Source organism: Sphingobium limneticum, from assembly GCF_008710155.1.
In the GTDB taxonomy this organism is placed as follows: domain Bacteria; phylum Pseudomonadota; class Alphaproteobacteria; order Sphingomonadales; family Sphingomonadaceae; genus Sphingobium; species Sphingobium limneticum.
In genome coordinates this window covers 286,013-331,053 of sequence record NZ_VYPZ01000003.1, presented here as the reverse complement: position 1 = coordinate 331,053, position 45,041 = coordinate 286,013, and the positions used below count along the sequence as shown (strand labels likewise).

Genomic DNA, 45,041 nt, shown 5'->3' with positions numbered 1-45,041 from the left:
GGCCGCCCAGACATGGTACCCTGATGGGCGGCCGGGCGGGGGAGCGGGCCGGTACCGCATCGAAAATGCGCTCTTTCGCGCATTTCCCAAAACGGACTCTCAGCCTTCTTCGGGCAGTGGGATCAGCTTGCCCGGATTGAACAGGCCCTTGGGGTCGAACGCCGACTTGATCGCGCGCAGCGCGCCGATCCGCGCCGGGGTTGAAAGGCGGCCCAACTCCGCGCGCTTCATCTGGCCGATGCCATGTTCGGCGGAGATGGAGCCGCCCGCCGCGACCACCGCATCATGCACGAACGCATTGATCGCCTGCCCCTGCGCCGCGATCCAGGCTGGCCCGTCGCTGGTCCCCTTGGGCGCGCGTACATGGAAATGGACGTTGCCATCGCCCAGATGGCCGAAGGAAGACGCGGTGGTGCCGGGGAAAGCCTGCTCGGCCGCCTGCGCCGCCTCGATCATGAAGGCGGGCATCTTCGCCACCGGCACGCTGATATCATATTGCAGCGCCGGCCCCTGCGCCTTTTCCGATTCCGACAGGGATTCGCGGATGCGCCAAAAGGCTTCTGCCTGGGCTTCATTCGCCGCAATGGCGGCGTCGATCGCAATGCCACGCTCGAACGCATCCGCCAGTGCCGCCTCCAGCCGATCGGACGGGCTGGGGTCGGACAGGTCGGCATGATCCACCTCGATCAGCACATGCCAGGGCGTACGCGTCTCGATCGGCGATCGCGTGCCGGGGATATGACCCAGCACGAAGCCCAGCGTCTCGTCCGCGATCACCTCGAAGCCTTCGACACTGTCGCCCAACATGGTTTCGGCAATCCGCAGCAGCGCCAGCGCGTCGGCCGGCGTCTGCACACCGACCCATCCCACGGCGCGCGCGGCAATGGCGGGCGCCAACCGTAGCGACGCGGCGGTGACGACGCCCAGTGTCCCTTCCGCGCCGATCAACAGCTGTTTGATGTCGTAACCGCGATTATCTTTCTTCAGCGCGTCCAGCCCGTCGAAGATGCTGCCATCGGACAGCACCGCCTCGATCCCCTCGACCAGCGCCCGCATCGTGCCGTGGCGCAACACCTGCGTCCCGCCGGCATTGGTGGACACCAGCCCGCCGATCGTGGCGGAGCCTTTCGCGCCCAGGCTGAGCGGAAAGCGCCGTCCGGCCTCTTCCGCCGCGTCATGCAGCACGCTCAATATCACCCCGGCCTCGCACACCGCCAGATTGTCGTCCGGCGACAGGCTGCGAATCCGGTTCATCCGTCGCAACGAAAGGATGAGTGCTGACCCGTCCGCCGGTGGGGTCGCGCCACCGACCATCGACGTATTGCCACCCTGCGGCACCAGCGGGACGCCCAGTTCCGCCGCCAGCGCTACGGTCGCGGCCACTTCCTGCGTAGAGGCCGGCGCCACTATGGCGACGGCCGCGCCATGATATCGGCCGCGCCAGTCGCTGACCCAGGGGGCGATATCGTCGGGGTCGGTCACGACCCCCTTGGGGCCGAGCAGGGCGACGAAGCGGTCGATCATGTCTTGTCCTATCATGGGACGGGCTTATGCCTCGGAATTCATCGACGGTTCAACCATCGGCCAATAGCGTATTCGTCCCATAAAGGGGTCCGTCTTGGTTCATTCCATATTGCTGCTGATTTCCGCATCGACCGGCGACCCGGTCCAATGGGCGCAATTGTCCATCCAGCAGCGCGTGATCATCCGCGTGCCGATGGTGAAGAAAGGGCGCGCGCCCGCGCGAATCGCGCCCGATGCGCGCAATGGCTGGGAAGAAAAGAAGGGGCCACGCTGCGTCGCGTTGCGCTCGATCCGTGGCGCCAGCATCGTCGTGGACAATGGCGTGGACCTCATACTGGCCGATGATCACCGCTATCGGGCCCGGCTCGAACGGGGCTGCGACTCGACCGGCTTCTATTCGGGCTTCTATGTGGAACCGGACGCTGACGGCTCGCTCTGTTCGGGCAGGGACGAATTGCAGGCGCGCAGTGGCCTCAGCTGCGCAATCGACAGTTTTCGTCGCCTCATCCCGGTCGATGAAGATGACTGATCGTGCGCCATAGCCTTTCATTTGCGCGATTTTCTTGACAAGTGGCCAATATTTTCGCAATGCGCGGCGGATTTCCGTCTCGCATCCGCGCAGGACGGATAAGCCTCCTGTCCCGGACTATTGAATGACTTTTGCCGATCTCGGCCTTTCCGACGAATTGCTCAAGGCCGTAACCGAATCCGGTTACGACACACCGACGCCGATCCAGGCGCAGGCAATTCCGTCCGTCCTCATGATGCGGGACATTATCGGCATCGCCCAGACGGGCACGGGCAAGACGGCCAGCTTCGTGCTGCCGATGATCGACATTCTCGCCCATGGCCGCGCCCGCGCGCTGATGCCGCGCTCGCTGATCCTGGAGCCGACCCGCGAACTGGCGGCGCAGGTGGCCGAAAATTTCGAGAAATACGGCAAATATCACAAGCTCAACATGGCGCTGCTGATCGGCGGCGTGCAGATGGGCGATCAGCTCAAGGCGCTGGAAAAGGGCGTCGACGTGTTGATCGCGACGCCGGGCCGCCTGATGGACCTGTTCGGTCGCGGCAAGATTTTGCTCAACGGCTGTTCGATGCTGGTCATCGACGAAGCCGACCGCATGCTCGACATGGGCTTCATCCCGGATATCGAGGAAATCTGCACCAAGCTGCCCACGCAGCGGCAGACCCTGCTCTTCTCCGCGACCATGCCGCCGGTCATCAAGAAGCTGGCCGACAAATTCCTGTCCAACCCCAAGTCGATCGAAGTGGCGCGCCCGGCAACGGCCTCCACCAACATCACCCAGCGGTTGGTGAAGGTCGATTCGCGCAAGAAGCGCGATGCGCTGCGCGACATGCTGGAGGCGGAAAACGTCACCAGCGCAGTGATCTTCTGCAACCGCAAGACCACGGTGCGGGATCTCAACAAGAGCCTGCAACGCCACGGCTTCAAGTCGGGCGAAATCCATGGCGATATCGACCAGTCCTCGCGCATCGCCGAGCTGGAGCGTTTCCGTGAGGGCAAGGTGAACATCCTCGTCGCGTCGGACGTCGCGGCCCGCGGGCTGGATATCAAGGGCGTGTCCCACGTCTTCAACTTCGACGCGCCCTGGCATCCGGACGATTATGTCCACCGCATCGGCCGCACCGGTCGTGCGGGCGCGACCGGCACCGCCTACACGTTCGTGACGGCCGAAGATGCCGAGGCGATCGACAATATCCAGAAGCTGATCGGCACGAAGATCGAATATATCAGCGCGCCCGCGCGCGAAGAGCGTGCCGAACCGGCGCGTGAAGAAAAGCGCGAAGAGGGCAGGGCTGCGCGTCCGGAGCGCAAGCCGCGCGAAGCCAGGGCCAAGGAAGAGCGCGCCCGTGAAGAGCGTCCGCGCGAGGAACGTCCGCGCGAAGAGCGCGCACGGGAAGAACGGCCGCGTGAGGAACGTCCCCGTGAAGAACGTCCCCGCGACAACCGCGCGCGAGACGATCGCCCCCGCGACACGCAGCCGCGCGATTCGCGTCCCGACCGCAGCGCATCCGCGCCGCCGCCGCGCCGTCGCCACGATCCTGTCGATGATGGTCCGGACGATGGCTGGAACGGCCCGATGCCGGAATTTTTGAACTTCGGCTTCAACGGCTGAAGCAAAATTGCGTCATGCCGGCTAAAGCCGGCATGACGCTCCTGCTAAACGGAAAGAGTAAAGTCTCATCTTGGCGTGCGCTGGGATGATGGGGTTCGTTTAAAGCAACCCCTGCGCCCGCAGGCTGGTATGCCCGCTTGCCGCCATGATGATATGGTCATGCACGGCGATGCCCAGCCGCTTGCCGGCCTCCACGATCTGGCGCGTAATGTCGATATCCTGCCGGCTGGGCGATGGATCGCCCGACGGGTGGTTATGCACCAATATCAGCGCCGCCGATCCCAGATCCATCGCGCGCTTGATCACCTCCCGCACATAGATCGCCGCCTGATCGATCGATCCGTCGCCCATATGATCGTCGCGGATCAACATGTTGCGGCTGTTGAGGTGCAACACACGCACCCGTTCGACGCTCAGATACGCCATGTCCGCGCGCAGATAGTCCAGCAACGCCTGCCAACTGGCCAGCACCGGTCGCACCGCCACATCGTTGCGCAACATCCGCAATGCCGTCGCCTGCACGATCTTGATCGCCGCCACGCTGGTGTCGCCCATGCCGGGCACCCGCGCGATCGCGGTCCAATCGGCGGTCATCAGCCCGCCGATCCCGCCAAACTCGCGCAGCAACGCCTTGGCCAGCGGCTTGGTGTCGCGACGGGGGATGGCCAGCGCCAGCAGATATTCGATCAGTTCATGGTCGTGCAACGCTTCGCCGCCGCTATCCGCCAGCTTCTGCCGCAACCGGGCACGATGGCCTGCGCCGTCATGGGCGATCCTGTCATCCTGATCGGCCAAATATCGCCCCCTTCATCAGCCCCGATGACGCTATGCGTTGCGGAATCGTGGGGCAAGGATATTTAAGGGCGCAAGGACGTTATGCGTCCGTTACGGACGTCTGCGTCGAATTAAGCCGGGGTTGGCCATAAGCATGGAAGAACAGGACGGCGAAGAAACGGTTCGCCGGGCATGGCTGCGTTGGCTGGGCGTCGGCTCCGGGTCGCTCGCGCTGGTGCTGGTCGGGCTCTGGACGCAGCGCGCGCCCATTGCGGAAAATTTCGTCAGCCGCGAACTCAACCGGCGCGGGGTTCAGGCGAATTACGATCTGGTCGATGTCGGGTTCCGCACCCAGCGGATCGAAAATATCGTGCTCGGCAATCCCGCCCGGCCTGATCTGACGGCGCGCTGGGTGGAGGTCGATATCGCCTTTGCCGGCCTGACGCCGCAGGTCGCGGCGGTCCGCGCCGGTGGCGTGCGGATGCACGGTTCCATGGAGGACGGCGTGCTGCGTCTGGGCGAACTGGACAAATTCCGCGATCCCGATTCCACCGCACCCTTCAGCCTGCCCGACATTCTCGTGTCGATCGCCGACGCCCGGCTGACGCTGGACACCGATGCCGGCCGGGTCGGCATGCAGCTGGACGGCACCGGCAATCTGCAATCGGGCTTCCGTGGCCGCCTGGCCGCTGCCATGCCGCGCGCTTCACTGGCGGGCTGTGGCCTGACCCGCGCCACCGCCATGGTCGATATCGCCATGCGGCAGGGTCAGCCCACTCTCTCAGGCCCGGTCCGCGCCGACGCGCTCGCCTGCCGCGATGCCGGCGCGGCCATCGCCCGGCCAGCCGCCGTTATCGACATCAATCTCAGCCAGGCGCTCGACCATTGGAAGGGGCATGTCGACCTGTCGGGTGATGCGCTCAAGGGCAAGGGGTTCGTCATGGCCGCGCCTTCGGGCCGCATCGCATTCGATGGCCGCGCTGCCCGCACCAGCGGCAATCTGCGCATGGCCGCGAAGGCGCTGACGGCACAAGGCGCGTTGCTGCGCGACGCCGGCCTGTCGGGCGACTTCGTGCTGGACGCGCAGGGCAACAGCCTGAAGGGCACATTGTCGGGCGATGACCTCCACATGAGCAACCGCGATCCGCTCGCCAGCCTGCGCACGGCAGCGGCCGGCACGCCGGTCGGCCCGCTCGCCACCCAATTGGCCGACGCCGTCAATCGCGCGGGCAGGGCCAATCGCCTGCGCACCCGTTTCGCCCTGGTCCAGAAACCATCCGGCGGCAGCGTGGTCGTCACCGACGCCGCGCTCGACGCACGCAGCGGCGCCCGCATCGGCCTGGCGCAGGACAGCCTCGTCACCTTGTCATGGCCGGGCAGGAAGGGCGGCCTCGACTGGTCGCTCGACGGCGCGCTCAAGACCGGTGGGGGCGGCCTGCCCAACGCCGCGTTGCGACTGGCGCGGCGGCCGAGCGGCGGCTTCGGCGGCGAATTGTTCGTCGATCCCTATGCCGCCGGCGACGCGCGGCTGGCGCTCGACCGGGTCCGCTTCACCGCCGACTCGAACGGCGCTACGCGCTTCTCCACCGCGCTGCGGCTCGACGGCCCGCTGCCCGACGGCCGCCTGCGCGGCCTCAGCCTGCCGGTCGAAGGGCGCATGGCCGCCAATGGCGCGCTATCGATCAACCCGTCCTGCGTCCCCGTCTCGCTGGTGGAGGCCCGCTATGGCGCCTTCGCGCTCGGCCAGACCCGCCAGACTTTATGCCCGGTCGGCGGCGCGATGTTTGCCACCGGTCCCGCCGGCACCAGCGGCGGCGCGGAAATCCGCGACCTCGCCCTCGCTGGCCGCAACGGCGACAACCCCATGCGCCTGACCGCCGATCATGCGCGCATGGTCCTTGGCCGCACCGGCTTCGCGCTCGCCAATCCCGCGCTCACCATCGGCCCGCAGGACGCGCCCGCCGTCCGCCTCGCCGCCGCCACCCTGGACGGCGCGGCGACGAAGGACGGCTTTGCCGGCAAGGTCGGCGGGGCAGGCGGCCAGATCGGCGCCGTACCGCTCATCATGGAGCAGGGCGCGGGCGACTGGAGCTTTGCCAAAGGCGCGCTCGCCTTCCGCGCCGCCGTGACCGTGCGCGATTCGCAATCGCCGGCCCGCTTCGTGCCCTTGCTCTCGCCCGACTTCGCGCTGGCGATGAAGGATGGCCGCATCACCGCCAGCGGATCGCTCACCGCCCCGCGCGGCGGCGCACTGGTCGCCCGCACCGCCATCCTCCACGATCTGTCCAGCGCGAAGGGCCATGCCGACCTGACCGTCCCGGACCTCAATTTCGGCCCCGGCCTCCAGCCCGAGGATATTACCCCGATCGCGCTGGGCGTCGTCGCCAATGTGAATGCGAAGGTGACGGGGCAGGGGCGGATCGACTGGACCGGCTCCAATGTCACCAGCACCGGCACCTTCCGCACCGACAACGCCAATCTCGCTGCCGCCTTCGGCCCGGTCCAGGGGCTGTCCGGCGAAATCCACTTCACCGACCTCATCGGCCTCATCACCGCGCCGGGGCAGGAAGTCCGCATCGCCAAGGTCAATCCGGGTGTCGAGGTAAATGACGGCGTGGTCCGCTATCATCTGGAGGCCGGGCAGAAAGTCCGTATCGAAGGCGGCGGCTGGCCTTTCTCCGGGGGCAAGCTGGACCTGCTCCCCACGACGATGAATTTCGGCGAGGATGTCGATCGCTATCTGACCTTCCGCGTCATCGGCCTGGACGCCGGCGCCTTCATCCAGGCGATGGAACTGGACAATGTCTCCGCCACCGGCACGTTCGACGGCATCATGCCGCTGATCTTCAATGCCAAGGGCGGCCGCGTCGCAGGCGGCGTACTGGTCGCGCGGCAGCAGGGCATGCCCCCGCTCATCATGCCCGAAGGCGTGCTGCCGACCATCCCCTGCGATCCCACGCGCCAGTCGGGCGTCCTTTCCTATGTCGGCCCCGTCTCCAACGAGCAGGTCGGCGTGATGGGCAAGATGGCCTTCGACGCGCTCAAGGATCTGCAATATAAATGCCTCACCATCCTGATGGACGGCGCGCTGGACGGGGAAATGGTGACCAACGTCGTCTTCAACGGCGTGAACCGGGGTAAGTTGGGCGACGCGCCATCGGGCATCAGCCGCAGTTTCATCGGCCTGCCCTTCATCTTCAACGTGCGCGTGCAGGCGCCATTCCGTGGTCTGCTGGGCACGGGCCAGTCCTTCATCGACCCCACCCAGACGATCCGCGACAAGATTGGTGAAGAAGCGCAGGAAAAGATGCGATCGAAAACGGTGCAGGGGCTTGCGGTTCAGCCTTTGGAAAGCGACAAGGTGCCAAACGGGGAGCCGAAATGAACAAGCGAACGATCATGATGGCGGGTTTCGCCGGGCTGGCCCTCACCGGCTGCATCCAGGTGAAGGCGCCCGACAAGCCCATCGAAATCAACCTGAACGTCAAGGTCCAGCAGGAAGTGGTTGTGAAGCTGCAACGCGACGCGCAGGATCTTATCCAGAATAATCCGGAGTTGTTCCCGCAATGACACGCAAGCTACTGATCCTGGCCGCCGGCGCCGCAGTCGCGCTGGCCAGCGGTTTCATCATGACCGCCCCGGCCCGTGCCCAGTCCGGCGCCGTGGCCGCCGCCATGTCGGCCGGCACGGTCGGCGAACAGGCGGACGGCTATCTCGGCATCGCCGGGACGGTCGGCGCCGATGTGCGGTCGGAAGTCGAATCCATCAACATCAAGCGCCGCGCCGCCTACACGCAACTGGCCGGCCAGCGCGGCGTGACGGTGCAGGATGTCGCCGCCGCCACCGGCTGCCAGACGCTCAGCAGCCGGGTGAAGCAGGGCCAGGTCTACCGCATCGGCGCCGGCGCCTGGGAAACCAAGGGCGCGGGTGCGATCGCTTTGCCGGGATATTGCGCAACGGCCGGCTGATCGCAGCGGGTTGCAGGGAATAAAGAAAAGGCGCGGTGGCTCGGCTATCGCGCCTTTTTTGCCTTACTAAATTCCTCCCCTTCCAAGGGAGGAATGATGGTATCAGTTGCGAACGCTCCTGTTACCCTCTCCCGCCTTCGCGGGAGAGGCAACGAAGACTTGGCAGCTTGCTGCCTTAGTCGAAGTCGGTGAGGGTCTTTCTTCTTTCTGGAAGGATGCGATTGCCCAGAAAAAAAGACCCTCACCCAACCCTCTCCCGTGAAGAACGGGAGAGGGCTACGATAAGCAGCCTTCTCTTCAAACCACCCAACGCCACCATCCACCTCGACGTCATCCCGGCCTTGCGCCGGGATCCCGCTTATTTTTCCAAACAGCAGGATGCCTATTCAATCCTGTCCCGACCCTGTTGAAGGGGCAGGCATGACGAAGAAATCACATTCCTACCCCCCTCAATCCCGCCCCCTTCGCTTCGGCCGTGCGTCCAAAATCCGTTGCGCGTCCTCGCAATAAGGCGCCAGAAACCCGTATAACTGCCCCGTCAGCGCCTCCACCACCAGCGAGTAGAGCACATATTGCCCGCGCTTCTGTTCGCGCACCACGCCGGCCGCTTTCAACACCGCCAGATGCTTGGAAATGGACGGCATCGCCATCTCGAAATTGTCGGCGATCTCGCCCACCGTCATCGGCTCGACCGCCAGATATTCCAGGATGCGGCGGCGCGGTTCGGATGCCAGCGCCTTGAAGATCTTGTCCATTCATATTTAGCTAAATAGGAAAATAGCTTAACGCAACCCCCCGAACCCATCGCGCGCGCCTATTGTCCGAAAGGCCGATTTCAGCCGCTTTTGTCGGGGTTGACACTTCATCCATGCCTTCCTAGAGGGGCCTCGCCTTGACGGGTGCAGCCGCAAGCGCCATGCCGAACGCCACGGGCTGTAAAGCCTGATGGAGACGATGTATGGCAGCGGACACACCCGGACAGGACCAGGCGGGCGAGGACTCGCGGATCGCTTCTTTGGAGGAGCGGATCGCGCAGGCCGAGCATGTCGAGAAGGTCAGGCAAGGCGCCACGGAACAGGCAGCGGACGATGGTTCGCGGCTGGGCAACCGGGTGCTGGCGGAACTGATCGGGGGTCTTGTCGGTGGTGCGTTGATTGGTTGGGTTCTTGACCGGCTGTTCGACACGACACCCTGGCTTCTGCTGGTTTTCCTCGGTCTTGGGATCGTGGCGGCCTTCAGGAACATCATCAGATTGACGACGACGAAGCCGCCCGAACGATAAGGCGCTTTGCTCCTAGTCCTAAGATATTAAGCGTTACAGGGGTCAACGTGGCAGAATCCGGCAAGATCGATCCGATGCACCAGTTCGCTATCGAACCCCTGTTCGGTACGGATCACTGGTCGCTGGGTAGCTTCAACATCGCCTTCACCAACAGCGCGCTCTATATGGTGCTCGCCGCTGTTGTGCTGTGGATCTTCGTGATCGGCGGCATGAAGCGTGAACTGGTTCCCGGTCGCTGGCAGATGGCGGTCGAATATATGACCGGCTTTATCAAGAACCTGCTGATCGCCAATATCGGTGACAAGGGCCGGAAGTACATCCCGTATGTCTTCTCGCTTTTCATGTTCATCCTGCTGGCGAACCTGCTGGGTCTGCTGCCGCTGGGTCTGGTCGGGCTTCACCCCTTCACCTTCACCAGCCACTTCACGGCGACCGGCGTGCTCGCCATCATGAGCTTCTCGATCGTCCTGATCGTCGGCTTCTGGAAGCATGGTTTCCACTTCTTCTCGCTGTTCGTGCCGCATGGCACGCCGATCGCGATGGTGGTGCCGCTCTTCTTCATCGAACTCGTCTCCTTCATGGTGCGTCCGTTCAGCCTTGGCCTGCGACTGTTCGTCGCGATGACCGCTGGCCACGTATTGCTGAAGGTGCTGGCGGGTTTCGTCATCAACAGCGCCAACGCCTCGCCGGCGCTGGGTCTGACCGTCGGCACCGCCAGCTTCATCCTGATGATCGGCATCAGCGCGCTGGAAATGCTGGTCGCGGTCATCCAGGCCTATGTGTTCGCGCTGCTGACCTCGGTCTATCTGAACGATGCCGAGAACCTGCACTAAGTTTCACCTGAGATTTTCCTCAACTTTTATCTGATCTGACAAGGGAGTTTACGACATGGACGCAGAAGCCGCAAAGCTGCTCGGTGCTGGCCTGGCCGCAATCGGTGCGGGCATCGCCGCCCTCGGTGTGGGCAACGTGTTCAGCGCATTCCTCGAAGGCGCGCTGCGCAATCCGGGCGCTGCTGATGGCCAGCAGGGTCGTCTGTTCATCGGTTTCGCCGCGGCGGAACTTCTGGGTCTGCTGGCGTTCGTTATCGCCATGATCCTGGTGTTCGTGGCCTAACACACGAAATTAGGAGCGGGCAGGGCGGCTTCGTGCCATATCCTGTCCGCTTCCCTTATTGACCGCCCTCTGATCGGACGGACCGTATAATGCCTCAAATCGCGCAAATTGCCGAAACCTATTCCAGTCAGATTTTCTGGTTGCTGTTGACGTTCGGCTTCGTCTTCTTCGTCATCGGCCTCGGCATGGTGCCGAAGGTTCAGGGTACGGCGGACGCGCGCGACGCGAAGATCAGCGGTGATCTGGACGCGGCGAAGGCCGCCTTCGCCCGCGCCGACGAAGCGGAAGCGGATTACCGCACCCGCGACGCCGCAAACCGCGCCGCCGCTCAGGCGACGCTGGCCAAGTCCAAGAGCGAAGCCGCCAAGGCTTCCGAAGTCCGTCTCGCCGCTGCCGATGCAGAGGTCGCGACGAAAATCGCCGCCGCCGAAGCCCGTATCAAGGGTGCCAGCGACGCGGCCATGGCAGAAATCGAAACCGTCGCCGCCGATGCGGCGCGCGACATGGTGGCTCGTATTTCCGGCGTGGATGCGTCGGACGATGCAGCCCGCAATGCAGTAAAGGCGGCACTGGCCCATGGCTGAGGCAGCATCCCACAGCGCAGCGGAGGTTCCGCACTTGAACCAGGCAATTCACAGCGAAGGCATGGAACCTGTCGGTACCGTTGCCCATGAAGGGGTCGTGCCCCATACCGATCCCAAGGCGGTCGGCATGGACGCCACCGCCTGGGTCAGCCTGGCGATGGCCGCGTTCATCGTCATCCTGCTGGTCAAGAAGGTGCCCGCCCTGATCGGCGGCGCGCTGGACGGCCGGATCGCACAGATCAAGGAACAACTGGCCGAAGCGTCGAAATTGCGCGCCGAAGCCGAAGCGCTCAAGGGCGAATATGAAGCCAAGCTGGCCGCTGCGGCCGGTGAAGCCGACGCCATGCGCAAGGCGGCCGAGCATGAAGCCGAAGGGCTGATCGCCGACGCCAAGGTGAATGCCGAAGCGCTGGTCGTCCGTCGTCAGAAGATGGCGGAAGACAAGATCGGCGCGGCCGAACGCACCGCCATCGCCGGCATCCGCGCCAAGGCCGTGAACGCAGCCACCGCCGCTGCCGCGACGCTGATCGCGCAGGGCCATGACGCCAATGCCGACAAGGCTCTGGTGAACAGCGCGATCTCGGGTCTCGGCACGATCAACTGATCGGTTCGGACTGAAACGAAAAAGGGCCGGTGCGCACGTCGCACCGGCCCTTTTTGTTTGCTCGGCATACCGCTCCGACATCGTTCCCCGGCGAAGGCCGGGGTCCAGTTGGAAGCGTGGGACCGAACCCCGTCTGTGTCCTGAGGCACTGAAAAAATCGGGCGGCCTATTCACAAACCGCCCGCTCTTTACCTCAACCCGCCAGCGTGGCGTTGTCGATCACGAAGCGATATTTCACATCGCTCTTCTGCATCCGCGCATAGGCGTCTTCGATATCCTGCGCCGCGATCATCTCGATCTCCGCGACGATGCCCTTCTCGGCACAGAAATCGAGCATCTCCTGCGTTTCCGCGATGCCGCCGATCAGCGACCCGGCGATCGACCGGCGCTTGAAGATCAGCGCTGCGACATTGGGCGAGGGATGCGCATGTTCCGGCACGCCCACCAGCGTCAGCGTCCCGTCCCGCTTCAACAGCGCGGTAAAGGCGTCCAGGTCGTGGCTCGCCGCCACCGTGTTCAGGATGAAGTCGAAGCTGCCGGCATGCGCCGCCATCTCGTCCGCATTGCGCGACACGATCACCTCGTCCGCGCCCAGCGCCAGCGCATCCTGCCGCTTGCTCTCCGACGTGGTGAACGCCACCACATGCGCACCCAGCGCATGGGCCAGCTTCACGCCCATATGGCCCAGGCCGCCGATGCCGACGATGCCGACCTTCTTGCCGGGACCGGCCTGCCAGTGGCGCAGCGGCGACCAGGTGGTGATGCCCGCGCACAGCAGGGGTGCGACTGCCGCCAGCTGTTCCGGCGCATGGCTGACCTTCAGGACGAAGTCGTCCTTCACCACGATGCTCTGCGAATAGCCGCCCAGCGTATGGCCGGGCGCATCGTCGGTCTTGCCATTATAGGTGCCGACGAAACCGGTTTCGCAATATTGCTCCAGCCCTTCGTCGCAGGAGGCGCAGCTCTGGCAGCTATCGACCATACAGCCGACGCCGACCGTGTCGCCGACCTTGAACTTGCTCACATGGTCGCCGACGGCCGTCACATGGCCGACGATTTCATGGCCCGGAACGCAGGGATATTGCGTGCCGTCCCATTCGGAACGGACCTGATGCAGGTCCGAATGGCAGACGCCGCAATAGGCGATGGCGATCTGCACGTCATGCGCGCCAACGGCGCGGCGTTCGATGTCGATGGCTTCCAGCGGCTTGTCGGCCGCATAAGCGCCATAGGCTTTTACGCTCATTGGGTTGTCCCTCTGATGCTGATTGTTTGTGGATCGTGGAAAGGCCGCCATCTTTTGTGCGGTGCGGCATAGATAGGGCGCATCTTCTTTCCATCAACCCCGGCCATTGCGAAAGATGGCGCGCACGCTATCTCTGCCCTCATGTCCGGCCCCCAATCCCCCGATCGTTTCAACGAAGACAAGGCAAGCTTCACCATCACCGGCAGCCAGCCGGATATCGATACGGGCGTGGAGGCGATCCGCACCACGCTCAAGACGCTGCCGATCCGGCCCGGCGTGTATCGCATGCATGATGCGCGCGGCGACGTGCTTTATGTGGGCAAGGCTCGCGCGCTCAAAAACCGCGTCGCCAACTATACCCAGGTCGATCGTCTGCCGCGCCGGCTGCAACGCATGGTCGCCCAGACGCGCAGCATGACCATCGTCACCACCAACAGCGAAGCCGAAGCGCTGCTGCTGGAAGCGCAACTGATCAAGCGCTATCGCCCGCCCTACAATGTCCTGCTGCGCGACGACAAAAGCTTCCCCTTCATCCTGCTGCGCGACGATCACGCCTTTCCCCGCGTGCAGAAGCATCGCGGCGCGCGCAAATATAAGGGCCGCTATTACGGCCCCTTCGCCAGCGCCGGATCGGTCACGCGCACCATCAACGCGCTGCAAAAGCTGTTCCTGCTGCGCTCCTGCACCGACAGCTTCTTTTCCAACCGCTCGCGCCCCTGCCTGCTCTATCAAATCAAGCGTTGCTCGGCCCCCTGCGTCGATCGCATCGACACGGACGGCTATGCCGAACTGGTGAAGGACGCGCAGGATTTCCTCGGCGGCAAATCCACCGCCGTGCAAAAGAAGCTGGGCGCGTCCATGCAGGCGGCGTCGGACGCGATGGATTTCGAGCAGGCCGCAGTGATCCGCGACCGGCTGAAGGCGCTGACCTTCATTCAGGGCAGCCAGGCGATCAATGCCGAAGGGCTGGGCGACGCCGATATTTTCGCGCTGGCGGAAAAGGGCGGATCGATGTGCATCCAGGCCTTCTTCATTCGCGGCGGTCAGAATTGGGGCCATCGCAGCTTCTTCCCGGTCCACACCGCCGACGTCGCGACGGAGGAGGTGCTGGAAAGCTTCATGGCGCAATTTTACGAGGAAGTGCCGCCGCCGCGCCTGATCCTGACCGATCGCGAGCCGGCCGAATGCGAATTGATGGCGCTGGCGCTGGCCGAGCGGGCCGGGGGCAAGGTCCGCATCGAAGTCCCCCAGCGCGGCGACCGCACCCGCCTCATCAAACAGGCGCAGCGCAACGCGGTGGAGGCGCTCGACCGCCGCCTTGCCGAAACCACCAGCCAGGGCCGGATCATGGACGACATGGTCGAGGCTTTCGGGCTGGAGGGCGTGCCCGACCGCATCGAAATCTACGACAACAGCCATATTCAGGGCGCGCATGCGCTGGGCGCGATGGTCGTCGCCGGGCCGGAGGGCTTCCGCAAGAACGCCTATCGCAAGTTCAATATGAAAGACCCGGCGATCAGCAACGACGATTTCGCGATGATGCGCGAAATGTTCGAGCGTCGCTTTGGGCGCGCGCAAAAGGAAGATCCGGATCGCGACAGCGGAGAATGGCCCGACCTAGTCCTGATCGACGGTGGCAAGGGCCAGCTATCGGCTGCGCGCACGATGCTGGAGGAAATGGGCATAGAGGATGTGACCATGATCGGCGTGGCCAAGGGGCCGCATCATGGCCGTGACGGTCGCGAAGTCTTCCACATGCTCGACGGCCGCGAAATCAGCTTCCCGATCAACCATCCGGTACTCTTCTATTTGCAAAGGCTCCGCGACGAAGCCCACCGCTTCGCCATCGGCGCCCACCGCGCCAAGCGCAGCAAGGCGATCACCGTATCATCGCTGGACGAAGTCCCCGGCATCGGTCCCGCGCGCAAGAAGGCGCTGCTGATGCACTTCGGCACGGCCCGCGCGGTGCGAGACGCCGCACTGGACGATCTCGCCAAAGCGCCCGGCGTGTCGAAGGCCGTGGCGCAGCAGGTCTATGACTATTTCCACGGCTGAAGAACGCTCGCCTTATACCAGTAAGCGATGACGTGAACCCACGCCCTCTGTTCCCCGGCGCAGGCCGGGGTCCAGTTCGGAGCATGCGAATAACCCGTTGATGATGGGAGCCACGCGCCTCCTACCAGACGCTTCATATCGGCAAGCCCTATTACGCACCCGCGTTAATCAGAATTTCAAGCCTGTCTGCCAGCGTCCCGGCGGGGTCTTGAAGGGGAATCATCATGCGTCGTCCGCTTGCTTTTCTGGTGCCGCTTTTGCTGCTCGCGCCCACGGCGCAGGCCCGGCAGGTCAAGGAAACCCAGCCGCTTATGCTCGCCGCCGGTCAGCCGGTGAAGATTACCGGCATGGATCTGGATTTCGCGCCGGGCATATTGGAGGAACTGGCCGAAAGCGATGCCAAGGCTGCGCGCAAGCGGGTCGAGGCCGGCCTGCCTCCGCTCGACCCGAACAGCTATCCCACCGGGCCGCAGGACGGGGCGACCTATGCCACAATGCCCTTCAAGCAGATGTTTCCGCTGGTGATCCGCGATGTCGCGCGGGAATGGAAACTGAATGACGGCACGCCGGTCAAGCTGCGCATCACCCTGGATATGCTCAAGACCGCCGACGCCGCCATGGCGATCCTCGTCGCCTGGAGTTCCGACATGCTGGAAGGCACGGTGGACGTGATCGACGCCACATCGGGCGCCAGTCTCGGCAGCTTCCGCGTGGAAGTGAAGAACATGCATGGCGGTTGGGGCGGCATGTTGATTCGTGGCGGCGGCGTCCGCGAAAAGCTGGCCGAGGAATTTGGGCTGGAATTGTCGCGCCATATCGCGGGCAAGAAAAGGCCGGGCTGATCCGCGCGGCGACGGGAGGGCTGAGGCCCTGGCGCCTTTTCCTGTCAAAGTAGGATAATCTCTGATCTATCCTGCACGATGACCCGCTCCGCACCGCTGCCACCCCAATCCTCCCCCGGAAAACCGGAACCTGACAGTGACCCACCCGGCGCGTCCCCGTGCCCCAATTGTCGCTTCGGTGGCGCGTTGCAGACGCGCCTTCATGGCCTGTCTGTCGCCTATCCGTCGCATCGGCGTCGATTTCTCCCATTTTTCGTTCCGATCGACGGTGTGAACTTCGCTCCCGTGACTTCGTTGTGACCCGGGAAGGGCATCCCCATATGCCTTCCCATCCCGAATCATTCCATCCGGAGCCGACCATGAAAAGCATCAACCCCGCCACCGGAGAAGAAATCGCCACCCACGCCGAACTGACCGAAGCGCAGATCGACGCCGCGCTGGAGCGGGCCACATCGACCTTCGCGACATGGCGGGAAACGGACATATCGGAACGCACGGCGCTCCTGTCCGACCTCGCCGACGCCTATCATGACCATCGCGACCGGCTTGCCCGCATGGCCACGCTGGAAATGGGCAAGACGCTGAAGTCGGCGCTGGCCGAAGTCGACAAATGCGTCGCCGCCTTCCGCCATTATGCGAAGGAAGGTCCGGCGATGCTGGAGGGTGGCAGCATCCCGCTGGCCTCGGGCGGGAATGCCGATCTGGTCTGGCTCCCCATCGGCCCGGTGCTGGCGGTGATGCCGTGGAACTTCCCTTATTGGCAGGTCGCCCGCTTCCTTGCCCCCTGCATCCTCGCCGGCAATGTCGGCCTGCTCAAACATGCCAGCAACGTGCAGGGCGTCGGCGCGCTGATGCAGGAGATGATGGCGCTGGTCGGCGCACCCGATGGCCTGTTCCAGAATCTCCCCATCCGCTCCGGCGCAGTGGCCGCGATCATCGCCGACGATCGCGTCGCGGCGGTCACGCTGACCGGCAGCGAAGATGCCGGCCGCGCCGTGGCCGAACAGGCGGGCCGGGCACTCAAGAAGGTCGTGCTGGAACTGGGCGGGGCCGATCCCTTCATCGTCATGCCCTCGGCCGATCTCGACGCGGCGGTGAAGCAGGCCGTGACCGCGCGTATCCAGAATACGGGCCAGTCCTGCATCTGCGGCAAACGCATGATCGTCCACGCCGATATCTACGACACTTTCCTGGCACGCTATGCCACGGCGATGGCAGCGGTGAAGAGCGGCGATCCTTTCGACCCTGCCACAGACATGGGACCGCTCTCGAGCGAAGAGCAGCGCCGCACCGTGCAGGAACAGATTTGGAAGATGAAGGCCGCCGGCGCGACCCTGATCGGCGGCGAAACGCTGCCGGGGCCGGGCGCCTATATCGATGCCGGCATATTGACCGACGTGCCGACCGACCCGGCGCTGATGGGGGAGGAGATTTTCGGCCCCATCGCCATGCTCTTCAAGGCGGCGGACATCGACGACGCCATCGCTATCGCCAACGCCATTCCCTTCGGCCTCGGCTCCTCGGTCTGGACCACCGACCCGGCGGAAGAAGCCCGCTTCGTCCGCGACGTTCAGGCCGGCATGACCGCCGTGAACCAGATGCTCTCCTCCGCCCCCGAGGCTCCCTTCGGCGGCGTGAAGCGCTCCGGCCACGGCCGCGAACTCGGCCCCTATGGCCTCCACGAGTTCATGAATTTGAAGAGCGTCTATCGAAAATGAGCATAGCTCCTCTTCGTCACCCCGGACTTGATCCGGGGTCCCGCTGCCTTTCGGGACAAGAATTGGTTGTAATGGGCAAGGATGCAGAAGAAGCGTGATCCCGGCTCAGGGCCGGGATGACATAGTAAGCGTTATTTCCAGCCTTTCGCTTTCGCAGAGGGGTACCCCACGGTACAGACCTGACCCATGCCCAGCCTCACCACCACCGCGATCGTCTGCGCCGTGCGCCATCATGGCGAACATGGCGCGATTGCGCGGTTGCTGACGCCGGATCATGGCCTGTTGCCGGGCTATGTCCGCGGCGGGCGGTCCCGGACGATGCGGCCGATATTGCTCCCCGGCAATATCGTGAAGGCCGATTTCCGCGCCCGCACGGAAGATCAACTGGCGGGCCTGACCGTCGAACTGGCCCAGAGCCGCGCGCCTTTGCTGGCCGAACCGCTCCCCGCCGTGGCGATCGACTGGAGTTGCGCCCTCACCGCCGCTGCCTTGCCGGAAGGCACGCCCTATCCGGCGCTGCATCAGGCGCTGGAGGCGGTTCTGGACGCGGTGGAAGCAGCTCCGGCGGCGCGCGGCTGGGCCGTGGCGCTCGTCCGCTACGAACTGCTGCTTCTCGCAGAACTGGGCTTCGGCCTAGACCTCACCCGGTGCGCGGCGATGGGCGATGCAACCGACCTCGCCTATGTCAGCCCCCGCAGCGCCGCCGCCGTCAGCCGGGCCGGGGCATTCGGCTATGAAAATCGCCTGCTCCCTCTACCGCCCTTCTTGCTGGAAGGCGGCATGGGCGACTGGACCCAGATATTGGACGGCCTGCGCCTCACCGGCTTCTTCCTGGAGCGCTCCGTGCTGACGGACCGGCGTGCCGACATGCTCGCCGCCCGCGAAAGACTGGTCGATCGTCTCAAAAGGGCGGTTGCGTGAAACCTCCTGTCTCCATAAGGGGCAGCCACGCAATATAAGGAGTCTCGCCATGTTGATCGCCCTGTTCCCCGGAGACGGCATCGGCCCGGAAATCGTCGCTCAGGCAAAGCGCGTGCTGGATGCGTTGGCGATTCCGGGCCTCACCTATGAAGACGGCCTCGTCGGCGGCGCAGCTTATAAGGCGGTCGGCCATCCGCTGCCGCCCGAAACGCTCGAAACCGCCAAGCGCGCCGACGCCATCCTGTTCGGCGCGGTCGGCGATCCCGACTGCGACTCGCTGGAACGCCATCTGCGCCCCGAACAGGCGATCCTGGGCCTGCGCAAGGAATTGGGCCTCTTCTCCAACCTCCGCCCGGCCAAGGTCTTCCCGGAACTGGCGCATGAAAGCGCCTTGAAGCCCGAAGTCGCCGGCTCGATCGACCTGCTGATCGTCCGCGAAACCAATGGCGACGTCTATTTCGGTGAAAAGGGTTTCCGCACCACCGCCGACGGCCTGCGCGAAGGCTATGACATCATGTCGTACAACGAAGCCGAAGTGCGCCGCATCGCCCATGCCGGTTTCCAGGCCGCCCGCGCCCGTCGCGGCAAGCTCTGCTCGGTGGACAAGGCCAATGTGCTGGAAACCAGCCAATTGTGGCGCGACGTGGTGATCGAGGTATCGGCTGATTATCCCGATGTCGCCCTGACCCATATGTATGTGGACAATGCCGCGATGCAGCTGGTCCGCAACCCCGGCCAGTTCGACGTCATCGTCACAGGCAACCTGTTCGGCGACATCCTCTCGGACCAGGCGAGCATGTGCGTCGGCTCCATTGGCATGCTGGCGTCGGCGACGCTGAACGGCAGCGGGCAGGGCCTGTATGAGCCGATCCATGGCTCCGCGCCCGACATTGCCGGGCAGGGCAAGGCCAACCCGCTGGCGACCATCCTGTCCGCCGCGATGATGCTGCGCTATTCGCTGAACCTGCCCGAACAGGCCGACCGGATCGAAACGGCGGTGGCCAAGGCGCTGGCAAACGGCGCGCGTTCGCCCGATCTGGGCGGTACGATGAACACGGTGGAGATGGGCGACGCCGTGCTGGCGGTGCTCTAAATTCTTCACTTCGTCGCATAAGCGACGGAAAGATTTAAGTTTTGCGTCCCCGATCCGATTTAATCGGAAAATGGGGACGCAAAAATGCAGATGATATTGACGCAGGGCCATGACGACCTGCGTGCCGCCATGCGCGATTTCGCACATGTCATGCAGGCGGCCAATGCCGATGACATGCCGGAAGTCGCTCGCCGCCGGACCCGCTTCTCGCAACTGTTCCGCGAACATATGGGGCAGGAGGATGCGATGGTCAGCGCGCTGCGCCAAAAGCCGCTGCCGCCGCATGCCGATACCATATTGCGGGACCATAGCCGCGCCATGGTCGCTTTATTCCTGTCCTACAGCGACCATATCAAGTTATGGACCCCGGCGCAGATCGCCCAGGACTGGTCGGGCTATCGCCACGCCGTACTGAGCCTTCAGAACGGCCTTTACGACCGAATGGAGTGGGAGGAGCGGCATCTCCACCCGCTCTTCACCGGCCCCAGCCTGCGCGCCGCCTGAACGGTCCAATTTGCGGCTATCGGTCCTGTCCTACTGCCTGCCCGGCGGATAAGGGCACATCATGACCGATTTCTCCCTCGCCTCCCTTCGCGCCGCCGCCGCCATGGTCCATGCTCAGGTGCCATCGACCCCGCAATATGCCTGGCCGCTGCTTGGTCGGCGCAGCGGTTGCGACCTGTGGGTCAAGCATGAGAACCACACGCCCACCGGCGCGTTCAAGGTGCGCGGCGCGATCACCTATATCGACTGGCTACGCCGCACCCATCCGGACGTCACCGGCATCATCACCGCCACGCGCGGCAATCATGGACAGGCGCAGGTCCGTGCCGCCACGGCGGCCGGCCTGTCCGCCACCATCATCGTCCCCCATGGCAATGCGCTGGAAAAGAACGCGGCGATGCGCGCTTTCGGCGCGACCCTCATCGAACATGGCCATGATTTCGACAGCGCTAAGGCGGAAGCGATCCGCATGGCGCAGGAGCAGGGCCTGTTCATGGTTCCGGCCTATCATGACGAACTGGTGCGCGGCGTCGCCAGCTATGGCCTGGAACTGTTCGACGCGGTGCCGGACCTCGACACCGTCTATGTGCCGGTCGGCTGCGGATCGGGCCTTTGTGGCACGATCGCCGCGCGCGACGCGCTGGGCCTGAAGACGAAAATAGTCGGCGTCGTCTCCGCTCATGTCGATGCGGCCAAGCGCAGCTTCGAGGCGGGCCGGCTGATCGCATCGCCCACCGCCCATACTTTTGCCGACGGCGTGGCGGTCTGCACCCCGGTTCAGGCGGCGCTCGATTATTTCGGGCCGCGCGCCGACCGCTTCGTCGCCGTGACGGACGATGAAGTGGCGGAGGCGATTCGCATCTATTGGCAGGACACGCATAATCTGGCCGAAGGCGCCGGCGCGGTCGCATTGGCCGCCTGCTTGCAGGAAAAGGCGCAAATGCAGGGCAAGAAGGTTGCGGTTATCCTCTCGGGCGGTAATGGCGATATGAGCCAGATGGCCGAGATATTGAGCGGCGCCACGCCGCAGGTAGAATTGCGGAAGGCGATATGAAGCGTAAGAGCGGTCAGAACCCGGAAATCACGAAGAATTGGAAGCCGGCGACGCTGGCCATTCGCGGCGGCACGGCCCGCAGCGAATATGGCGAAACGTCCGAAGCGCTCTTCCTGACCAGCGGCTACAGCTATGATCGGGCGGAGGATGCCGCCGCGCGCTTTTCCGGCGATCAGGTCGGCATGACCTATTCGCGGCTCCAGAACCCGACCGTGGAAATGCTGGAACAGCGCATCGCCTTGCTGGAAGGGGCGGAGGCCTGCCGCGCCACCGCTACCGGCATGGCCGCGATGACCGCTGCCCTGCTGTGCCAGCTGTCGGCCGGCGATCATGTCGTCGGTGCCAAGGCTGCTTTCGGCTCATGCCGTTGGCTGACCGACACGCTGCTGCCGCGCTTCGGGATCGAAACGACGACCATCGACGGCAGCGACACCGCCGCCTGGGAAGCGGCCGTTCGCCCCAATACGAAGGTCTTCTTCTTCGAAACGCCGGCCAATCCGACCATGGACATCGTCGATCTGGCGGCGGTCTGCGCCATTGCCAAGGCGCGCGGTATCACCACCGTCGTCGACAACGCCTTCGCATCGCCCGCGCTTCAGCGCCCGATGGAATTCGGGGCGGATGTCGTCGCCTACAGCGCGACCAAGATGATGGACGGGCAGGGCCGCGTGCTCGCCGGCGCCATCTGCGGCACGCGCGACTGGATCGACAATGTCCTGCTGCCCTTCCACCGCAACACCGGCCCGACGCTCAGCGCCTTCAACGCCTGGGTCGTGCTCAAGGGGCTGGAAACGCTGGACCTGCGCATCCGCCGTCAGAGCGAAAATGCGCTCAAGGTCGCCCAATTCCTGGAAGGGCGCGTGGCCAAGGTCAATTATCCCGGCCTGGAAAGCCATCCGCAGCACGCCCTGGCAATGCAGCAGATGGATGCAGCCGGCCCGATCTTCTCGCTCTATGTCGGCGGTGGCCGGGCGGAGGCGCATGGCCTGCTCAACGGATTGGAGCTGGTCGACATCAGCAACAATATCGGCGATTCGCGCTCGCTCATGACCCATCCCGCCTCGACCACGCATTTTGGCATGTCGGAAGAAGCACGGCTGGAAGTCGGCATTACCGAGGATATGCTGCGCCTCAACGTCGGGCTGGAGGATCCGGATGATGTCATCGCCGACCTCGATCAGGCCCTGCGCACGATAGGGCGTTGACGCAAGAGGGGGTTAGGGCGCATTTCTGAGACATGACTGTACTTGCGCTCTTCCCTTTTCACGCGACCACGCGGGACGTCACTGTCCATGTCGCGGTGACCTTCCTGCCCGAACAGTCGGAGCCAGACCGGGGCCGCTGGTTCTGGGCCTATCATATCCGCATCGAAAATCAGGGTGATCAGCCGGTGCAGCTCCTGACCCGCCACTGGATCATCACCGACGGGCGCGGCGCTCAGCATGTGGTGGATGGTGATGGCGTGGTCGGTGAACAGCCGGTGGTGCAGCCGGGGAAAAGCTATGACTATGTATCGGGTTGCCCTCTCAATACGCCGACCGGATCGATGAAGGGTAGCTATCGCATGATCGGTGCAGGCGGCGAGACGTTCGATGTCGCCATCCCCCATTTCGCCCTGATCGCGCCGCCGGCGGTGGCCGAATGAAGCGGACTCATTTGCCCTTGAATGGCCTGCGCGTGCTGGATGCGGCGGCGCGGCACCTCTCTTTCACCCGCGCGGCGGACGAACTGGCGGTGACGCCGGCAGCTGTAGGTCAGCAGATTCGCGCGCTGGAAGATATGCTGGGCGTCGTCCTGTTTCGCCGCACGCCCAAGGGGCTGGAACTGACGCCGGAAACCGAAGCCGGCCTGGATGCCCTGCGCGCCGGTTTCCTGGAATTTGAGGAGGCGGTTCGCGCGATGCAGGCGGGCCAGTCCAGCAATGCGCTGACCATCGCGGCCCCGCGCGACATCACCGCCAAATGGCTCCAGCCGCGTCTTGCCACTTATGCCGCCAGCCAGTCGGATCTGACCTTCCAGCTGATATCGGCCGACGAGGCACTGGATTTCACTGAGGCCAATTTGGATATCGCCCTGCGCCTGAGCGATGGCGCGGGCGAGCATGAGGGCATCAAGATCGGCGAAGCAGCCTATGTCACGGTCGAGGCGGCGGCGGGCGGTCCCGACCATCGCATCGATTGGCCCGGATGCCCGTCGGGTGACAAGCCGGCGATCATCCGCGTCGCCGATGGCGGTCTGGCGATCGAAGCGGCAGCAAACGGCTTTGGCCGCGCGCGCGTGCCGCTGTTGCTGGCGCAGGCCGATCTGACGGCCGGCCGCGTGCGGCAGGTGGGCGATACCGTCCCGACCCTGCTCGCCTATTGGTTGATCGCTCCGCTGCCCCAATGGCGGCAAAAGAAGGTCAAGGCGCTGGTGGAAGCCCTGACTGCATAAGGCAGCTGTAACTGGACCAGCACGTTGGCGAGCAAGACAGGCCGGCGGCATAACTACAAATTTGCATCTCGGGAATCTGATGTTTCAAGTCGATTATGATCGCACGACCAACCGGCTGACCATCAAAGTTGCGGGCTTCTGGACAGCGGATAATGTGGTCGCGCTTGCGGCGGAAGTAGGGTCGAAAGCGCGTGAAGCCAGCACCATCCGCGACGATTTCAACGTCATAGTCGAATCGTTCGATTTCCCGGTGCAGGCAAATGACGTGGCCGACTTGCTCGCCAACATCATGCGCGGGGGCATGACCTTCACCAGCGGGCGGACTGCGGTCGTAGTGGGCAGTCAGTTGAACCGGGCGCAGGCGGAAAGAACGTTGGTCCATCCCAGAGTGCGCATATTCATGGGAATGGACGAAGCATTGGAATGGCTGAACCAGCCGCAAGCGCCTGCTATTCCGCCAGCAGGTTGAGCGCCCGCGTCATCAACGTCAGGAATTTGCCTTCCTCGACCCGCGCGGCACTGTTGTTCCAACTGCCGCTGACCGCATACCAGGCCCCGTTTCTGCCCTGCGCCAGCATGTTCATCGCCATGACGCCAGGCTCGCTGCCGCCTTTATAGCCCAGATAGCGCCAGCGTTTGGCATCGGCCGGCGCGATGCCGGGATTGACGGCCATGATGGGCAGGGCATCGCCACCATGGCGCCGCAACCAGTCGAGCAGGCCGATCATGTCCTGTGACGAGGCAAACCATTCGATACTGTCGATCGCGGTCGGCATTTCGGCGACGCTGCCCACATCGACCTTGTCTGCGGTCAGCCGCGCCGCCGCCGTGCGCAGCAGCGTCCGGCGCATGGCTGGCGCGGCTTCTTCATAACGGCGGCGCAGGTCCGCATTGGCCGGCATCTTCAACGCAAACGCTTCGGCGGTGGTCAGGATCGGCAGCGCCTTGTCCACATCGGCATGGCCGGTCGCCGCCATCATAGCATCGACCTTCGCCCGGCCGAGCGCGAAGAGCAGCGTGTCGCTGGCACTATTATCGCTTTCGGCGATCATCGCCGTGGCCAGACTGTGCAGCGTCATCGGCGCATGGTCGGGCCAGCCCATCAAACGCCCGGAAAAACTTTTCGGGCCAAGCGGCACGACATCGCCCCAGCGCCGTTCCCGCGCCGCCGCCGCGCGGGCGATTTCGGCGAGCAGATAAAGTTTGAAGCTGGAGCCGGTCGCCATCTGCACATCGGCCCGATGGGCGTGCAACAATGCAGGCGCTCCGTTGCCCAGCCGGGCAATGGCAAAGGCAGTGGTGCCAGGCAGGGCCGCGATCTCCGCCATGACTTTGTCAAAACTGTCATCGGCGGTGCGTGCGCCGACGATATGCAGGCCAACGACCAGATTGGGCGCTTGCGGCGCAACCACCAAAGTAAAGCCCACCGTGGCGCGCTCATAGCGTATCTCGACTTGTCCTGCGGTCGGACTGTCGGTCCGCACAGCGCCCAGGCTCAGCGGCGCGCCATGTTGGGTGCGCAAATCCGCGGCAATGGCGCGCCAGCGATTCACCGGCACCGCATCCAGGAAGAGGGTGGAGAAGAAATCCGTTTCTCCACCGGGCGCCGCGAGCATATGCAGCAATTGTGCGGCACGGCTTTGATAGGGCGGGGTGGTGCCGGCGGATGTCTGCATGGGTATTGCCGTCAGGATCAGGCTGAGCAGGATCGACCAGAGGCGCACATCTACATCCGTTCGGTATGGATCGTCATGCGTCGATCGCTTCCTCGTCCACTGCCGCCGCATTTTCCTGGATGAAGGCGAAGCGATGCGCCGGATTGGTTCCCATCAACCGGTCCACCAGATCGCGGACCTGCTGCCGATCCTCGATATCGTCGGGCAGGGTGATGCGGATCAGCATGCGCGTCTTGGGGTCCATGGTCGTTTCGCGCAACTGCATCGGGTTCATTTCGCCCAGGCCCTTGAAGCGGCTGATATCGACCTTCTTGCCTTTGAACTCCTTGCGCAGCAGCTCTTCGCGATGGGCGTCGTCCTTGGCGTAAAGGCTCTTGCCGCCCGCCACCAGGCGATAGAGCGGCGGCTGGGCGAGGTAGAGATGCCCGCGCCGCACCAATTCCGGCATTTCCTGGAAGAAGAAGGTCATCAGCAGCGTGGCGATATGCGCCCCGTCGACATCGGCGTCGGTCATGATGACGATACGCTCATAGCGCAGGTGATCCGGGTTGCAATCCTTGCGCGTGCCGCAGCCCAGCGCCAGGATCATGTCGGCAATTTCCTGATTTGCCAATATCTTGGCGTTGTTTGCTGAGGCGACGTTGAGGATCTTGCCACGCAGCGGCAGGATCGCCTGGGTCTTGCGATCGCGCGCCTGCTTGGCCGAACCGCCGGCAGAATCGCCTTCGACCAAAAAGATTTCAGCACCTTCCGGATCGTCGTTCGAACAATCAGTCAGCTTGCCGGGCAGACGCAGCTTGCGGCTGTTGGTCGCGGTCTTGCGCTTGACCTCCTTCTCCTGCTTGCGCTTCAGGCGCTCGTCCATCCGGTCCAGTACATAAGCGAGCAGCGCCTTGCCCCGGTCCATATGGTCGGTCAGATAATGGTCGAAATGGTCGCGTACCGCATTTTCGACAAGGCGCGCGGCGTCCGGACTGGTCAGGCGATCCTTGGTCTGGCTCTGAAATTGCGGATCGCGAATGAAGACGGACAGCATGATCTCCGACGACGTCATGATGTCGTCGGCGGTGATATCCTTGCCCTTTTTCTGCCCGACAAGGTCGGCAAAGGCGCGGATGCCCTTCACCAGCGCCGCGCGCAAGCCCGCCTCATGGGTGCCGCCATCGGGCGTCGGAATGGTGTTGCAATACCAGCTGTAGCTGCCGTCCGACCAGAGCGGCCAGGCGACAGCCCATTCGACGCGCCCGGCTTCGCTCGGAAAATCCTGATTGCCGGAGAAGAATACGCTGGTCGCGCAATCGCGATCGCCCACCTGTTCCTTCAGATGGTCGGCCAACCCGCCGGGAAACTGGAAGACGGCTTCGGCGGGCGTGTCGTCGTTGATCAGTTCCGGCGCGCATTTCCAGCGTATCTCGACGCCCGCGAACAGATAGGCCTTCGACCGGGCCAGACGATGCAGGCGTGCAGGCTTGAATTTCTGTTCCCCGAAAATTTCTGTATCGGGCACGAAGCTGACCAGCGTACCGCGCCGGTTGGGCGCCGCGCCGACCTTTTCCAGCGTCGTGACGGGAAGTCCCTGGGAGAATTTCTGGCGGAACAATTCCTTGTTCCGCGCCACTTCGACCACCGTGTCGGTCGATAGCGCGTTGACCACCGAAATGCCGACGCCATGCAGGCCGCCCGAGGTGGCATAGGCCTTTCCTTCGAACTTGCCACCCGAATGGAGCGTGGTCAGGATAACCTCCAGCGCCGATTTTCCGGGAAATTTGGGATGGGGATCGACCGGAATACCCCGGCCATTGTCGGTGATGGTCAGCTTGTTGCCGGCCTCCAGCGTCACCTCGATCCGCGTCGCATGGCCCGCCACCGCTTCGTCCATGCTGTTGTCCAGCACTTCGCTGGCCAGATGGTGTAGGGCGCGCTCGTCGGTGCCGCCAATATACATGCCGGGGCGGCGCCGGACCGGCTCCAATCCTTCCAGCACCTCGATGGTCGAGGCGTCATATTGCGTCGTGGCGGGGGTGTTGGCAGCGAACAGGTCTTCGGACATGTTTCAAGCTATAAGCGGACGGGCGGCGGGTGCAAGCGTTGCACAAGAGCCACAGCCGCAATCATATGTAACAAAGTGCGCTGCAACAAAGTGGAGGTCCGGGTCGTTACTGCCGGGAATGTGGAGCGTATCTCTCCACATCTGGTGAGGAGACATACCCTTGAAATTGACCCTGATCGCGCCGCTTGGCGCTACCCTCGCGCTCGCCCTGGCGATGCCGGCCGCTGCGCAGGATAGCGCTCCCGTCGATTGGACCGGTCCCTATATCGGCGGATCCTTCGGCTATAATTGGCAGAAGAAGGATGGTGGCGAACATATGCGTTTCGACGCTGACGCCGATGGCGATTATGACGATGTCATCCGCACCTCAACCGGCGCCAACGCCTTCTCGCCCGGCACTTGCGGTGGCGCGGCCCGTGGATCGACCCCGGCCAGCGGCTGTAAGGGCGACAAGAATGCGATCGGCTGGATGGGCCATGTCGGCTATGATCGCCAGTTCGGCAACATCGTCGCGGGCGTCGTGGCCGAAGCAGGCCAAGCCTATATCGACGACAAGGTGACCGAATATTCGACCACGCCGGCTTTTTACACCATGCGTCGCAGCATCGACTATAATGCCAATCTGCGCGCACGGCTCGGCTACACCACCAGCGGCGGTATCATGCCCTATATCACTGGCGGTCTGGCCTATGCGAAGGTGAAGAATAATTTCAGCACCAGCAACGGCGCCAACAGCTTTACCGAGGTCGATCGGAAGGAAGATGGCTGGGGCTACACCATGGGCGGCGGCATAGAAGCCAAGGTGTCGAACAATTTCTCGATCGGCGCTCGCTATCTGTGGACCCGCTATAATGTCGGCGACTATCGCGTCGATGTGGGTGCAGGCACCGCGCCGGCCACCAATCCCTTCCGCCTCACGCCGTCGGGCGGCGCCAGCATCAATCGCGGCGACAAGTTCGATACGCAAAGCGTGATGGTCACCACCAGCTTCCGCTTCTAACAAAAAAAGCCCGGTTTCCAGAAGGAAACCGGGCTTTTTTTATCTGTTCGAAGCTGTCAACGCACCCGCGGGCCACCGAAGGGCAGCGGCGGGGGCGGGCGGCGCGTGCCGCGCGGCAGTTGGGCCTGATAGGCGCGGCCGCAATGTTCCACGCAATAGGGGAAGCCGGGGTTCACCGTTTCACCGCAGAAATGGAAATCCGCTTCGCCCGGATGACCCATCGGCCATTTGCAAATCCGCTCGGTCAGATCGAGCAGGCTGGTCTTGTCGGCAATTTCGGCGCTCGGCTTGGCCGGCACCAGGCGGCGCGGCGGCGCGGGCGGGATGGGCGCCTGCTGATCGCCCGGACCCTGGCGCAGGAAGCCGCCGGGACCGACCGAAATGATACGCGGCTGGGGTGCAGGCGTCGGCGCGTCGTCGCCAGCAGCTGCGGCCGGTGCGGGCGCCGGAGCGGCAGGTGCGGCCGGCGCAGCGGCAGCGGGCGCGCGAACAGGTGCGGCGGGCGCGGGCGGCACCGGTGCGGCGGCGCGGGGCGCTTCCACTTCCGGCGTCGGCGCGGGCTTGCGCGGGGCAGGGGCGGCCGCCTTCTTGGGCGTCTCATTCGCCTTCACGGGCGAAGGGCGGGACTGCAGGCCCAGGCGGTGCGCCTTGCCGATCACCGCATTACGGCTGACCCCGCCCAGTTCGTCGGCGATCTGGCTGGCGGTCAGTCCGCGCTCCCACATCCCCTTGAGCTGGTCGATACGCTCGTCGGTCCAGGACAATGAAAAACTCCTCACAAATCTCGTCTAGCTTCCTATATGGGAAGCGAGCGCCGCAGGTTCAAATCCTTGGACCTTTCCCCTTGCAGCACAACGGACCAGCCGATAGTCGATCCGACCATGAACGACCAGCCCAAAATTCATGCCGCCCCTGCGGTTCAGCCCCCCTTTGCCGAACCGGGCGTGCCGCAGATCCGCAATATCAACTGGGCCGGCACCTGGGCGCTCTATGCCAAGGAAGTGCGCCGCTTCATGAAGGTACAGCTTCAGACGGTATGGGCGCCGGCCATCACGACGCTGATGTTCCTCATCATCTTCATCGTTGCGCTGGGCGGCAGCGGGCGGACGGTGGCGTTGCGCGGAGAGGCGGTGCCTTTCGCCGACTTCATCGCGCCGGGCCTCATCATCATGGGCATGATCAACGCCTGTTTTGCCAATGCCAGCTTCGCGCTGATGGTGGGGAAGGTGCAAGGGACGCTGGTCGATTATCTGATGCCGCCTATCGCCGTGGGCGAATTGCTGTTCGCGCTGGTCGCCTCGTCAGTGACCCGAGCAGTGTTCGTCGGCTTCGCACTATGGGGCGCCATGGCGCTATGGCCGGGCGTGCATGTGACGCCGGCGCATCTGTGGGCGGTGCTGTGGTTCGGCCTGCTCGGCACCAGCTTCATCGCCTTTCTTGGCGTACTGACGTCGATCTGGGCGGAGAAATTCGATCATGGCGCGGCAATCACCAATTTCGTGATCAGCCCGCTCTCCCTGCTGTCGGGTACCTTCTATTCGATCGACCGCCTGCCGCCGCTGTTTCAGGCGATCAGCCACGCCAACCCCTTTTTCTACATCATCTCCGGCTTCCGCTATGGCTTCGTCGCGGCGGCGGACGTGAATGTGCTGGCGGCCAGCAGCGTGCTGCTCGGCCTCAATCTGGTGCTGGGTGGCCTGTGCTACACGCTGTTGCGGCGCGGGTGGAAGATCAAGGCCTGATCTGCGGTCGTCAGATGAAGGCGGCGAACAGCGGGACGATGATCCCCATCAGGAACAGTATCGCCGCCGCGATCAGCCAGTGATGCAGGCGGGGGCGGGCTTTGATGATATCGTCGTTCATGCGGCCTTCCTTCCGTCAACGCACAGTCACTTTATCCTGGCACATCGTTATCTTGGCACATCGTTTAGGGGCTGGTCACCAATTTCTGTCACAGGCGGGATGAAGGGTTCAGGCAAAGGAACGCATGTGAAGGTAGCGCTGGTATTCGGGACACGGCCCGAAGCGATCAAGATGTTCCCGGTTGTCCATGCGCTGCGGGCGCAGCCGGGCATCGATACGCGGGTGATCGTGACGGCGCAGCATCGTGGCCTGCTGGATCAGGTGCTGGCGATCGCCGGCATCGTGCCGGACATCGACCTGGACGTGATGGTGCCGAACCAGACGCTGGACGGGCTGACGGCGAAGCTGATCGTGGAATTGGGCAAGGCGTTCGATGCCGAAAAGCCCGACCGTATCGTCGTCCATGGTGACACGCTGACCACCATGGTCGCCAGCCTCGCCGCTTATTATCGCAAAATCCCCGTCGCCCATGTCGAGGCCGGTTTGCGCAGCGGTGACATTCACCATCCCTGGCCGGAAGAAGTGAACCGCCGCGTCGTCGCCTGCATCGCCGACATGAATTTCGCTCCCACCCAGGCGGCGGCCGATGCGCTGCTCAAGGAAAGCCGTGACGCCGCGAGCATCCACATCACCGGCAATACGGTGATCGACGCGCTGCTCGCCACCCGCGTCCGGGTGCTGGCGGAGCCGACACTGGCCAGTGGCCTTGATGATCTGGCGGCGCGCTTTGCAGGCAAGCGGATCGTGGCGGTCACCAGCCACAGGCGTGAGAATTTCGGCGGCGGCATGGAAGCGATCGCCCGGTCCATCGCCGATATCGCCGCACGCCCCGACGTGGCGGTAATCTTCCCCGTCCATCCCAATCCCAATGTCCGTCCGGTGATGGACGCGGTGCTCGGCGACCTGCCCAATGTCGCGATGATCGAGCCGCTCGACTATCCTCATTTCGTACGTCTGCTCGACCTGTGCCATCTGGTGCTGACCGACAGCGGTGGCGTGCAGGAGGAAGCGCCCTCGCTCGGCAAGCCGGTGCTGGTCATGCGGGAAACCACCGAGCGGCCCGAAGGCGTGGAGGCCGGAACCGCCAAGCTGGTCGGCACCGATCGCACGCTCATCGTCCGTGAAGTGCTGGGCTTGCTGGATGATGACGACGCCTATCAGGCGATGGCGCGCGCGCATAACCCGTTCGGGGACGGGAAAGCGGCAGCGCGAATCGCGGCGGTCATCGGGTCGGGGCAAGGCGGGGAATAAAAGCCGCGACGGTCCGGCGACCATCTGCTAGAGCGTGGCATCGCCGCGAAATCTGCCCGCAAGCATTCGCTCCGACCGAGAGACAAATTCGCGCTCCCGCTTGCCAAGCAAGGAGCTTGTCTCATGACCATTTCGATCGCCTCCATTTCGTGCAGCCTGTCCGCATGAGCCGCGCCATCAACCTTAATGCGTCGCAGGATGATGTGACGGCGCTGTGCACGAAACATGCGATTGCCATTTCCACCATCGAAACGCTGACGTCGGGCGGTACGCGCGTGGTTCTGCTCAATCCCGATGGCGCGGAACGCATCCGCACCCTGATGAAGACCAAGATCATCACCACCCCCGTCGTGCGTTCGCCCATGCACATGGCGCGCCAGCCTTCGCCGCGTTACCGCTAAGGCCGGACAAGCGACCGGTTTCGCCCAGCGTTACCGAAATCTTCAGCATTATCGGGCAGAAATGCGGGCAAATTCACCGTTACAAGGATTGCCCGCCTTATGCCCGTTGATGCCAAGCAGAAGGTTTCCGTCATTGGCCTGGGCTATATCGGCCTGCCGACCGCCGCCCTGATCGCCCGTGGCGGCGCGCAGGTTGTGGGTGTGGACGTTAGCGCCCATGTGGTGGAAACGGTCAATTCGGGCCGCGTCCATATTGAGGAAGTCGATCTGGACGGCCTGGTGCAGGGCGTGGTCGCGCGCGGAAATCTGCGCGCCAGCCTTGAGGTCGAGGAAAGCGATGTGTTCATCATCGCCGTTCCGACCCCCGTGTCGGAAGATCGCGCGCCCGACATCAGCTATGTTCTGAAGGCCGCCCGCACCATCGCCCCGGTGCTGAAAGCCGGCGATACCGTCATCCTGGAATCCACCTCGCCTGTCGGCACGACCGAAGCGATGCGCGACGTGATCGGCACGATCCGCCCGGACCTCAAAATGCCCGGCACCGGCGTCGCTGGCGATATCGCCATCGCCTATTGCCCCGAACGGGTTCTGCCCGGTCGCATTCTGGTCGAGCTGATCGACAATGATCGCTGCATCGGCGGCATCACGCCCCGCTGTGCGCGCAAGGCGCTGGGTTTCTATCGCCAGTTCGTGCGCGGTGCCTGCATCACGACGACTGCCCGCGCGGCCGAAATGGTCAAGCTGGTCGAAAACAGCTTCCGCGACGTCAACATCGCCTTCGCCAACGAATTGTCGGTGATCGCCGAAAATATGGACATCGACGTGTGGGAGGTGATCCGCCTCGCCAATCGACATCCGCGCGTCAACATCCTGTCGCCCGGTCCCGGCGTCGGCGGCCATTGCATCGCGGTCGACCCCTGGTTCATCGTCCATGGCGATCCGGAAAATGCCCGCATCATCCGCACCGCGCGCGAAGTGAACGACGGCAAGACCGATTATGTCGTGGCCAAGGCGTCCGACCTGATCGACGAATTTGGCGATCAGGACATCGCCTGCCTCGGCCTCGCCTTCAAAGCCAATATCGATGATTTCCGCGAAAGCCCGGCGGTGAAGGTCGCCGCGCGTCTGGCCCGCCGCTATGGTCGCCGCATCAAGCTGGTCGAACCCTATGCGCGCGACCTGCCGATGGAATTTGCCGGAACCGGCGCCGAACTGATCGATCTCGATACGGCTCTGGAACAATGTGGCGTCTTCGTCATTCTTGTGGATCATGACATGTTCAAATCTGTCCCCGTCGACGAACGCGCCGGCAAGGCTGTCTACGACACCAGGGGAATCTGGCCCGATCAACCGCGCCGCGTGGCGCAGCCTGCGCCCGGTCGCCTCGCGCTCTGACGCGCCCTCTGGCGCAGGGGCGGGGTGTTCGACCCATCCCGTCTTCGGTTGCCATCCCCGCGCTGCCCCGTTAACCCCCGGCCTCGACTGGGTCTTGACGGGGCAAAAGCCGGGATGAAGCGCAAAAACAGCATCAATCGATCGATCAGCGCGCTTGCCGGCCTTGGGCTGCTGGGCGCTTGCTCGACCGTCGAGGATGCGCCGCGGGGCGAAGCCGCCTATGCCGCCATCCCGCCTGCTCCGGCCGTCGGCATGGATTATCGTATCGCGCCCGACGATGTGCTGCGCATCCAGGTCTATCATGAGCCCGACCTGTCGCTGGAGGATGCGCAAGTAACCGCCACGGGCATGGTTCGCATGCCGCTGGTCGGCGACATATCGGTTGCCGGCCTGACATCGGGCGAAGCGGCGGACGTCGTCGCTGGGCGCCTTGGCCAGCGCTATCTCGTATCGCCGCAGGTCACGCTGTTCGTGAAGAAGGCGGTGGGTCGCCGCGTCACGCTGGACGGCGAAGTGCGCGAACCCGGCCTCTATCCCGTGGAAGGACGGCTGACCCTGTTGCAGGCCGTCGCACTCGCCAAGGGGCCGACCCGGCTCGCAGGCCTCAATCAGGTGGTCGTCGTGCGTCAATTGGATGGCCAACGGCAGGCCGCCCTGTTCGACCTTGCCGCCATTCGCAAGGGCAAGGCGCCCGATCCCGAAATCCTGCCGGGCGACCGGGTCATCGTCGGCCTGTCGCGCGCCAAGGCGATATTGGGCGGCGCATTGCTGGCCGTGCCGGCGATCGCCACCGGCTTCATCGCGCTGGACGGAGGACGATGATGGCGCCCCTTACGCTTCCCGCCGATGATGGCACGGGCCTGAACGCCCGCTTGTCCGCCGCGATCCGCTATGGCTGGCTGGTGCTGCGGCGCCATCGGATCATCCTGTTCGTCACTCTGGCCCTCAGCCTGCTGGCCGGTGCGATCGTCATCCTGACATCGACCCCGGATTATCGCGCCACCGCATCGGTCGAGGTGGAAGATGTGCCGGCAGGTGCGGCGGGCGCTCCGGCAGCGCAGCGGGCCAGTGCCGCCAACGACACCGAAAGCCTGATGCAGACCGAATTGGAGGTGCTGCGCAGCCGTGCCTTGGCCGAAGAGGTTTCGCGATCGCTGGCGCTGGTCGGCACGCCGACCTTCTTCAAGGGTATGGACCGTGAACGGCCGACCCAGGGGGGCGGCACCCTGTCGCAGCGGCAAGTGGAGCAGGACATGGTCGTGCGTCTGCTGCGCGAAAATCTGGAAGTGCAGCTGCCCGGCAAGTCGCGGGTGTTGCGCATCAGCTTCGTCAGCGCCGACCCCGTCTTGTCCGCCCGGATCGCCAACAGCTATGCCGACAGCCTGATCCGTGCCGACCTGAAGCGCGGCTTCGAATCCGGCGTGCAGGCGCGTCGGTTCCTGCTTGGGGAACTGGATGGTGCGCGCAACGACCTGTCGCGGGCAGAGCGCGATCTGGCCGTCTATGCTGCTCGCAACGGCGCCGCTTTGCCTTCCGAAGAAAAGGAAGGCGAGGGCGACAAGCCCGCCAAGACACCCGCAAAGCCGGCATTGCCCGACGGATCGGTTGCGACGCGGCTTGCACAACTCAACGGTTATCGCGCGCAAGCTGTGGCCGATCGGATCGCCGCGCAGAAGCGCTGGGAAAGCGCGCGTCAATCCAGCGCGGACACCTTGCCCGAAGTGCTGGGCAATGGCGCCATGCAGCAGATTATCGCGGAACGGGCGCAGGCCCGCGCCGTGATTGCCGAGGAACGGCAGTTCCGCAAGGACGCGCACCCCGAAATGCGCGAGGCCCGCGCCCGATTGGTGGCGCTGGACGAGCAGGCCGATAGCATGGCCAACAGCATCCGAGCGTCGCTGCGTGAGCAATATAATGTGGCCAAGCGCGGCGAGGATCAGATCGCCAAGGAAATCGCCCAGTTGGAGCAGTTGGCGCAGGCGGAGCAGGGCCGCGACGTTCAGGTCGGCATCATGGAACGATCGGTCGACACCTATCGCATGCTGCATGACAGCCTGTTGCAGCGCTATCGCGACATGGCATCGCAGGCGGGTTTCCAGGCCGGGCGTATTCAGCCACTCGATCGCGCAGCGGTGCCGACCAAGCCTTTCTCTCCCCGGATCGGCCGCATCCTGCTGCTCGCATCGCTGGGCGGCATGGCGCTGGGCCTGTTGCTGGTGGCGGCGCGTCATATGTTCGACGATGCCGTGACATCCGCCGACACGCTGGCTGAACGGGTCGGCTTGCCGCTGTTGGGCGCTGTGCCGGTGACGGGCGATAACCCGCAACCGCCGGAGATCTTTACGCCCATTGCATCGTCGCTGTTGCTGGCGTCGGCCGATGGCCTGCCGCGCTCCATCCTCGTCACCAGCGCGCAGGAGGGGGAAGGCAAGTCGCTGACCCTGCACGCCCTGGCGCTGGCGCTGGCGGGGCTGGGCAAATCGGTGCTGGTCATCGATGGCGACATGCGGCGCCCGGCCCAGCATCGCCTGTTCCGCCTGTCGCCCGCGCGCGGTATCAGCGAAGTGCTGACGGGGCAGGCGCTTGCGCAGGACGTGATCGTGCCCACCGGCGTGACCGGCGTGGCGCTGCTGCCCTGCGGCACATTGCCGCCCAATCCTTCCGAACTTCTGTCCACCCCGGCGCTCGACGGGCTGCTGGCCTCGGTCCGCGACGGCTATGATACGGTATTGATCGACGCGCCGCCGCTGCTTGGCACAGGCGAAGCGCTGTTGCTGGCGGCCAAGGCGCAGAGCAGCCTGCTGGTGGTCGAATGGGGCCGCAACCATCATGGCGGCCTGCGCGCAGCGGTGGAGCGTCTGCGGCGCAGCGGCGGTGCGATCATCGGCGCCATTCTGACCAAGCAGCAGGGGCGCGCGGTCGACTATGATTATCATCGGGGCGGCTGATAGGCTGCCACGGCCGCTGTAGGACATAAAAAAGAGCGCCTTCCCGAAGGAGGCGCTCTTTTTTATGCCGATAAGGAAGGGGGGCTTATGCCCGCGCCAGCAGCCCTTCGACGATCCCCTTGAACAGGCGTTGGCCGTCGGTCTTGCCATGGGCCGCCTCGATCACGCGTTCGGGGTGGGGCATCATGCCCAGCACATTGCCGGCGTCGTTCAGGATGCCGGCGATGTTGCGGGCCGATCCGTTGACGCTTTCCGCATAGCGCAGCGCCACGCGGCCTTCGCCTTCCAGCCGGTCGAGCGTCGCGTCGTCGGCGAAATAATTGCCGTCATGATGCGCCACCGGATAGGTGATCGCTTCGCCCGCGTCATAGAGGCTGGTGAAGGCGCTCTGGGCGTTCTCGACAGTCAGGGCGACGTCGCGGCAGACGAAATGGCCGCCGGCATTGCGCAACAGCGCGCCGGGCAGCAGGCCGCTTTCGGTCAGCACCTGAAAACCGTTGCAGATGCCGAGGACGAAGGCGCCACGGTCGGCGGCCTTGGCCACGGCCTGCATCACCGGCGAGCGCGCAGCCATCGCGCCGGAACGCAAATAGTCGCCATAGGAAAAACCGCCGGGCACGCCGATCAGGTCGATGTCGTCGGGCAGGTCGGTGTCGCGGTGCCAGATCATCTCCGGCTTGCTTCCGGTCGCAGCCTCGAACGCCACCGCCAGGTCGCGGTCGCAATTGCTGCCCGGAAAGACGATGACGGCGCTCTTCATGGCTCAGGCGACCTTTTCGATGCGATAATTTTCGATCACCGTGTTGGCGAGCAGCTTGCGGCACATGGCGTCGATATCCTCGTCGCTGGTGCCGTCGGCCAGGTCCAGTTCGATCAGCTTGCCGGCGCGCACGTCATTGACGCCGTCAAAGCCCAGGCCGCTCAGCGCATGCTGGATCGCACGACCCTGCGGATCGAGGACACCGCCCTTGAGGGTGACGAAGATGCGGGCTTTCATGAGAGGCGGACTCCTTGGAATCGACTGGCGCCGGGCGATCGCGCACGGCCAAACTTTGCCGCACCCCCTAGGCGCGGCGACGCGCGGAGGCAAGCCATTATGACTTTCTTAGCCACCATGTCGCTATGATGACGGGCAGGTTCGAAAAAGGAAACAGGCAGGATGTCCGGGCTGGCACTGGCGATGTTTGTCGGGCTGTTCGCATGGGGAGAGCAGGCGGTGGGCTATCATGACCCGGACGGGAAAGTCCGGCTGGCCCTGCTCGCATCCTTCGCCTTCGGCCTGCTGATCGGATATCGCGCGCAGCGGTGAGGCGGCCGGCGTTCTGCATGCATGGCTGAGTCGCAGCTTCAAGGTCATTGCAGGGTCACGGTCGCAAGGCGGGGCAAAGTTCACACCGTCACTGGGACGGGGAAACTGCCTGAAAAAAGACGAACTGCGCCGCCCATGCCACAGGGCCGCACCTGCGGCGCGGCTGGCACGCGTCAGTGACGCGCCACATAGGTCACAACAGCGCGACGAACATGCGACAGGTGGGTCACGGCGACCGGGGGCATTTCCGCCAGGATGGCACGGCGTGGGGTGGTGCGGGACGGTCATCCGACAGGATAGATCAGATAAAATCCTACATTGGTAGCGGCGTGTCGCGTGTGCGGCGCGATGGCTGGTAACGACCACAAGCGGACGATTTGCTCTTCCTCTCCCGTTTTCACGGGAGAGGCTACGGAGACTTGGCAGCTTGCTGCCTAGTCGATGTCGGTGAGGGTCTTCCTTCTTTGTCGAAGGTTGCTTCCAAGCCTTAGAAAGAGAAGACCCTCACCCAACCCTCTCCCGTGAAAAACGGGAGAGGGCTAAAAATCGGACCGTCTCGCAACCACCCAATTCCCCCATTCCCACTCGCCTGCCCATCCCCTAGACGAGCGAGATGAACCCGGACCTGCTCTATTTCACCTGCGCGATCGTCGCCGTCGTCATATCCGGCCTGGCCAAGGGTGGCTTTGCCGGGGCGGGGGCACTGGCGATGCCGATCATGGCGCTGGGGGTCGATCCGGTGCGCGGGGCGGCGATCATGCTGCCGATCCTGATCCTGCAGGATGTGGTCAGCGTCTGGGCGTTCCGCAAAAGCTGGGACGGCCATATCCTGAAGGTCATGCTGCCCGGCATGGCGGTGGGCGTGGGGCTGGGCTATGTCTTCGCCGCGCAGGTGTCCGAAAGCACGGTGCTGGGCGCGCTGGGCGCCATTTCGATGCTGTTCGGGCTGCAACGGCTCTGGGTCGAGCGGGGCGGGGCGATCGTGCTGCCGTCCAACTCGCCCGACTGGATGGGCTTCCTCTTCGGCATCGGCAGCGGCTTTACCAGCCAGATCGCCCATGCCGGGTCGCCGCCCTTTCAGATGTGGGTGCTGCCCAAGCGGTTGCCGCGCGACATGCTGGTCGGGACCACGGCCGTGGCGTTCGCAGCGATGAACTGGATGAAGGTGCCGGCCTATGCCGCGCTGGGGCAATTCACCACGCGCAACCTGATGGCGACGGCGATGCTGGCGCCCGTCGCGATCGGCGCGACCTTTGCCGGCGTGGCGCTGGTCCGCCGGGTGGACGCGGCGCGTTTCTACACGCTCATCTATGTGCTGATGGTGCTGCTCGGCCTCAAGCTGATCGTCGATGCGCTGATGGCGTAGCGTTCAACATAGCCTTATACCAACAAGCAATGGTGGGAACCTATGGTTCAGACGTTCCCCGGCGCAGGCCGGGGTCCAGTCCCGCGCTCAGAACTGGACCCCGGCCTGCGCCGGGGAACTGGCTTATGAGCCAGTGTCATCGCATTCTGGTATAAGGGGCTTCGACAGGCTCAGCCCGAACGGGGGAAGGGTTAGGCGGGGGAAAAAAAGGCCGGCGCTGTGGCCGGCCTTTCTATCTTCAGTCCTTTTCGCGCTTCTTGCGATGCGTGTCGAGGTCGAGGACGGTGGTGTCCAGCCCTTCGGGCAGCAGGCCAAGGCGGCGCGCAACTTCCTGATAAGCCTCGACTTCGCCGCCCAGATCGCGGCGGAAGCGATCCTTGTCCAGCTTCTCGTTGGTCGCCATGTCCCACAGGCGGCAACCATCGGGGCTGATTTCGTCGGCCAGGATGACGCGGCTGTAATCGCCGTCATACAGACGACCGAATTCCAGCTTGAAATCGACCAGGCGGATGCCGATGCCGGCGAACAGGCCGCACATGAAATCGTTGATGCGGATCGCCATGTCGGCGATGTCGTGCATCTCTTCCTGCGTGGCCCAGCCGAAGCAGGCGATATGCTCTTCGGAGATCAGCGGGTCGCCCAGCGCATCGTCCTTGTAGCAATATTCGATCAGCGTGCGAGGCAACTGCGTGCCTTCCTCGATGCCCAGCTTCTTGCTGAGCGATCCGGCGGCGACGTTGCGCACCACGACTTCGATCGGCACGATTTCGACCTGACGAACCAGCTGTTCGCGCATGTTGAGGCGGCGGATGAAGTGGGTCGGCACGCCGATCTGACCGAGCAGGGTGAAGATATGCTCGGAAATCCGGTTGTTCAGCACGCCCTTGCCGGAAATCGTACCCTTTTTCTGGGCATTGAAGGCGGTGGCGTCATCCTTGAAATATTGGATGATCGTGCCGGGCTCGGGGCCTTCATAAAGGATCTTTGCCTTGCCTTCGTAGATCTGGCGGCGACGGGCCATGCGCGTTCCTGTCTTATCTTAGAAAACATTACGCCCCGGCAAACGCGAATCGGAGAGGATCAGCGGGTGCCGGGGCTGCTTGGCCGGCCCATAGAGCAAAGTAGGCGGGGGTGCAATTGTGCCCTGCTCCCTGTCCCCAGAGGAGGAGAGGGATGCGAAGGCTTCACAGCGTGCTGCCTTGGCCGAAGCTGTAAGAGAGAGATGGCGCAGCGCTGGCCCGCTCTTCCAGTTTCGCCTAACTCGCTGCGCTCGTAAGGCTCCATATCCTTCTCCCCCAAGGGGAGAAGGGGCTCAGGCGATGCCCTTCATCTTCCGAAATTCGTCGTACAGGCCCAGAAAGCGGTCGATATCGGCCTTGCGGAGGAAATAGGGGGTCGCAAGCCGCAATTTGCTGGGGTTGCCGCCGCGAATGCGCACCTTGTGGTGGGTCCACAGCCAGTCCTGCAATTCCATCCGCTGCACCGGGGGCACATTGACCGTGGCGATCGCGCCGCGCAGCGCCGGGTCGGGCGAGGTCCAGTCTTCAGCTCCCCGCTTCATCATCTCGGCATGGATATAATCGCACAGCATCCGGTTGCGTGCCTCGATCCGGTCCATGCCAATGTTGTTGGCCAGATCGACCGCGGCATTGAGGCCCATCAGCGTCGGGATGCAGGAGGATCCGATCTGCATGTAGCGGTCGGCCATCCGTGTCGGATCGTCGTAGCCGCCGGTTGCGATCGTGTTCCACACGCGGTCCATGATCGATTTGTCGCGCAGATAGAGGAAGCCGGTGCCCTTCGTCGCGAACAGCCATTTATGCATGGATCCGGTGTAAAGGTCGCAGCCTATGTCATTGAGATCGAACTTGATCATGCCCGGCGCATGGGCGCCGTCGAACGCCGATACGATCCCCTTCGACCGGGCCAGCGCCGCAATCTCCTTGGCCGGCAGGACGACCCCGGTCGACGTGCTGATATGGCTGACGAAGATGATCCGCGTCCGGGGCGTGATCGCGTCGTTGATCCGGTTCAATATCTCCGCAGCATCTTTGGGCGGCTTTGGCATGGCGAATTTCTTGACGACCACGCCATAGCGGCGTGACCGCAGCATCCATGGCATTTCGCCCGACCCATGTTCCTCGTCGCTGATCAGCACCTCGTCGCCGGCCTTCATGTCGAAGCCGTTGGCGACATAGCTGTTCGCTTCGGTACAATTGCGCAGGATCGCCATCTGCTCGACCCGCGCGCCCATGAAATCGGCGAAGGGCCTGCGATATTGGTCCCATGATCCATAGCCCCAGATCGGATAATCCTCCGATCCGGGTTGCGTCATCTGTTCGGTCTGCGCGAAACCGTCGAAAATCGCCTTCAGCACGGGGCGCGGCGATGATCCGACCGTGCCGACATTCAGGTTGACGACGTCGGACGGGATCAGGAATTGCGCCCGCAGCGCCTTCCAATAGGCGTCCTCATCCCGGCCATGCAGGTCGGCGGCGGGCAGCGGCACGGCCTTGAGCGCCTGCGCGCCGACCGGATGGGCGATGGACGCAGCGACGGCGGAACCGAGGAAATTGCGACGATCGAACATGGGCGCCTTTCCGGGCCAGAACGGCCTCTCCAAACTCTGCCCGATGTTCAACGATGCTCGGTGGGAAATCCGCCCCTAAAGCACGTCCCCGAACATGAACCAGATCATCGCGCACCAGCCGATCAGGCCAATGACGCCCAATATGACGCCGGATTGGGCGCGGATGGCGGGCAGGAGGCCGCGCGGTTCGTCTTCATCGTCGCTATGCATGGCGGCTGCCTAAACGGAGCGGCGGCAACACTCAACCGACGCCTTCATCTTCCAGCAGTGCCTTGAGCCGGTGGAGGTCGGCGATCACCGCCTGCGCATCCGCCTCGAACGCGGCGTCGTCCATGGCCGGCTGGCGCAGCAGGGTGAAGATCACTTCGGTGCCCGTGCCATGGGCGATCATGCGCAGCGGGATATAGATATCGTCTTGCCCCGCAAGCTGAACATGATGGTCGAGTATGCCGAAATCATTGGGCGGCGTGAACAGCACCACCGCCTGTCCCTGCGGCGTATCCGCCACCCAATGGTCGCCGTCATGATGGAGGGCCGTGGACATACCGGCCGCCCAGCGCGGGAAATTGTCCGGCTGCCGAGCGAAGGCATAGGCGCGCTCGAAGGGCGCGGCGATGCTGACGCTCAGATGCCGGACCTGCTGGCTCATTCGGTCACTTCCTCGACCTCCGCCGGTTCGCCCTCACGCCCGACCGCCATCAGCCGGCCGGTGAAACATTGGCGCCACCAGCTGATATCCTGCTGCTCCACGCTGTCCATCATCGCGCGCCAGCGCCGCTTGCGCTCGTCCAGCGGCATGGCCAGCGCGCGCAGGATCGCGTCGGACATTTCCTCCGGGCTGTAGGGATTGATGAGCAGCGCGTCCTTGAGCTGCATCGCCGCGCCGGCGAAGCGGGACAGGATCAGCACGCCGGGGTCTTCGGGATCCTGCGCCGCGACATATTCCTTCGCGACCAAGTTCATGCCGTCGCGCAACGGCGTCACCAGCCCGATCTTCGCGCCGCGATAGATGCCGGCCAGCTTGTCGCGCGGATAGCCCTGATTGACGTAGCGGATCGGGGTCCAGTCCACATCGCTATATTCGCCGTTCAGCCGTCCTGCGAGCGAATCCAGCGTGGCGCGGATCTGCTGATAGCTTTCCACCTCGCCCCGTGACGGCGGCGCGATCTGGGTCAGCACGACCTTGCGATGATGTTCGGGATGATCCTTCAGGAAACGGGTGTAGCCGTTGAACCGTTCTTCCAGACCCTTGCTATAATCCAGCCGGTCGACGCCGACGATCATGGTGCGGTTCTGCAACGACGCGCGCACCAATGTGCTCATTTCGTTGGCCGCGTCGCTGGTTGCGGCCTGCGCAAATTCCTGCGCATTGATGCCGATGGGGCAGGCCACCGCCTGAATGGTGCGATCGCCCACGGTGACGAAATCGCCGTCTACCTTGCCGCCCATTTCCCGCTCCACATAATGGCGGAAGGATTCCAGCCATTCCTCGGTATGGAAGCCGACGACGTCATAGGCGAAGAGGGTGCTGACCAGCTTGCTATGATGGGGCAGCGACACCAGCAGGCGGGTGGGCGGCCAGGGGATGTGGAGGAAGAAGCCCATGCGGTTCTTCAACCCCTTGTCGCGCAGCATCTGGCCCAGCGGGATCATGTGATAATCATGGACCCAGATGACGTCTTCCGGCTCGATCAGCGGGCTGGCCGTCTCCGCAAAACGCTTGTTGACGCGATTATAGCCGCCCTCGAAATCGCGGGCATATTCGGCCAGGTCGATGCGGAAATGGAAGAGCGGCCACAGCGTCTTGTTGGCATAGCCATTATAATATTCGTCGACATCCTGTTCTTCCAGGTCGATCGTCGCGGTCTTGACGCCTTCATCTTCGGCAAAGCCGATATGGCCGGTGAAATTGTCGGTCACTTCGCCCGACCAGCCGACCCAGATGCCCCGGCTTTCGCGCAGGGCCTGAGACAAAGCGACGGCCAGGCCGCCCTGGTTGCCGGTCTTGCTGGGTCTACTGACCCGGTTGGATATGACGATCAGACGGCTCAACGCATGGCGCTCCACGGTTTGCTCAGCAAGACGGCGCAGTTGATGATGCCGACCAATGAGTAGGTCTGGGGATAGTTCCCCCATAATTCCCCACTGACGGGGTCGATATCTTCGGACAGCAGCCCGGCCGCGGTGCGGCGGGACAGCATTTCCTCGAACAATTCGCGCGCTTCCTCACGCCGGCCGCTGCGATGCAGCGCCTCGACCAGCCAGAAGGTGCAGACGTTGAACGCCGTCACCGGCTCGCCGAAATCGTCCGGCGCGCTGTAGCGGAGCATGTCGTTGCCCCGGCGCAGATCCGCCTCCAGGGCGGCCAGCGTACCGATGAATTTCGGATCGTCGGCGGTCAGGAAGCGCAGGTCCAGCAATTGGAGCAGGGAGGCATCGCGCGCATCATCCTCGAAATTGGCGGATATGGCCTGGCTATCCTCCCGCCAGGATGCCTCAAGAATGCGCGTCTTCATCGTTTCGGCGCGGTTTTCCCAATGGGCGGCGCGCAGCGGCAGGTCGAGCGCGACGGCGGCATGGGCCAGGCGATCGCACGCCGCCCAGCACATCACCGCGCTATAGCTGTGGACATGGGCGCGGGTGCGCAATTCCCACAGGCCTGCGTCAGGCTGGTCATAGACCGCCCAGGCGCGTTCGCCGACCGCCTCCAGCGCCTCGAAATCGGCATGGCCGGCCATGCGCAGCAGCCGCTGGTCGATGAAGCCCTGCACGGAGGACAGCACGATCTGGCCGTAGGCGTCATGCTGTATCTGTTCATAGGCCGCGTTGCCCACGCGCACCGGGCCCATGCCGCGATAGCCGGGCAGGCTTTCCGCCTCCCACTCGGTCAGGGTCGCATTGCCGCGTACGTCGTAGAGCGGCTGGATATGCCCGCCCTTGGCGCCATCGACGATATTGCGGAGGTAGACAAGATAGGATTCCAGCACGTCCAGCGCGCCCAGCCGGTTCAGTGCTTCGACGGTATAATAAGCGTCGCGCACCCAGCAGTAGCGATAGTCCCAGTTTCGGCCACTGTCGGCATGTTCGGGGATGGAGGTGGTGAGCGCGGCGACGATCGCGCCGGTTTCCTCATGCTGGCACAGTTTCAGCGTGATGGCGGACCGGATGACGGCTTCCTGCCATTCGGCGGGAATGGCCAGGCTTCGGACCCACAGCTGCCATTCGTGGATCGTGTCGTCCAGCATCCGCTCGATCGCGGGGCGCAGCGCGTCGGAAAAACCCTCGTCCGGTCCCATGAAGAAATGGGCGTCCTGCTCCAGCCGGAACCAGCTT

The 45,041-nt window shown here is 64.0% G+C and carries 45 protein-coding genes (1 of these 45 cut by a window edge); 30 read left to right on the top strand and 15 right to left on the bottom strand.

Features of this window, described 5'->3' with window-relative positions; translation table 11 throughout:
• Positions 1-99 precede the first annotated feature (99 nt).
• Positions 100-1,539, bottom strand: a complete 1,440-nt coding sequence (locus F4U94_RS06260; RefSeq protein WP_120249917.1) for an FAD-binding oxidoreductase — start codon at positions 1,537-1,539, stop codon at positions 100-102.
• Between the two features lie 79 nt (positions 1,540-1,618).
• Here F4U94_RS06260 and F4U94_RS06255 point away from each other — a divergent pair, with 79 nt between their 5' ends.
• On the top strand, positions 1,619-2,053 hold the full coding sequence (locus tag F4U94_RS06255; RefSeq protein WP_120249918.1) for a hypothetical protein: 435 nt from the start codon (positions 1,619-1,621) through the stop codon (positions 2,051-2,053).
• A 124-nt stretch (positions 2,054-2,177) separates the two neighbouring features.
• A complete protein-coding gene (locus F4U94_RS06250; protein WP_120249919.1) occupies positions 2,178-3,665 on the top strand; it encodes a DEAD/DEAH box helicase in 1,488 nt (495 codons plus the stop codon).
• A gap of 99 nt (positions 3,666-3,764) precedes the next feature.
• Here the strand turns inward: F4U94_RS06250 and radC are convergent, their stop codons facing one another.
• Positions 3,765-4,460: a RadC family protein gene (gene radC / locus F4U94_RS06245; RefSeq protein WP_120249920.1), complete on the bottom strand. Its 696-nt coding sequence runs from the start codon at positions 4,458-4,460 to the stop codon at positions 3,765-3,767.
• A 133-nt stretch (positions 4,461-4,593) separates the two neighbouring features.
• On the opposite strand from radC, the gene F4U94_RS06240 reads away from it, so the two are divergent.
• The 3 genes from F4U94_RS06240 to F4U94_RS06230 are packed head-to-tail and all read left to right on the top strand — an operon-like array spanning position 4,594 to position 8,407.
• Positions 4,594-7,824 carry an intermembrane phospholipid transport protein YdbH family protein gene (locus F4U94_RS06240; RefSeq protein ID WP_150411871.1) on the top strand — a complete coding sequence of 1,077 codons (3,231 nt, stop codon included), beginning with the start codon at positions 4,594-4,596 and terminating at the stop codon, positions 7,822-7,824.
• Positions 7,821-8,009 carry a YnbE family lipoprotein gene (locus tag F4U94_RS06235; RefSeq protein WP_120249922.1) on the top strand — a complete coding sequence of 63 codons (189 nt, stop codon included), beginning with the start codon at positions 7,821-7,823 and terminating at the stop codon, positions 8,007-8,009. Before F4U94_RS06240 ends, F4U94_RS06235 begins: the two co-directional genes overlap by 4 nt.
• Positions 8,006-8,407, top strand: a complete 402-nt coding sequence (locus F4U94_RS06230) for a YdbL family probable chaperone protein (protein WP_120249923.1) — start codon at positions 8,006-8,008, stop codon at positions 8,405-8,407. The genes F4U94_RS06235 and F4U94_RS06230 overlap by 4 nt, the downstream gene beginning before the upstream one ends.
• 449 nt (positions 8,408-8,856) lie before the next feature.
• Here the strand turns inward: F4U94_RS06230 and F4U94_RS06225 are convergent, their stop codons facing one another.
• A complete protein-coding gene (locus F4U94_RS06225) occupies positions 8,857-9,162 on the bottom strand; it encodes a metalloregulator ArsR/SmtB family transcription factor (protein WP_120249924.1) in 306 nt (101 codons plus the stop codon).
• Positions 9,163-9,365: 203 nt separating this feature from the next.
• On the opposite strand from F4U94_RS06225, the gene F4U94_RS06220 reads away from it, so the two are divergent.
• From F4U94_RS06220 to F4U94_RS06200, 5 genes are all read left to right on the top strand, one after another.
• Complete coding sequence (locus tag F4U94_RS06220; RefSeq protein ID WP_120249925.1) at positions 9,366-9,689, top strand: AtpZ/AtpI family protein; 324 nt, start codon at positions 9,366-9,368, stop codon at positions 9,687-9,689.
• 74 nt (positions 9,690-9,763) lie between these two features.
• The gene (locus F4U94_RS06215; RefSeq protein ID WP_486387658.1) at positions 9,764-10,522 is read left to right on the top strand and encodes a F0F1 ATP synthase subunit A; all 759 of its coding nucleotides are present in this window, start codon (positions 9,764-9,766) and stop codon (positions 10,520-10,522) included.
• 55 nt (positions 10,523-10,577) lie between these two features.
• Entirely contained in the window at positions 10,578-10,805 is a 228-nt protein-coding gene (locus F4U94_RS06210; RefSeq protein ID WP_006961951.1) for a F0F1 ATP synthase subunit C, read from the top strand.
• An 89-nt stretch (positions 10,806-10,894) separates the two neighbouring features.
• The gene (locus F4U94_RS06205) at positions 10,895-11,389 is read left to right on the top strand and encodes a F0F1 ATP synthase subunit B family protein (protein ID WP_120249927.1); all 495 of its coding nucleotides are present in this window, start codon (positions 10,895-10,897) and stop codon (positions 11,387-11,389) included.
• Positions 11,382-11,993, top strand: a complete 612-nt coding sequence (locus tag F4U94_RS06200) for a F0F1 ATP synthase subunit B family protein (protein WP_120249928.1) — start codon at positions 11,382-11,384, stop codon at positions 11,991-11,993. Before F4U94_RS06205 ends, F4U94_RS06200 begins: the two co-directional genes overlap by 8 nt.
• 193 nt (positions 11,994-12,186) lie before the next feature.
• Here the strand turns inward: F4U94_RS06200 and F4U94_RS06195 are convergent, their stop codons facing one another.
• Positions 12,187-13,239, bottom strand: coding sequence for an NAD(P)-dependent alcohol dehydrogenase (locus tag F4U94_RS06195; RefSeq protein ID WP_120249929.1), 1,053 nt, complete (start codon positions 13,237-13,239; stop codon positions 12,187-12,189).
• Between the two features lie 141 nt (positions 13,240-13,380).
• Between F4U94_RS06195 and uvrC the strand changes: the two genes are divergently transcribed.
• The 11 genes from uvrC (at position 13,381) to F4U94_RS06140 (ending at position 24,328) form a co-directional block, all read left to right on the top strand.
• On the top strand, positions 13,381-15,294 hold the full coding sequence (gene uvrC / locus F4U94_RS06190) for an excinuclease ABC subunit UvrC (RefSeq protein WP_120249930.1): 1,914 nt from the start codon (positions 13,381-13,383) through the stop codon (positions 15,292-15,294).
• A gap of 224 nt (positions 15,295-15,518) precedes the next feature.
• Positions 15,519-16,136 (top strand): hypothetical protein, encoded by a 618-nt coding sequence (locus F4U94_RS06185; RefSeq protein ID WP_120249931.1) that lies wholly within the window; start codon positions 15,519-15,521, stop codon positions 16,134-16,136.
• A gap of 359 nt (positions 16,137-16,495) precedes the next feature.
• Positions 16,496-17,854 (top strand): NAD-dependent succinate-semialdehyde dehydrogenase, encoded by a 1,359-nt coding sequence (locus F4U94_RS06180; protein ID WP_120252034.1) that lies wholly within the window; start codon positions 16,496-16,498, stop codon positions 17,852-17,854.
• A gap of 186 nt (positions 17,855-18,040) precedes the next feature.
• Positions 18,041-18,775 (top strand): DNA repair protein RecO, encoded by a 735-nt coding sequence (recO, locus tag F4U94_RS06175; protein WP_120249932.1) that lies wholly within the window; start codon positions 18,041-18,043, stop codon positions 18,773-18,775.
• A 49-nt stretch (positions 18,776-18,824) separates the two neighbouring features.
• A complete protein-coding gene (leuB, locus tag F4U94_RS06170; protein ID WP_120249933.1) occupies positions 18,825-19,868 on the top strand; it encodes a 3-isopropylmalate dehydrogenase in 1,044 nt (347 codons plus the stop codon).
• An 84-nt stretch (positions 19,869-19,952) separates the two neighbouring features.
• Entirely contained in the window at positions 19,953-20,372 is a 420-nt protein-coding gene (locus F4U94_RS06165) for a hypothetical protein (RefSeq protein WP_120249934.1), read from the top strand.
• Between the two features lie 61 nt (positions 20,373-20,433).
• A complete protein-coding gene (locus F4U94_RS06160) occupies positions 20,434-21,426 on the top strand; it encodes a threonine dehydratase (RefSeq protein WP_150411870.1) in 993 nt (330 codons plus the stop codon).
• A complete protein-coding gene (locus F4U94_RS06155; protein WP_120249936.1) occupies positions 21,423-22,631 on the top strand; it encodes a trans-sulfuration enzyme family protein in 1,209 nt (402 codons plus the stop codon). Before F4U94_RS06160 ends, F4U94_RS06155 begins: the two co-directional genes overlap by 4 nt.
• A gap of 32 nt (positions 22,632-22,663) precedes the next feature.
• Positions 22,664-23,071 carry a Co2+/Mg2+ efflux protein ApaG gene (gene apaG, locus F4U94_RS06150; RefSeq protein ID WP_120249937.1) on the top strand — a complete coding sequence of 136 codons (408 nt, stop codon included), beginning with the start codon at positions 22,664-22,666 and terminating at the stop codon, positions 23,069-23,071.
• Positions 23,068-23,859, top strand: a complete 792-nt coding sequence (locus tag F4U94_RS06145) for a LysR family transcriptional regulator (protein ID WP_120249938.1) — start codon at positions 23,068-23,070, stop codon at positions 23,857-23,859. The genes apaG and F4U94_RS06145 overlap by 4 nt, the downstream gene beginning before the upstream one ends.
• 79 nt (positions 23,860-23,938) lie before the next feature.
• On the top strand, positions 23,939-24,328 hold the full coding sequence (locus F4U94_RS06140; RefSeq protein WP_120249939.1) for a hypothetical protein: 390 nt from the start codon (positions 23,939-23,941) through the stop codon (positions 24,326-24,328).
• Here the strand turns inward: F4U94_RS06140 and F4U94_RS06135 are convergent.
• Both F4U94_RS06135 and parE read right to left on the bottom strand, forming a co-directional pair.
• Positions 24,309-25,583 (bottom strand): serine hydrolase, encoded by a 1,275-nt coding sequence (locus tag F4U94_RS06135; RefSeq protein ID WP_232015926.1) that lies wholly within the window; start codon positions 25,581-25,583, stop codon positions 24,309-24,311. The genes F4U94_RS06140 and F4U94_RS06135 overlap by 20 nt on opposite strands.
• A gap of 25 nt (positions 25,584-25,608) precedes the next feature.
• Positions 25,609-27,585 (bottom strand): DNA topoisomerase IV subunit B, encoded by a 1,977-nt coding sequence (parE, locus tag F4U94_RS06130; protein WP_120249940.1) that lies wholly within the window; start codon positions 27,583-27,585, stop codon positions 25,609-25,611.
• A gap of 160 nt (positions 27,586-27,745) precedes the next feature.
• Here parE and F4U94_RS06125 point away from each other — a divergent pair, with 160 nt between their 5' ends.
• Complete coding sequence (locus F4U94_RS06125; RefSeq protein WP_120249941.1) at positions 27,746-28,585, top strand: outer membrane protein; 840 nt, start codon at positions 27,746-27,748, stop codon at positions 28,583-28,585.
• Between the two features lie 56 nt (positions 28,586-28,641).
• Here the strand turns inward: F4U94_RS06125 and F4U94_RS06120 are convergent, their stop codons facing one another.
• On the bottom strand, positions 28,642-29,349 hold the full coding sequence (locus F4U94_RS06120) for a GcrA family cell cycle regulator (protein ID WP_120249942.1): 708 nt from the start codon (positions 29,347-29,349) through the stop codon (positions 28,642-28,644).
• Positions 29,350-29,466: 117 nt separating this feature from the next.
• On the opposite strand from F4U94_RS06120, the gene F4U94_RS06115 reads away from it, so the two are divergent.
• The 6 genes from F4U94_RS06115 to F4U94_RS06090 all read left to right on the top strand — a co-directional run bounded on the left by F4U94_RS06115 (position 29,467) and on the right by F4U94_RS06090 (position 36,443).
• Positions 29,467-30,327, top strand: a complete 861-nt coding sequence (locus tag F4U94_RS06115; RefSeq protein WP_120249943.1) for an ABC transporter permease — start codon at positions 29,467-29,469, stop codon at positions 30,325-30,327.
• 247 nt (positions 30,328-30,574) lie between these two features.
• The gene (gene wecB, locus F4U94_RS06110; RefSeq protein ID WP_120252036.1) at positions 30,575-31,699 is read left to right on the top strand and encodes a non-hydrolyzing UDP-N-acetylglucosamine 2-epimerase; all 1,125 of its coding nucleotides are present in this window, start codon (positions 30,575-30,577) and stop codon (positions 31,697-31,699) included.
• A gap of 164 nt (positions 31,700-31,863) precedes the next feature.
• The gene (locus tag F4U94_RS06105; RefSeq protein WP_120249944.1) at positions 31,864-32,100 is read left to right on the top strand and encodes a hypothetical protein; all 237 of its coding nucleotides are present in this window, start codon (positions 31,864-31,866) and stop codon (positions 32,098-32,100) included.
• Between the two features lie 99 nt (positions 32,101-32,199).
• Complete coding sequence (gene wecC / locus F4U94_RS06100) at positions 32,200-33,495, top strand: UDP-N-acetyl-D-mannosamine dehydrogenase (RefSeq protein ID WP_120249945.1); 1,296 nt, start codon at positions 32,200-32,202, stop codon at positions 33,493-33,495.
• A 114-nt stretch (positions 33,496-33,609) separates the two neighbouring features.
• Complete coding sequence (locus F4U94_RS06095) at positions 33,610-34,317, top strand: polysaccharide biosynthesis/export family protein (RefSeq protein ID WP_120249946.1); 708 nt, start codon at positions 33,610-33,612, stop codon at positions 34,315-34,317.
• On the top strand, positions 34,314-36,443 hold the full coding sequence (locus F4U94_RS06090; RefSeq protein ID WP_120249947.1) for a GumC family protein: 2,130 nt from the start codon (positions 34,314-34,316) through the stop codon (positions 36,441-36,443). Before F4U94_RS06095 ends, F4U94_RS06090 begins: the two co-directional genes overlap by 4 nt.
• A gap of 85 nt (positions 36,444-36,528) precedes the next feature.
• Here the strand turns inward: F4U94_RS06090 and purQ are convergent, their stop codons facing one another.
• Positions 36,529-37,203 (bottom strand): phosphoribosylformylglycinamidine synthase subunit PurQ, encoded by a 675-nt coding sequence (gene purQ, locus F4U94_RS06085; protein WP_120249948.1) that lies wholly within the window; start codon positions 37,201-37,203, stop codon positions 36,529-36,531.
• 3 nt (positions 37,204-37,206) lie between these two features.
• On the bottom strand, positions 37,207-37,440 hold the full coding sequence (gene purS, locus F4U94_RS06080; RefSeq protein ID WP_056694119.1) for a phosphoribosylformylglycinamidine synthase subunit PurS: 234 nt from the start codon (positions 37,438-37,440) through the stop codon (positions 37,207-37,209).
• 162 nt (positions 37,441-37,602) lie between these two features.
• On the opposite strand from purS, the gene F4U94_RS24315 reads away from it, so the two are divergent.
• Together F4U94_RS24315 and F4U94_RS06075 are read left to right on the top strand one after the other, a co-directional pair.
• Positions 37,603-37,752 carry a hypothetical protein gene (locus tag F4U94_RS24315; protein WP_170267502.1) on the top strand — a complete coding sequence of 50 codons (150 nt, stop codon included), beginning with the start codon at positions 37,603-37,605 and terminating at the stop codon, positions 37,750-37,752.
• Between the two features lie 613 nt (positions 37,753-38,365).
• Positions 38,366-39,118, top strand: a complete 753-nt coding sequence (locus tag F4U94_RS06075; protein WP_120249949.1) for a sulfite exporter TauE/SafE family protein — start codon at positions 38,366-38,368, stop codon at positions 39,116-39,118.
• Positions 39,119-39,356: 238 nt separating this feature from the next.
• Here the strand turns inward: F4U94_RS06075 and purC are convergent, their stop codons facing one another.
• From purC to F4U94_RS06050, 6 genes are all read right to left on the bottom strand, one after another.
• Positions 39,357-40,139 carry a phosphoribosylaminoimidazolesuccinocarboxamide synthase gene (gene purC, locus F4U94_RS06070; protein ID WP_120249950.1) on the bottom strand — a complete coding sequence of 261 codons (783 nt, stop codon included), beginning with the start codon at positions 40,137-40,139 and terminating at the stop codon, positions 39,357-39,359.
• Between the two features lie 291 nt (positions 40,140-40,430).
• A complete protein-coding gene (locus F4U94_RS06065) occupies positions 40,431-41,708 on the bottom strand; it encodes an aminotransferase class V-fold PLP-dependent enzyme (RefSeq protein WP_120249951.1) in 1,278 nt (425 codons plus the stop codon).
• A 75-nt stretch (positions 41,709-41,783) separates the two neighbouring features.
• Positions 41,784-41,918 carry a hypothetical protein gene (locus tag F4U94_RS25340; RefSeq protein WP_269462528.1) on the bottom strand — a complete coding sequence of 45 codons (135 nt, stop codon included), beginning with the start codon at positions 41,916-41,918 and terminating at the stop codon, positions 41,784-41,786.
• Between the two features lie 31 nt (positions 41,919-41,949).
• On the bottom strand, positions 41,950-42,357 hold the full coding sequence (locus F4U94_RS06060) for an SRPBCC family protein (protein ID WP_120249952.1): 408 nt from the start codon (positions 42,355-42,357) through the stop codon (positions 41,950-41,952).
• Positions 42,354-43,760, bottom strand: a complete 1,407-nt coding sequence (gene otsA, locus F4U94_RS06055) for an alpha,alpha-trehalose-phosphate synthase (UDP-forming) (protein WP_150411869.1) — start codon at positions 43,758-43,760, stop codon at positions 42,354-42,356. Before otsA ends, F4U94_RS06060 begins: the two co-directional genes overlap by 4 nt.
• Positions 43,757-45,041, bottom strand: partial view of a glycoside hydrolase family 15 protein gene (locus F4U94_RS06050; RefSeq protein ID WP_269462539.1) — the 3' portion only. The gene runs 521 nt beyond the window's last position; only the last 1,285 of its 1,806 coding nucleotides appear in the window; its start codon lies beyond the right edge, outside the window — the gene reads right to left on this strand; it ends in the stop codon at positions 43,757-43,759. Before F4U94_RS06050 ends, otsA begins: the two co-directional genes overlap by 4 nt.

Bases quoted from the DNA above. Each gene is read 5' to 3' on its own strand.
- purC (WP_120249950.1), bottom strand. From the start codon at position 40,139: ATGGCCCGTCGCCGCCAGATCTACGAAGGCAAGGCAAAGATCCTTTAT.
- F4U94_RS06195 (WP_120249929.1), bottom strand. From the start codon at position 13,239: ATGAGCGTAAAAGCCTATGGCGCTTATGCGGCCGACAAGCCGCTGGAA.
- F4U94_RS06205 (WP_120249927.1), top strand. From the start codon at position 10,895: ATGCCTCAAATCGCGCAAATTGCCGAAACCTATTCCAGTCAGATTTTC.
- F4U94_RS24315 (WP_170267502.1), top strand. From the start codon at position 37,603: ATGTCCGGGCTGGCACTGGCGATGTTTGTCGGGCTGTTCGCATGGGGA.
- F4U94_RS06180 (WP_120252034.1), top strand. From the start codon at position 16,496: ATGAAAAGCATCAACCCCGCCACCGGAGAAGAAATCGCCACCCACGCC.
- F4U94_RS06200 (WP_120249928.1), top strand. From the start codon at position 11,382: ATGGCTGAGGCAGCATCCCACAGCGCAGCGGAGGTTCCGCACTTGAAC.
- F4U94_RS06060 (WP_120249952.1), bottom strand. From the start codon at position 42,357: ATGAGCCAGCAGGTCCGGCATCTGAGCGTCAGCATCGCCGCGCCCTTC.
- F4U94_RS06140 (WP_120249939.1), top strand. From the start codon at position 23,939: ATGTTTCAAGTCGATTATGATCGCACGACCAACCGGCTGACCATCAAA.
- F4U94_RS06215 (WP_486387658.1), top strand. From the start codon at position 9,764: ATGCACCAGTTCGCTATCGAACCCCTGTTCGGTACGGATCACTGGTCG.
- F4U94_RS06225 (WP_120249924.1), bottom strand. From the start codon at position 9,162: ATGGACAAGATCTTCAAGGCGCTGGCATCCGAACCGCGCCGCCGCATC.
- F4U94_RS06185 (WP_120249931.1), top strand. From the start codon at position 15,519: ATGCGTCGTCCGCTTGCTTTTCTGGTGCCGCTTTTGCTGCTCGCGCCC.
- F4U94_RS06065 (WP_120249951.1), bottom strand. From the start codon at position 41,708: ATGTTCGATCGTCGCAATTTCCTCGGTTCCGCCGTCGCTGCGTCCATC.
- F4U94_RS06220 (WP_120249925.1), top strand. From the start codon at position 9,366: ATGGCAGCGGACACACCCGGACAGGACCAGGCGGGCGAGGACTCGCGG.
- F4U94_RS06210 (WP_006961951.1), top strand. From the start codon at position 10,578: ATGGACGCAGAAGCCGCAAAGCTGCTCGGTGCTGGCCTGGCCGCAATC.
- F4U94_RS06240 (WP_150411871.1), top strand. From the start codon at position 4,594: ATGGAAGAACAGGACGGCGAAGAAACGGTTCGCCGGGCATGGCTGCGT.
- purS (WP_056694119.1), bottom strand. From the start codon at position 37,440: ATGAAAGCCCGCATCTTCGTCACCCTCAAGGGCGGTGTCCTCGATCCG.
- recO (WP_120249932.1), top strand. From the start codon at position 18,041: ATGCCCAGCCTCACCACCACCGCGATCGTCTGCGCCGTGCGCCATCAT.
- F4U94_RS06115 (WP_120249943.1), top strand. From the start codon at position 29,467: ATGAACGACCAGCCCAAAATTCATGCCGCCCCTGCGGTTCAGCCCCCC.
- uvrC (WP_120249930.1), top strand. From the start codon at position 13,381: ATGTCCGGCCCCCAATCCCCCGATCGTTTCAACGAAGACAAGGCAAGC.
- F4U94_RS06260 (WP_120249917.1), bottom strand. From the start codon at position 1,539: ATGATAGGACAAGACATGATCGACCGCTTCGTCGCCCTGCTCGGCCCC.
- F4U94_RS25340 (WP_269462528.1), bottom strand. From the start codon at position 41,918: ATGCATAGCGACGATGAAGACGAACCGCGCGGCCTCCTGCCCGCCATC.
- F4U94_RS06250 (WP_120249919.1), top strand. From the start codon at position 2,178: ATGACTTTTGCCGATCTCGGCCTTTCCGACGAATTGCTCAAGGCCGTA.
- F4U94_RS06095 (WP_120249946.1), top strand. From the start codon at position 33,610: ATGAAGCGCAAAAACAGCATCAATCGATCGATCAGCGCGCTTGCCGGC.
- wecC (WP_120249945.1), top strand. From the start codon at position 32,200: ATGCCCGTTGATGCCAAGCAGAAGGTTTCCGTCATTGGCCTGGGCTAT.
- parE (WP_120249940.1), bottom strand. From the start codon at position 27,585: ATGTCCGAAGACCTGTTCGCTGCCAACACCCCCGCCACGACGCAATAT.
- F4U94_RS06145 (WP_120249938.1), top strand. From the start codon at position 23,068: ATGAAGCGGACTCATTTGCCCTTGAATGGCCTGCGCGTGCTGGATGCG.
- F4U94_RS06160 (WP_150411870.1), top strand. From the start codon at position 20,434: ATGACCGATTTCTCCCTCGCCTCCCTTCGCGCCGCCGCCGCCATGGTC.
- F4U94_RS06165 (WP_120249934.1), top strand. From the start codon at position 19,953: ATGCAGATGATATTGACGCAGGGCCATGACGACCTGCGTGCCGCCATG.
- F4U94_RS06155 (WP_120249936.1), top strand. From the start codon at position 21,423: ATGAAGCGTAAGAGCGGTCAGAACCCGGAAATCACGAAGAATTGGAAG.
- F4U94_RS06230 (WP_120249923.1), top strand. From the start codon at position 8,006: ATGACACGCAAGCTACTGATCCTGGCCGCCGGCGCCGCAGTCGCGCTG.
- F4U94_RS06105 (WP_120249944.1), top strand. From the start codon at position 31,864: ATGAGCCGCGCCATCAACCTTAATGCGTCGCAGGATGATGTGACGGCG.
- purQ (WP_120249948.1), bottom strand. From the start codon at position 37,203: ATGAAGAGCGCCGTCATCGTCTTTCCGGGCAGCAATTGCGACCGCGAC.
- F4U94_RS06235 (WP_120249922.1), top strand. From the start codon at position 7,821: ATGAACAAGCGAACGATCATGATGGCGGGTTTCGCCGGGCTGGCCCTC.
- F4U94_RS06075 (WP_120249949.1), top strand. From the start codon at position 38,366: ATGAACCCGGACCTGCTCTATTTCACCTGCGCGATCGTCGCCGTCGTC.
- apaG (WP_120249937.1), top strand. From the start codon at position 22,664: ATGACTGTACTTGCGCTCTTCCCTTTTCACGCGACCACGCGGGACGTC.
- leuB (WP_120249933.1), top strand. From the start codon at position 18,825: ATGTTGATCGCCCTGTTCCCCGGAGACGGCATCGGCCCGGAAATCGTC.
- F4U94_RS06090 (WP_120249947.1), top strand. From the start codon at position 34,314: ATGATGGCGCCCCTTACGCTTCCCGCCGATGATGGCACGGGCCTGAAC.